Origin of the sequence: Curtobacterium sp. ISL-83 (assembly GCF_018613895.1) — a bacterium.
Classification (GTDB): Bacteria; Actinomycetota; Actinomycetes; order Actinomycetales; family Microbacteriaceae; genus Curtobacterium.
Genome location: NZ_JAGGPH010000001.1, coordinates 1 through 56,475, shown reverse-complemented (window position 1 = coordinate 56,475; position 56,475 = coordinate 1). Strand labels below are relative to the sequence as shown.

52 protein-coding genes and 1 pseudogene (1 of these 53 only partly in view) are annotated in these 56,475 nt (G+C 71.3%); 17 read left to right on the top strand and 36 right to left on the bottom strand.

Going from position 1 to position 56,475, the window contains the following annotated elements:
- From J7E22_RS18060 to J7E22_RS00245, 5 genes and pseudogenes are all read right to left on the bottom strand, one after another.
- Positions 1-325, bottom strand: partial view of a sensor histidine kinase gene (locus J7E22_RS18060; RefSeq protein WP_214977795.1) — the start only. 956 nt of this gene lie to the left of the window's left edge; 325 of the gene's 1,281 nt are visible here — the first part of the coding sequence; it begins with the start codon at positions 323-325; its stop codon lies off the left edge, out of view.
- A 53-nt stretch (positions 326-378) separates the two neighbouring features.
- Positions 379-1,251, bottom strand: a complete 873-nt coding sequence (locus J7E22_RS00260; protein ID WP_308159085.1) for an ABC transporter permease — start codon at positions 1,249-1,251, stop codon at positions 379-381.
- Positions 1,248-2,084 (bottom strand): ABC transporter ATP-binding protein, encoded by an 837-nt coding sequence (locus J7E22_RS00255; protein WP_214977793.1) that lies wholly within the window; start codon positions 2,082-2,084, stop codon positions 1,248-1,250. Before J7E22_RS00255 ends, J7E22_RS00260 begins: the two co-directional genes overlap by 4 nt.
- 156 nt (positions 2,085-2,240) lie before the next feature.
- Positions 2,241-4,049 (bottom strand): annotated as a pseudogene (locus J7E22_RS00250) (ATP-binding cassette domain-containing protein); the annotation flags it as partial.
- A 146-nt stretch (positions 4,050-4,195) separates the two neighbouring features.
- Entirely contained in the window at positions 4,196-4,846 is a 651-nt protein-coding gene (locus tag J7E22_RS00245; protein ID WP_308159084.1) for an NUDIX domain-containing protein, read from the bottom strand.
- An 88-nt stretch (positions 4,847-4,934) separates the two neighbouring features.
- Between J7E22_RS00245 and J7E22_RS00240 the strand changes: the two genes are divergently transcribed.
- The gene (locus J7E22_RS00240; protein ID WP_214977789.1) at positions 4,935-5,891 is read left to right on the top strand and encodes an ADP-ribosylglycohydrolase family protein; all 957 of its coding nucleotides are present in this window, start codon (positions 4,935-4,937) and stop codon (positions 5,889-5,891) included.
- Positions 5,892-5,959: 68 nt separating this feature from the next.
- Here J7E22_RS00240 and J7E22_RS00235 read toward each other — a convergent pair whose 3' ends face one another.
- The 3 genes from J7E22_RS00235 to J7E22_RS00225 form a co-directional block, all read right to left on the bottom strand.
- Complete coding sequence (locus tag J7E22_RS00235) at positions 5,960-6,565, bottom strand: TMEM175 family protein (RefSeq protein WP_214977788.1); 606 nt, start codon at positions 6,563-6,565, stop codon at positions 5,960-5,962.
- 148 nt (positions 6,566-6,713) lie between these two features.
- Positions 6,714-7,217: a DUF4395 domain-containing protein gene (locus tag J7E22_RS00230; RefSeq protein ID WP_214977787.1), complete on the bottom strand. Its 504-nt coding sequence runs from the start codon at positions 7,215-7,217 to the stop codon at positions 6,714-6,716.
- Positions 7,214-7,654, bottom strand: a complete 441-nt coding sequence (locus J7E22_RS00225; protein ID WP_214977786.1) for a thioredoxin family protein — start codon at positions 7,652-7,654, stop codon at positions 7,214-7,216. Before J7E22_RS00225 ends, J7E22_RS00230 begins: the two co-directional genes overlap by 4 nt.
- 125 nt (positions 7,655-7,779) lie before the next feature.
- Between J7E22_RS00225 and J7E22_RS00220 the strand changes: the two genes are divergently transcribed.
- The 4 genes from J7E22_RS00220 (at position 7,780) to J7E22_RS00205 (ending at position 14,054) form a co-directional block, all read left to right on the top strand.
- Positions 7,780-8,055 carry a DUF1653 domain-containing protein gene (locus tag J7E22_RS00220; protein WP_251008519.1) on the top strand — a complete coding sequence of 92 codons (276 nt, stop codon included), beginning with the start codon at positions 7,780-7,782 and terminating at the stop codon, positions 8,053-8,055.
- Between the two features lie 143 nt (positions 8,056-8,198).
- On the top strand, positions 8,199-9,734 hold the full coding sequence (locus tag J7E22_RS00215) for an AAA family ATPase (RefSeq protein ID WP_214977784.1): 1,536 nt from the start codon (positions 8,199-8,201) through the stop codon (positions 9,732-9,734).
- Positions 9,731-10,369 (top strand): HNH endonuclease, encoded by a 639-nt coding sequence (locus J7E22_RS00210; protein ID WP_214977782.1) that lies wholly within the window; start codon positions 9,731-9,733, stop codon positions 10,367-10,369. Before J7E22_RS00215 ends, J7E22_RS00210 begins: the two co-directional genes overlap by 4 nt.
- 145 nt (positions 10,370-10,514) lie before the next feature.
- Positions 10,515-14,054 (top strand): bifunctional RecB family nuclease/DEAD/DEAH box helicase, encoded by a 3,540-nt coding sequence (locus J7E22_RS00205; RefSeq protein ID WP_214977780.1) that lies wholly within the window; start codon positions 10,515-10,517, stop codon positions 14,052-14,054.
- Positions 14,055-14,223: 169 nt separating this feature from the next.
- On the opposite strand, the gene J7E22_RS00200 is transcribed toward J7E22_RS00205, so the two are convergent.
- Positions 14,224-15,024 (bottom strand): HNH endonuclease family protein, encoded by an 801-nt coding sequence (locus J7E22_RS00200; protein ID WP_214977779.1) that lies wholly within the window; start codon positions 15,022-15,024, stop codon positions 14,224-14,226.
- A gap of 98 nt (positions 15,025-15,122) precedes the next feature.
- On the opposite strand from J7E22_RS00200, the gene J7E22_RS00195 reads away from it, so the two are divergent.
- On the top strand, positions 15,123-15,902 hold the full coding sequence (locus tag J7E22_RS00195; protein WP_214977776.1) for an aldo/keto reductase: 780 nt from the start codon (positions 15,123-15,125) through the stop codon (positions 15,900-15,902).
- Between the two features lie 121 nt (positions 15,903-16,023).
- Here J7E22_RS00195 and J7E22_RS00190 read toward each other — a convergent pair whose 3' ends face one another.
- Positions 16,024-19,407 (bottom strand): DEAD/DEAH box helicase, encoded by a 3,384-nt coding sequence (locus J7E22_RS00190; RefSeq protein WP_214977773.1) that lies wholly within the window; start codon positions 19,405-19,407, stop codon positions 16,024-16,026.
- 113 nt (positions 19,408-19,520) lie between these two features.
- Here J7E22_RS00190 and J7E22_RS00185 point away from each other — a divergent pair, with 113 nt between their 5' ends.
- The gene (locus J7E22_RS00185) at positions 19,521-19,970 is read left to right on the top strand and encodes a BLUF domain-containing protein (RefSeq protein WP_214977771.1); all 450 of its coding nucleotides are present in this window, start codon (positions 19,521-19,523) and stop codon (positions 19,968-19,970) included.
- A 105-nt stretch (positions 19,971-20,075) separates the two neighbouring features.
- Positions 20,076-20,273 carry a hypothetical protein gene (locus J7E22_RS00180; RefSeq protein ID WP_214977768.1) on the top strand — a complete coding sequence of 66 codons (198 nt, stop codon included), beginning with the start codon at positions 20,076-20,078 and terminating at the stop codon, positions 20,271-20,273.
- 7 nt (positions 20,274-20,280) lie between these two features.
- On the opposite strand, the gene J7E22_RS00175 is transcribed toward J7E22_RS00180, so the two are convergent.
- On the bottom strand, positions 20,281-21,072 hold the full coding sequence (locus tag J7E22_RS00175) for an NAD(P)-dependent oxidoreductase (RefSeq protein ID WP_214977766.1): 792 nt from the start codon (positions 21,070-21,072) through the stop codon (positions 20,281-20,283).
- A gap of 10 nt (positions 21,073-21,082) precedes the next feature.
- Positions 21,083-22,537, bottom strand: a complete 1,455-nt coding sequence (locus J7E22_RS00170) for an amino acid permease (protein WP_214977763.1) — start codon at positions 22,535-22,537, stop codon at positions 21,083-21,085.
- A 201-nt stretch (positions 22,538-22,738) separates the two neighbouring features.
- Here J7E22_RS00170 and J7E22_RS00165 point away from each other — a divergent pair, with 201 nt between their 5' ends.
- On the top strand, positions 22,739-23,236 hold the full coding sequence (locus J7E22_RS00165) for a DUF427 domain-containing protein (RefSeq protein ID WP_214977760.1): 498 nt from the start codon (positions 22,739-22,741) through the stop codon (positions 23,234-23,236).
- Positions 23,237-23,295: 59 nt separating this feature from the next.
- Here the strand turns inward: J7E22_RS00165 and J7E22_RS00160 are convergent, their stop codons facing one another.
- From J7E22_RS00160 to J7E22_RS00150, 3 genes are all read right to left on the bottom strand, one after another.
- Positions 23,296-23,625: a hypothetical protein gene (locus J7E22_RS00160; RefSeq protein ID WP_214977757.1), complete on the bottom strand. Its 330-nt coding sequence runs from the start codon at positions 23,623-23,625 to the stop codon at positions 23,296-23,298.
- A 227-nt stretch (positions 23,626-23,852) separates the two neighbouring features.
- Positions 23,853-24,236 (bottom strand): hypothetical protein, encoded by a 384-nt coding sequence (locus tag J7E22_RS00155; RefSeq protein WP_214977755.1) that lies wholly within the window; start codon positions 24,234-24,236, stop codon positions 23,853-23,855.
- Positions 24,236-24,616, bottom strand: coding sequence for a MauE/DoxX family redox-associated membrane protein (locus J7E22_RS00150; RefSeq protein ID WP_214977753.1), 381 nt, complete (start codon positions 24,614-24,616; stop codon positions 24,236-24,238). The genes J7E22_RS00155 and J7E22_RS00150 overlap by 1 nt, the downstream gene beginning before the upstream one ends.
- Positions 24,617-24,797: 181 nt before the next feature.
- On the opposite strand from J7E22_RS00150, the gene J7E22_RS00145 reads away from it, so the two are divergent.
- Positions 24,798-25,232 (top strand): hypothetical protein, encoded by a 435-nt coding sequence (locus J7E22_RS00145; RefSeq protein ID WP_214977751.1) that lies wholly within the window; start codon positions 24,798-24,800, stop codon positions 25,230-25,232.
- A gap of 31 nt (positions 25,233-25,263) precedes the next feature.
- Here J7E22_RS00145 and J7E22_RS00140 read toward each other — a convergent pair whose 3' ends face one another.
- The gene (locus tag J7E22_RS00140; protein ID WP_214977749.1) at positions 25,264-25,884 is read right to left on the bottom strand and encodes a hypothetical protein; all 621 of its coding nucleotides are present in this window, start codon (positions 25,882-25,884) and stop codon (positions 25,264-25,266) included.
- A 198-nt stretch (positions 25,885-26,082) separates the two neighbouring features.
- Positions 26,083-27,537 carry an APC family permease gene (locus tag J7E22_RS00135; protein WP_214977747.1) on the bottom strand — a complete coding sequence of 485 codons (1,455 nt, stop codon included), beginning with the start codon at positions 27,535-27,537 and terminating at the stop codon, positions 26,083-26,085.
- A gap of 133 nt (positions 27,538-27,670) precedes the next feature.
- On the opposite strand from J7E22_RS00135, the gene J7E22_RS00130 reads away from it, so the two are divergent.
- Entirely contained in the window at positions 27,671-28,099 is a 429-nt protein-coding gene (locus tag J7E22_RS00130) for a hypothetical protein (protein WP_214977745.1), read from the top strand.
- A gap of 33 nt (positions 28,100-28,132) precedes the next feature.
- On the opposite strand, the gene J7E22_RS00125 is transcribed toward J7E22_RS00130, so the two are convergent.
- The 3 genes from J7E22_RS00125 to J7E22_RS00115 are packed head-to-tail and all read right to left on the bottom strand — an operon-like array spanning position 28,133 to position 30,788.
- Positions 28,133-28,744, bottom strand: coding sequence for a uracil-DNA glycosylase (locus J7E22_RS00125; protein WP_214977743.1), 612 nt, complete (start codon positions 28,742-28,744; stop codon positions 28,133-28,135).
- The gene (locus J7E22_RS00120) at positions 28,741-29,943 is read right to left on the bottom strand and encodes a glycosyltransferase (protein ID WP_214977740.1); all 1,203 of its coding nucleotides are present in this window, start codon (positions 29,941-29,943) and stop codon (positions 28,741-28,743) included. Before J7E22_RS00120 ends, J7E22_RS00125 begins: the two co-directional genes overlap by 4 nt.
- Positions 29,940-30,788 carry a DUF429 domain-containing protein gene (locus J7E22_RS00115; RefSeq protein ID WP_214977736.1) on the bottom strand — a complete coding sequence of 283 codons (849 nt, stop codon included), beginning with the start codon at positions 30,786-30,788 and terminating at the stop codon, positions 29,940-29,942. The genes J7E22_RS00120 and J7E22_RS00115 overlap by 4 nt, the downstream gene beginning before the upstream one ends.
- 79 nt (positions 30,789-30,867) lie before the next feature.
- Here J7E22_RS00115 and ligD point away from each other — a divergent pair, with 79 nt between their 5' ends.
- Complete coding sequence (gene ligD, locus J7E22_RS00110; protein ID WP_214977733.1) at positions 30,868-31,887, top strand: non-homologous end-joining DNA ligase; 1,020 nt, start codon at positions 30,868-30,870, stop codon at positions 31,885-31,887.
- Between the two features lie 36 nt (positions 31,888-31,923).
- On the opposite strand, the gene J7E22_RS00105 is transcribed toward ligD, so the two are convergent.
- From J7E22_RS00105 to J7E22_RS00095, 3 genes are all read right to left on the bottom strand, one after another.
- Complete coding sequence (locus tag J7E22_RS00105) at positions 31,924-32,067, bottom strand: hypothetical protein (RefSeq protein ID WP_214977730.1); 144 nt, start codon at positions 32,065-32,067, stop codon at positions 31,924-31,926.
- On the bottom strand, positions 32,067-32,228 hold the full coding sequence (locus tag J7E22_RS00100; protein WP_214977727.1) for a hypothetical protein: 162 nt from the start codon (positions 32,226-32,228) through the stop codon (positions 32,067-32,069). Before J7E22_RS00100 ends, J7E22_RS00105 begins: the two co-directional genes overlap by 1 nt.
- Before the next feature lie 130 nt (positions 32,229-32,358).
- The gene (locus tag J7E22_RS00095) at positions 32,359-33,402 is read right to left on the bottom strand and encodes an ATP-dependent DNA ligase (RefSeq protein WP_214977724.1); all 1,044 of its coding nucleotides are present in this window, start codon (positions 33,400-33,402) and stop codon (positions 32,359-32,361) included.
- 87 nt (positions 33,403-33,489) lie between these two features.
- Here J7E22_RS00095 and J7E22_RS00090 point away from each other — a divergent pair, with 87 nt between their 5' ends.
- Positions 33,490-34,533: an MBL fold metallo-hydrolase gene (locus J7E22_RS00090; protein WP_214977721.1), complete on the top strand. Its 1,044-nt coding sequence runs from the start codon at positions 33,490-33,492 to the stop codon at positions 34,531-34,533.
- Between the two features lie 3 nt (positions 34,534-34,536).
- On the opposite strand, the gene J7E22_RS00085 is transcribed toward J7E22_RS00090, so the two are convergent.
- The 5 genes from J7E22_RS00085 to J7E22_RS00065 form a co-directional block, all read right to left on the bottom strand.
- Entirely contained in the window at positions 34,537-35,181 is a 645-nt protein-coding gene (locus tag J7E22_RS00085; protein WP_214977718.1) for an FMN-dependent NADH-azoreductase, read from the bottom strand.
- Between the two features lie 190 nt (positions 35,182-35,371).
- Positions 35,372-36,898, bottom strand: a complete 1,527-nt coding sequence (locus tag J7E22_RS00080; protein WP_214977715.1) for a putative Ig domain-containing protein — start codon at positions 36,896-36,898, stop codon at positions 35,372-35,374.
- 254 nt (positions 36,899-37,152) lie between these two features.
- Complete coding sequence (locus J7E22_RS00075) at positions 37,153-38,475, bottom strand: hypothetical protein (RefSeq protein ID WP_214977712.1); 1,323 nt, start codon at positions 38,473-38,475, stop codon at positions 37,153-37,155.
- 332 nt (positions 38,476-38,807) lie between these two features.
- Positions 38,808-40,376, bottom strand: a complete 1,569-nt coding sequence (locus J7E22_RS00070) for a hypothetical protein (RefSeq protein WP_214977709.1) — start codon at positions 40,374-40,376, stop codon at positions 38,808-38,810.
- Between the two features lie 123 nt (positions 40,377-40,499).
- Positions 40,500-41,402, bottom strand: coding sequence for a LysR substrate-binding domain-containing protein (locus J7E22_RS00065; RefSeq protein ID WP_214977706.1), 903 nt, complete (start codon positions 41,400-41,402; stop codon positions 40,500-40,502).
- 82 nt (positions 41,403-41,484) lie between these two features.
- Here J7E22_RS00065 and J7E22_RS00060 point away from each other — a divergent pair, with 82 nt between their 5' ends.
- Complete coding sequence (locus J7E22_RS00060; protein WP_214977702.1) at positions 41,485-44,949, top strand: proline dehydrogenase family protein; 3,465 nt, start codon at positions 41,485-41,487, stop codon at positions 44,947-44,949.
- Between the two features lie 163 nt (positions 44,950-45,112).
- Here the strand turns inward: J7E22_RS00060 and J7E22_RS00055 are convergent, their stop codons facing one another.
- Positions 45,113-45,670: a QsdR family transcriptional regulator gene (locus tag J7E22_RS00055; protein WP_214977700.1), complete on the bottom strand. Its 558-nt coding sequence runs from the start codon at positions 45,668-45,670 to the stop codon at positions 45,113-45,115.
- Between the two features lie 48 nt (positions 45,671-45,718).
- On the opposite strand from J7E22_RS00055, the gene J7E22_RS00050 reads away from it, so the two are divergent.
- Positions 45,719-46,900: an acyl-CoA dehydrogenase family protein gene (locus J7E22_RS00050; protein WP_214977698.1), complete on the top strand. Its 1,182-nt coding sequence runs from the start codon at positions 45,719-45,721 to the stop codon at positions 46,898-46,900.
- Between the two features lie 152 nt (positions 46,901-47,052).
- On the opposite strand, the gene J7E22_RS00045 is transcribed toward J7E22_RS00050, so the two are convergent.
- From J7E22_RS00045 to J7E22_RS00025, 5 genes are all read right to left on the bottom strand, one after another.
- On the bottom strand, positions 47,053-49,215 hold the full coding sequence (locus J7E22_RS00045) for an alpha/beta fold hydrolase (protein WP_214977697.1): 2,163 nt from the start codon (positions 49,213-49,215) through the stop codon (positions 47,053-47,055).
- A 38-nt stretch (positions 49,216-49,253) separates the two neighbouring features.
- Complete coding sequence (locus J7E22_RS00040; RefSeq protein WP_214977696.1) at positions 49,254-50,126, bottom strand: patatin-like phospholipase family protein; 873 nt, start codon at positions 50,124-50,126, stop codon at positions 49,254-49,256.
- Positions 50,127-50,364: 238 nt separating this feature from the next.
- A complete protein-coding gene (locus tag J7E22_RS00035; RefSeq protein ID WP_214977694.1) occupies positions 50,365-51,102 on the bottom strand; it encodes a trypsin-like serine protease in 738 nt (245 codons plus the stop codon).
- A 92-nt stretch (positions 51,103-51,194) separates the two neighbouring features.
- Positions 51,195-52,223 carry an NADPH:quinone reductase gene (locus tag J7E22_RS00030; protein ID WP_214977693.1) on the bottom strand — a complete coding sequence of 343 codons (1,029 nt, stop codon included), beginning with the start codon at positions 52,221-52,223 and terminating at the stop codon, positions 51,195-51,197.
- A 45-nt stretch (positions 52,224-52,268) separates the two neighbouring features.
- Positions 52,269-52,631: a helix-turn-helix domain-containing protein gene (locus J7E22_RS00025; RefSeq protein ID WP_214977692.1), complete on the bottom strand. Its 363-nt coding sequence runs from the start codon at positions 52,629-52,631 to the stop codon at positions 52,269-52,271.
- 113 nt (positions 52,632-52,744) lie between these two features.
- On the opposite strand from J7E22_RS00025, the gene J7E22_RS00020 reads away from it, so the two are divergent.
- Entirely contained in the window at positions 52,745-53,398 is a 654-nt protein-coding gene (locus tag J7E22_RS00020; RefSeq protein WP_214977689.1) for an NAD(P)-dependent oxidoreductase, read from the top strand.
- Between the two features lie 165 nt (positions 53,399-53,563).
- Here J7E22_RS00020 and J7E22_RS00015 read toward each other — a convergent pair whose 3' ends face one another.
- On the bottom strand, positions 53,564-54,889 hold the full coding sequence (locus J7E22_RS00015; RefSeq protein ID WP_214977687.1) for an MFS transporter: 1,326 nt from the start codon (positions 54,887-54,889) through the stop codon (positions 53,564-53,566).
- A 124-nt stretch (positions 54,890-55,013) separates the two neighbouring features.
- Between J7E22_RS00015 and J7E22_RS00010 the strand changes: the two genes are divergently transcribed.
- Positions 55,014-55,871 (top strand): LysR substrate-binding domain-containing protein, encoded by an 858-nt coding sequence (locus J7E22_RS00010; protein WP_214977685.1) that lies wholly within the window; start codon positions 55,014-55,016, stop codon positions 55,869-55,871.
- A gap of 103 nt (positions 55,872-55,974) precedes the next feature.
- Here J7E22_RS00010 and J7E22_RS00005 read toward each other — a convergent pair.
- A partial coding sequence (locus J7E22_RS00005; RefSeq protein ID WP_214977683.1) for a hypothetical protein occupies positions 55,975-56,475 on the bottom strand: 501 nt, incomplete at its 5' end.

Genomic DNA, 56,475 nt, shown 5'->3' with positions numbered 1-56,475 from the left:
CGTTGCGGACGCGCTCGGTCTGGCACCAGACGAGCGGGAACAGGATGCACTGCACGAAGGCGGTGGCCGGCGCGACCGCGGGGAGCACGAAGCCGACGACGGCGAAGAGCGGCAGGAACGCCACGGCCGCGCGGGGAGTCTCGTACCCGCGCCACCCGTAGGCGGCGTAGGCGAGGGCGAACACCGTCAGCGTGACGAAGGCGGGCCACCGGGTCGACCAGGGGGACCAGCCGACTGCGGCGATCACCCCGGTGAGCAGGACCGTGCCGCCGAAGAACGCGTGCAGCCACGCGTTCGTCCGGGCGGTGACGGGTTCCTGCTGCATGCCCTCAGCATCCCATCCGAGCCGCATCCGGGAGCGGTTTTCCACAGGCCGGGTCACGCGTCCTTGCGATTCCACCGGAATGTCAGGAGGCACACGACGGTGCCGAGGACCAGCCATGCTGTCAGGACGAGGGCGCCGAGACCGAGGTGCCACGTGCCTCCCGGCTCGGCGGACGCGAACGCGTCCGGCAGGAAGACGGACCGCATGCCCGACGCCATCCAGCGGAGGGGGAAGGCGGACGCGACGTTCTGCAGCCAGTCGGGGAGCTGGGTGAAGGGGAGGTAGACACCGGAGATGAACTGGAGGACCAGGACGATGGGGACGATCGTGGCCGTGGCGCGACGGCCCTCGCGGGGGAGCGCCGAGATCGCGATGCCCAGGACACTCGCGGTCGCGATGCCGAGGAGCATGATCCCGGCGAAGGTGCCCCACCGGCTCGCCTCAGTGGGGAGCGGGACGCCGAACAGGAGGCTCGCCACGGCCAGCAGGATCGCGGTCTGCAGCACGGTGGTCACCAGGACCATGCCGATCTTGCCGATGAAGTAGCTCAGGACCGGCAGGGGCGTGCCGCCGAGGCGCTTCAGGGTGCCGTCGGATCGTTCGCCGGCGATGTCGACCCCGAGGGACTGCGTGCCGGACAACAGGATGCCCGTGGCGACCAGGCCGGGCAGGTAGTAGTTCGCGTAGTCGACGCTGACGTTCGGGCCGGCATGGATGTCGGCGGCGTTCGCGAAGGCCACGGAGAACAACGCGAGCATCACGATGGGGAACAGGAAGGTGAAGAAGACTGCATCGGGAGCGCGGAAGTAGGAGCGGAGCTCGTAGCGGATGCGGTGTGCGCCGATCACGGCCGCGCTGCGGGAGGGCGTCGCTGCGGTGGCGCGGTTGCGCGCCGGGGTCGGGTTGGTTGCTGCTGCGTCGGTCACTGGTGTCCCACCATTCCGAGGTAGACGTCCTCGAGGGACGGCCGGATGACTTCGAGGTCGTGCATGACGGGGGTGCGCTGGATCAGTCCGTGCGGGTCCGTGGTGCGCACCTCGTGGGGTTCGCCGGAGGCATCCCGCCAGGTCACACGGGGCGTCCGGGCCTCGGTGCCGCCGATCTCGTCGATCGGCGCGATGTCGAGCAGCTTCCCGTCGGCGATGACCGCGGCACGGTCGGCGAGGTGCGCGGCCTCGTCGAGGTAGTGCGTCGTGAGGAGGATCGTGGTGCCCTCGGCCTTGACCTCGTTGACCAGGTCCCAGAAGCGCCGGCGGGCCTCGGGGTCGAAGCCGGTCGTCGGTTCGTCGAGGAACAGGACCGCGGGGCGGCCGATGATGCCGAGTGCCACGTCGACGCGTCGGCGCTGCCCGCCGGACAGTCGGCTGATGCGCGTGTTCCGCTGCGACTCGAGGCCGATCTTGTCGAGGAGCTCCTCGACGCTGCGGTGCCTCGGGTAGAGCGTCGCGAAGTGGTGCAGCTGCTCGGCGACCGTGACGTTGGGGGACTCGCCGCTGGTCTGCAGGACGATGCCGATCCGGGCGTTGTGGCTGCGGCTCGTGCGGGCCGGATCGTGGTCGAGCACGCGGACGTCACCGGTCGTGCGGGTGCGGTAGCCCTCGAGGATCTCGACGGTGGTGGACTTGCCGGCGCCGTTCGGGCCGAGGAGGGCGAAGGTCTCGCCGGGCGCGATCGAGAACGAGACGTCGTCGACGGCGACCTTGCCGGTCGGGTACTGCTTCGTGAGGTGCTGGACCTCGATGGCGGGCGTGTCGGGCATGCGCCCAGCATCCCCGCTCCCGGCGACCGGGGGATCGGCGGGGTCGGTGGACTGGCATCCTCCGATCGGAGGATGCCGGACGGACCGGTCCCCGGGTCTGCGCCGTGGCCCGGCCCTCGGGCTGGGGCTCGGCTCGGCTCTCAGGCCGAGCTCGGGTCAGGGTCCGAGCTGGCTTTCGAGCCCGAGCTCGGCGCGGAGGTACGGGGCGGTGCGGCTCCTCGGGGACGCGGCGACCTCGGAAGGGGTGCCGGCAGCCACGACCTGTCCGCCGTCATCGCCCCCCGACGGCCCCATGTCGATCACGTGGTCGGCAGCGGCGACGACCGACATCGCGTGCTCCACCACGACGACGGTGTTGCCCGCATCGGTCAGCTGCGAGAGCTGTTCCGTGAGGAGTTCGACGTCGGCGGGGTGCAGGCCCGTGGTCGGCTCGTCGAGCAGGTACAGCGTGTGCCCGGACCGTGCGCGCTGGAGTTCGGTCGCGAGCTTGATGCGCTGGGCCTCGCCACCGGAGAGCTCCGGGGCGGGCTGCCCGAGTCGCAGGTAGCCGAGGCCGACCTGGCGCAGGGCCTCGAGGGCACGGGCCGCGGCGGGCAGCTCGGCGAGGGCGGCGGCCGCGTCGTCGACGGTCATGCCGAGGACGTCCGCGATCGTGGATCCGTTCCACCGGACCTCGAGCGTCTCGTCGTTGTACCGGGAGCCGTGGCACTCCGGGCACGGGGCCCAGCTCCCCGGCAGGAACAGCAGCTCGACGGACACCGAGCCCTCGCCCTGGCACACCTCGCACCGGCCGCCGACGACGTTGAACGAGAACCGGCCGGCGGTCCAGCCACGCTCCCGGGCGTCGCTGGTGCTGGCGAAGGCCTGCCGCACGGCGTCGAACAGGCCTGTGTAGGTCGCGAGGTTCGAGCGGGGCGTCCGACCGATGGGCTTTTGGTCGACCTCGACCACGCGGCTGATCATCGGGTGTTCCGTGGCGACGGCAGGCAGGACGCCGCCGACGAGCGACGACTTGCCCGATCCGGAGACGCCGGTGATCGCGGTGAGGACGCCGAGCGGCAGGTCGAGGTCGAGCCCCTGCAGGTTGTGCTGTGTGACGTTCCGCAGTTTCAAGGTGCCGGTCGCGGACCGGGTGGGGCGTGCCTCCAGGCCGGCGGTTCCGGGGCGGAGGTACCGGCGCGTGACGGACGCGTCCACGTCGTCGAGTCCCGCCACCGGGCCGCTGTAGAGCACGGTGCCGCCGCCGGACCCGGCGCCCGGGCCGACGTCGACGATCCAGTCGGCGCGGCGGACGATGCTCATGTCGTGTTCGACGACGAAGACGCTGTTGCCGCTGGCTCGGAGGTCCTCGAGGACCTCCATCAGTGGTTCGGCGTCGGCGGGGTGGAGGCCCGCGCTCGGCTCGTCGAGGACGTAGACGACGCCGAACAGGCCCGAGCGGAGCTGTGTCGCGATGCGGAGGCGCTGCATCTCGCCGGGGGAGAGCGTGGGGGTCGCGCGGTCGAGGCTGAGGTAGCCGAGGCCGAGGCCGGTGAGGACCTCGACGCGGCTGAGCAGGTCCTTCGCGATGGCGACGGCGACCTCGGTGCGTTCGCCGGAGCTCGCTCGGGAGGTCGCCGGGCCAGCATCGGTCAGCGCAGCGACGGGGCGCAACACGTCGGTCAGGGCGGAGAGCGGCAACGCGTTGAGCTCGGCGATGGTCAGGCCGCCGAACGTCACCGCCAGTGCCGCGCGGGTCAGCCCGGTGCCGTGGCAGAGCGTGCACGGGCCGGACTCCACGAACTGCAGCACCTTCTTGCGCTGCGACTCACTCTGCGAGTCGGCGAGGGTGTGCATGACGAACTGCCGTGCGCTCCAGAACCGCCCCTTGTACGGCTTCGCGACCCGGTCGCGTTTCGGGTGGACCTCGACGACGGGCTGCTCCTCGGTGAAGAGCAGCCAGTCGCGGTCCTCCTGCGGGAGTTCCCCCATTGTTCCATCGTCGCGATGATCGCCCGGCGGACTTTTCCAACGTTTCACCGGAGGCCGATCCTGTGGACAACAGATTGACCGAGAGGCGCTGTGGAGTAGTCACCTGCCACCTCAAACAGCGGGCGTTGAAGAGCCTGATCTCAGGCGGTCCGTCGCCGAAACCGCGTCGCAGGCTTCCCCGGCCCCTCCACCCGCTTCGCCTCCGTCGCCACGAGCTGCGGCAGCATCGCCCGACGGAACGTGTCCGGCAGCAGCCCGGTGCCCCGCACAGCTTCGTGCACCCGCCGCAACTCCGACATCGTGAACGGCTCCGCGAGCAGCCCGTGCGGGTCCGGCGCTTCGGTGTACGCCGCCCGCAACCGCTCGACCGCGAAGTCGAGAATCTCGTCGTGCCCGTGCGCCATCGCGCGCGCTTGGTGGATCGGCACGAGCCGAGCGCGCTCATCATCGAGCACCAGGGCAGCGGCCGGCACCACGTCGAGGTGCGCCACCGACAGCACCCACCCGCGATCGTCACGAGACGGGTCGTCGAACACGTGCAACTGCTGCGGTGCCAACCCGCTCACCCCGGCCTTGTCGCGGAGGCCTCGCAGCACCGCGTCCGCCAGCCGTTCACCCTCGTGCACGAACGTGCCCGGGAGCCGCCAGTCACCCTCGGCAGGATCCCGCACCTGCACGACGGACAGCGGCCCGCCAGCGGGAACGGTCAGCACAGCAGCGTCCACCGCGACCGAGGGGCGCGGGTAGTCCGCCAGTCGCTTGCCGCTCGCATCGCGGTACTCGTCGGTCACGGCTCCGAGTTTACGCACACTTGCGCAAATTGAGGGAGTGGTGCAGGCTGGGGTTTACGCAATCCTGCGCAAACCATCGGAGGTCCCCATGACCAACCTCGACATCCGCGACCGCGCGATCGGTGCCGTCCTCGGTTCGGCTGCTGGCGATGCGCTCGGCGCTGGGTACGAGTTCGGGCCGCCCGTCCCCGAGCCGATGCCGATCCGGATGGCCGGCGGCGGCACGTTCGAGTGGGCGCCGGGGGAGTGGACCGACGACACGAGCATGGCCGTCCCGATCCTCCGCCTGGTGGCCAGCGGCGTCGACCCCGCCTCGACGGAAGCGCTCGACGGCCTGGTGGCCGCCTGGGCAGCGTGGTCGGTCAACGCGCCGGACGTCGGCATCCAGACGCGCAGCGTGCTCTCCGGCCTGGAGGCGCGCACCGCCTCCCACGCGCGGACTGCGGCCCGGCGCGAACACGACTCGAAGGGCCGCTCCGCGGGGAACGGGTCGCTCATGCGGACCGCCCCGTTGGTGCTCGGCTACCTGACGGGAGCGGCTGACGAAGAGGTCCGGTTGGCGGCCGCCGCGCGCGCGATCAGTGACCTGACGCACTACGAGGCGGACGCGGGGGACGCGTGCGTGCTGTGGTGCGTGGCGATCCGGCACGCGGTGCTGCACGGCGAGCTCGACCTGATGCGCGGGCTCGACCTGCTCGACCTCGAACGGCGCCGCGTGTGGGTGGACCGGATCGTGACGGCCGAGCACTCCGAACCGGTGGACTTCACGAACTCGAACGGGTGGGTGGTGTCCGCGTTCCAGGCGGCGTACGCGGCGGTGCGTCGGAGCTCTTCGCTCGAGGATGCCCTGGTCCGAGCGGTCCGCTCTGGCAACGACACCGACACCGTCGCCGCGATCGCCGGGGGCCTCGCGGGGGCGCTGTACGGAGCGTCGGCGCTCCCCGTGGAGTGGCGGTCGCTGCTGCACGGCTGGCCGGAACTCCGCGAGGACGACCTCGTGGCCCTGAGTGAGCAGGCGCTTGAGCACGCGATGCCAGCCGTCTGAGCGAGGGGCATGCGCGGCGCCGGAGGCTTCGATGGGGGGAGCCTCCGTCGCCGTGCGGCACAGGACGGCTACCGCCCGCGCCGACCGAGCAGGCGCGTGATCACGCCCTGCAGCAGGAGCAGGAGCACCCAGTACAGGCCGATGCTCGGGAACACGACGGACAGGACGAGCGCGAGCGCCAGGATGCCGGAGGAGACGAGACCTCGGTGGGGGTCGACGAGTGGGGACGACATGAGTTCCGGCGAACGTCGCAGCTCGAACTCGATGGCAGTGAGGGCGAGGCTCGTGACCACCATGGTGCCGATGTAGAGCGCGTGCGCCACCCGGTCGTTGTCGACGTCGCTGTTGAGCAGGTTCGCGGCGAACGGCAGGAACACGATGCTCAGCAGCCACAGGAAGTTGTACTGCATCACGCGGACGTTGTACGAGCGGACGTGCTCGAACACCTGGTGGTGCAGGGTCCAGAAGCGCGAGATCACCCAGAAGGTGACCACGAACGCGACGAGCGCCGGCCAGTGCGCTCGGAGCAGGTCGCTCGCTCCCTGGCCGTGCTTGAAGCTCGCGGCGAGGTCGACGAGCGGCAGGACCAGCAGGGTGATGGCGATCGCGACGGTGGCGTCCGAGAAGTTCACGAGGCGGTCGAGGCCTCGGTCGGTCCGAGTGTGCTGGTCCATTGGGCCTCCCGGCGTTCGGCGCGACGACCTGGTGCGGAGTCGTCCTCACGACTCTAGGAGGGCGAGGCGACCACGTCGTGACGCGGGCGGCGTTGCGGAGGTGAAGCGTGCCTCCAGGCCGGTCCGCCGTCTTGTCGGGCTGCAGCCGTCAGGCGGTGGTGCGCCGCTGCCGGAAGACGCCTGCGCGGACCAGCCACACGTAGAGGATGCAGCCGATGCAGACGTCGAAGACGGCGTTGAGGAACGCGGCGACCAGGGCGACGGCGGCCCCGATCGGAGCGGCGTACGGGACGCCGAGCAGGGCGAGGAGGAGCGCGACGGCGGTGACGAACAGGCCGACCTGTTGGGCGAAGGTCGGGGGTTCCGGGGCTTCGAGTTCGGTGGGCGGGGCCAGGCGTGGGCGGACGAAGCGGCGGAAGAGCGCGCCGTAGGGGTGGCGGCGGATGCCGGCGAGGCCTCCGATCGCGAACAGGGCGACGATCAGGGTGAGGAGGACGAGGCCGGCGACGTATGTAGCGGGGACGAGCGTGAGGACGATCGTCACGGCGAGGAGGACCGTGGTGATGGCCGCGCCGAAGCGCGGGGAGCGGGGGTCGATGCCGTTGGCGATGCCGGAGTCGGCGGTCTGTGGGGCGTGCTGTGGGGTGGTCATCGGGACTCCTGGGTGAGGACGGTGGCGAGGGCGGCGGCGAGCTCTGGTGGGCGGGGTGGGCCTCCGAAGCGGGTGCGGATCGCGTGGTCGGCGTCGACCAGGAGGACCGTGGGGGTCTGGAGGACGTTGAAGCGCGCTGCGAGGTCGGGTCGGTCCGCGAGGTCGATCTCGAGGCGAGCGACGCCCGGGTGCTGCGTCGCGAGGACATCGAGCTGGCGGCGGGTGGCTGGGCAGCGGGCGCAGGTCGGTGTCGAGAACTGGACGAGGGTGGCGCGGGGGCCGAACGCCTCGGGCGGGGCGATGTCGGCGACGGTCTGGTCGGGCCGTGCCGCGTTCCGGTGATGGGCGCGGCCGGTGCGGGCTCGTAGGACGAGGCCGAGCACGGTGGCGAGGGCGAGGACCGCGGCGAGGGCGGCGACGGCCAGGAGCACGGTCATGGTGGGACGGTACGGCGCGGAGGTTCGTGCGTGGGGAAGGTGACCTCGTGTGACGGGAGTGCCGGCCTGCTTTGGCATCTGTGGTCGTTCCTTGCTCGGTCGGGGCTCGCTCTACGATCTGGAGGATGGACGACTCCGTGAAGCCAGGCCGCTACCGACACTTCAAGGGCGGGGAGTACGAGGTGCTGCTCGTGGCGCGGGACGTCGAGACCGAGGAGCCGGTGGTCGTGTACCAGGCGCTGTACGGGGAGCGAGGGCACTGGGTGCGGTCGCTGGCGGACTTCACGGCCCACGTGTCGCGGGATGGGTACGAGGGGCCACGGTTCGTGGCGGTGGACCTGGGCGGAGAGGCGAGTAGTTCTCTTCCGTCTGCGGCGCAGACGTCCACTAAGCCGCTGTAGTCATCTAACCGTGACGGTCACGACCGAGAACCGGCTTACGCACGTTACTGTCCGATCTCATGCCGCGTAACACGAACCGAACCGACCGCGTTCTCTAAGCTGTATAAAGACCGGAGGCGGATCGGTGTCGCTAGAGTCCCATCATGGACCTTGATGCGGTACTGAAACTCGCCAGCGACCTACTCCACGCGTCAGAGCGTTATGTAAGCCCCGTGCCGCCGGAGGTTTTGATGACCATGGCGCACGGCGGTCGGGACGATTGGCAACAGAGCGCAGAGTTGAGAGCGGGCTTGTACCAAGGCCTCGATCTACTCGAAACCCTGCGGTTCATCGAACGCATGGCTGGCTACAACGTCTTGCTCACGGACCGTGGGCGCCGAGCGCTCGCTCAGCAGGCAGGTCAGCGCGTCGACTTCGAAGGGGCGGCCGCCTCCGAGTGGATCGAAATGCAAGAGCTCAACGCCGCGATGTCTCGAGGCTTGTGGGCCGACCATACAACATTCAATCGCCTGACCGTCGAGAACTGGCGACAGTTTGCCGCCATCGATATCGAGTTTCACGCTCGCTTGACCGTTCTCACCGGTGTAAACGCCGCTGGTAAAACTACCCTGTTAAACCTTCTTGCGCCTCACTTTAGTTGGAATTCACAATTTGTCGCGAGTAGGCGCGGTGTCGAAGAATCCACAAACCCTACGCACGTCGGTCATCTTACTTACAGCAACGGAGTGCGGGCGGCCGTCACTCAGGATCCTCTATGGGCAGAGGGGGTGCAACAGGCCTCGGTTACTGTAATCGGGCGGCAGGACGTAGCCGGTATTTTCATTTCCTCGCATCGGACTGTCAGTGGGTACCAGCCCCTGCAGCACATGCCTGTGAGATTCTCGGAGGCGGAAGCGCTACTCCAGGAGTTCGCGGCGGAAGTTCAGACGCGCTATAACGGGGGAATGTCAAACTTCCCGCCTCTCTATCGGATGAAGGAGGGCCTTGTTAGCGCTGCGACATATGGATATGGGAATAAGGCGGTCGTCGCGAGCGAAGAGGCGAGAGTCGTTTGGGAGGGGTTTCAGGAAGTACTTGCACGGCTCTTGCCTGCGGACCTCGAATTCGAGAATCTGTTGGTCACCGATGGCGAGTTGCTCGTATGTACTTCTCGAGGCAGGTTCCCACTCGAGGCGGCTTCTGGTGGCCTCAGTGCAATGTTGGAGCTTTCGTGGCAAATATACCTCCGCAGTCGTCGAGTCGAAGCGTTTACGGTCTGCATCGACGAGCCGGAGAATCACTTGCATCCAGAGCTGCAGCGATCGATTGTGCCGGCGCTCCTGGAAGCTTTCCCGAATGTCCGGTTTATCTTGGCGACACACAGTCCATTCGTCGTCACAGCCGTCGCAGACGCCGCGGTGTACGCCCTGGAACGAGGATCGGACGGCACAGTCTCATCGAGGAGACTTCAGTCAGTAAATTCGGCAGCTTCCACAGATGAAACGTTGACCAATGTTTTGGGCCTGAGCTCGCCCATGGCTCTGTGGGTCGAGAACGGAATCCGCGAGGCCGTTGCGGACTTGCCACCCGACCCAACAGTGGATGATCTTCGTCGAGTCCAAGCACGTTTGTCGGAAATCGGGCTGTCGAGCCAATTCCCCGCTGCGATCGACGCAATCGCGGACAGGAGCAACAGGTGATCCCCATCGAGCGAAGCGAGGAACCCGCGATTCTTGCCGAGATCCGGAAGTCGAGTAACGGCGAGTATCAGAGGGCAACCAAGCAGTCGCCGTGGAGAGCAGCGGAGATCGTAGGCGTTTTGAGGGCGGACGCCAAAGGAAAGTGCATGTATTGCGAAGCGGCAATGGACGATGTATCGTACGGCGCGGTCGAACACATCCGCCCGAAGAGTAAGTTCCCTTCGCAGGATATGACCTGGGGGAACCTTGGGTACTGTTGCACCCGTTGCAACACGAACAAGGGCTCGTACTGGTCGGATGCGCCGGAGATGTGTCTTTTGAACCCTTATGAGGATGAAGTTGATCAGCACCTAAAATGGGCTGGGCCGCTCGCTACTGTGTGTAACAATAGTTCTCGAGGTGAGAATACGCTCCGTCAATTGAAGTTTGCGGAACGGGAAGACTTGTTGATTTCGCGCGCGCGCAGAATACAGGACCTGGATGTACGGCTACGGAATTGGGAGCGCGAGACGCGGGGAGAGGTAAAAGAACTCTTGGCTCAGGACGTCCGAAGTGCGCTTGGAACGCACGTGGAGTTCACTGCGGCGCTGAGGGCATTCGCGCTGAATCGTGGGTTCCCGCTCGAGGACGGATGACGATTGATCGACGGCAGTTGTCTCCACGAGGGCCTGCGCGGATAGTGTGCGCGCGCCGCTCACTGGCAGGCGCACACAATCGAGCGGAGGCTCTGTCGCCGGGCGGCCCTAGGCTCGCAGGGCACCAACGAGACGGGGGAACGGCATGCAGATCAGCACCGACGGCCACGTGCTGCTCAGCCCCAGTGACCTGAGCACCTGGGGGTCCTGCGAGTGGGCGTTCCTCCGCCGCCTCGACGTCAAGCTCGGCCGCGGCGAACCCCTGCCCGACACGCACGACGACATGCTCGAGCGCACCGCCCGGCTCGGGGACCAGCACGAACTCGACTACCTCGAGATCCTCAAGCAGACCCACGATGTCGTCGAGTTCGACCGCCCGGCTCCGCCGCAGTACACCGAGGCAGCGCAGCAGGCCCTCGCAGCGATGCGGAACGGTGCCGACGTCCTGTACCAGCCGACGTTCCACGCGCCGCCGTCGGCCGAGCAGCCCGGCTTCATCGGCTTCATCGGCTTCGCGGACTTCATCATCCGCAACGACCGCGGCGAGTACGAGGTCTACGACACCAAGCTCGCCCGCCACGCCAAGATCAGCGCCCTGCTGCAGCTCGCCGCGTACGCCGAGCAGATGCAGGCGCACGGCATCCCGACGGGAGCACAGGTCCACCTGGTGCTCGGCGACCGCACCACGACCACGCACGAGCTGGCCGACATCGCCCCGGTGTACCGGACGCAGCGCGCCGAGCTGCAGCGGGTCATCGGCGAGCGGATCGCTGCCGACGACGAGCTCCGGTGGGGCGACCCGCGCTACAGCAGCTGCGGGCGATGCGACGTGTGCACGACCCAGGTGGAGCAGCACCGCGACCTGGTCCTCGTCGCCGGGATGCGCCTGGACCAGCGGACGAAGCTGATCCGGCAGGGGGTGCGGACGATCGACGACCTGGCGGGCCGGACCACAGCCGTACCCGGCTTGTCGCGCGCGACGCAGGATCGGCTGGTGCGCCAGGCGAGCCTCCAGATCGCGACGGAGGAGGCGGCGAACGCCGCGACGGAACGCGCCCGACGTGACGACCCAGCGGCCGCGATCGACCCGGCGGCGGCGCCCCACCTGACCACGCCGCGCTTCGAGGTCCTCGACCCGCGCGCGCTCGACGCGATCCCGGCGCCGGACCCGGGCGACGTCTTCTTCGACTTCGAAGGCGACCCGCTCCACACCGAGGACGGCGTGCACTGGGGGCTCGACTACTTGTTCGGTCTCGTCGACGACCGCGCCGAGTTCACCGCCTTCTGGGCGCACACGATCCGCGACGAACGGACGGCGCTCGAGGGGTTCCTGGCCTTCATCGCGGCCCGGCGCGAGCAGTTCCCGGGCATGCACATCTACCACTACGCCGCGTACGAGCGGACACACCTGCTGTCCCTCGCCGCCCGGCACGGCGTCGGCGAAGAGGCCGTGGACGACCTGCTCCGCGCCGGTGTCCTGGTCGACCTGTACCCGATCGTCCGCAAGGCCCTGGTCGTCGGCAGCCACAGCTACTCGATCAAGAAGCTCGAACCGCTCTACATGGGCGAGGACCTCCGCCTGAGCGACGTCACGAATGCCGCCGACAGCATCACCGCGTACGTCGAGGCGATCGACGAACTCCGCACCGGGGACGCGGCGGAGGGGCAGCGGATGCTCGACGAGGTTGCCGACTACAACGCGTACGACTGCCGCTCGACGCTGCGGTTGCGGGACTGGCTGCTGTCGCTCCGGACGCCCTCGGCAGCGACCGACGAGCCGGCCGAGTTGGACCTGCCACCCCTGCCGGTCGAGCGGGAGCCGAACCCCGTCTCTACCGCGCTCGCCGCGCACCTGGACGGCGTCGACGCGCTCGGCCGCACGCCGGACCAGACGGCGCTCGCGCTCGCCGCAGCCGCGATCGACTACCACCGACGCGAGGCCAAGACCTTCTGGCAGGACCACTTCGACCGCCTCTGGAACCCCGTCGACGACTGGGCGGACACCCGCGATGTGTTCGTCGTCGAGCGGGCGTCGGTCGAGCGCGACTGGGACACGCTGCCGCGTGCCCGCTCACAATCACGAGAGCTCCGGTTGTCGGGAACGCTCGCGCCCGGCTCGCGGCTCCGGCCGGGAGGCACGCCCCACCTCGTCTACGACGACCCGCTTCCGCCGTCGGTCACCGCTCCGGGCCCGGGATCGAAGGGTGCGACGGATCGGGTGTCGGTGCTCGACGTGTGGGACAACGGCGACACGACCGAGGTCCGGTTGCTCGAACGCCTGCCGGTCGGCGGGGAACCCCACCACGACTTCCCGGTCGCGCTCGCGCCCTCCGCTCCGCCGCGCGCCAAGCCGCAGCCCGAGGCGATCGCCGAGTGGGGGCGGGCCGTGCTCGACGAGCTCCCGGACATGCTCGGGGATCCTGCGCTCGACCTGCTGCGCCGGGTGCCGCCGCGCGGGACGATCGCGCCCGTGCAGGGTGACGACACGGTGTCGGCCGTGGTCGCGACGCTGCTCGGGCTCGACCATTCGTACCTGGCGATCCAGGGGCCTCCCGGCACGGGCAAGACGTACGTCGGGTCGAACGTCGTCGCGCGACTGGTGCGCGAGTACGGCTGGCGTGTCGGGGTCGTCGGCCAGTCCCATGCGACCGCGGAGAACTTCCTCGACGCCGTGATCGCGGCCGGGGTCCCCGCCGATCGGGTGGTGAAGGTGCCCAAGTCGGGAGCCTCCGAGGACGAATTCGAGGCGGCGCAGTGGACGCCCGTGAAGAACGGCGCGGCAACTGCAGCGTTCCTGTCGTCCTGCAAGGCGTCCGGCACCGGGGGAGTCGTCGGCGGGACGGCGTGGACGTTCGCGAACGAGGGCACGATCGCCCGCCGTTCCCTCGACCTGCTCGTCGTCGACGAGGCCGGGCAGTTCTCCCTCGCGCCGACCATCGCGTCCGCGATCGCTGCGACGCGCCTGCTGCTCCTCGGCGACCCGCAGCAGCTGCCGCAGGTCTCGCAGGGGTCGCACCCGGAGCCGGTCGACGAGTCGGCGCTCGGGTGGCTCGCGGACGGGGAGCACGTGCTGCCGCCACAGTTCGGCTACTTCCTCGCGCACACCCGCCGGATGGATCCTGCACTGACGGCCTCGGTGTCCGACCTGTCGTACAACGGGCAGCTGTCGTCGATCGTGAGCGGGCGGCACCTCGCCGGTCTCGAGCCCGGCGTCCACCCCGTGCCGGTCGCGCACGTCGGCACCACGACCTCCTCGGTGGAGGAAGCCGCGCGCGTTGTCGAGCTCGTGCAGGACGTCGTCGGCCGGAGCTGGACCGACGGTGGCACCATCCGGACGCTGACCGACGAGGACGTCATCGTCGTCGCGCCCTACAACGCGCAGGGTGCGGTGATCCGCGATGCCCTGGACCGAGCGGGTCTCCGTGGCACGCAGGTCGGCACGGTCGATCTGTTCCAGGGCCGGGAGGCCGTGGTGTCGATCACGTCGCTGGCCGCCTCGAGCGCAGCGGACATCCCGCGGGGGCTCGACTTCCTGCTGATGCCGAACCGGTTGAACGTGGCGCTGTCCCGGGCGAAGTGGGCTGCGTACGTCGTGTACTCGCCGGCGCTCACCACGGGGTTGCCGCCGTCGATCGCGGGCCTGTCCCTGCTGTCCCGCTTCATCGACCTGGTCGACCCCCGCTGATCGCAGGCCACGCCGCCCGAGGCCGTGCTCGCGGTGCCGGCAGGCGCCCTGCTCGGCTACTGGTGGGCGACCGCGATGGGCGCCCTCGGGTCCTGACCGTCTGCGCAACGTCTGACGCGATCCCGCCGCGCCAGCGGGGCGGAGGTGCACCGTGCCTCCCGTCCGGCGGTCAGCAGCGACTGAGGACCCGCTCCATCGCGTCCCGCTCGGCGGGTGCGACCCACAGGTGGTACTTCGCCTTCACGGCGACCTGGTGCTCGACGTAGGTGCAGCGGAACGCGGTGTTCGCGGGGAGCCAGGTCGCAGCGTCGCCGGAGCCCTTCTGCGAGTTGGAGCGGCCGTCGACGGCGAACAGGTTCTCGGGGTCGTTGGCCAGGGCCTCGCGCTGGGTCACCGTCAACTGCTGGGCTCCGGTGACCCAGGCGTTCTCGAGGGCGACCACGTGGTCGATCTGCACGAGCGTGGAGGTGCTGTTGCCGCGAACGAAGGCGATCCTCGCACCGGTGTAGGGGGAGACGAGCGTGCCCGTCACGACCTTGCACGGGCCCTGCCGGGTGATCGCGGACAGGTCGCGGGCGAGCACGTCGTTCCGGGTGTCACAGCCGTTGTGGTCGACGTCGAGCCACGCGGGGCCGAAGTCGCCGACGCGGTCGTAGCCGGTCGCGGGCGCCTTGCCCTTCACGGGAAGCGCGGCCAGCTGGGCGCGCGCCGACGCGCCGGCTGCTGCATCCGCGGGAGCCGGACGGGAGGCGCCGCTCGCCCCCGGCACGTCCGTTGCGGTCGTCGTGCCTCCGGCCGGCGAGGTCGAGATCGTGGTGCCGGCACCTGCCGTCGGTGCGGCGTCCGCGTCCGGGCCACCCGCGGAAGGGATCACACCCGCGACGTGGAGCAGGGCCACCGCGAGCGCGACCCCGAGGGCGACGAGGACGGAAGCGACGGTGGTGCGTGAGCGGCGTCGGCGGGACGTCATGCGGGGCGGGACTCCTGGTGCTGCGGGCGGTGCGGACTCGATCGAGCCGCCACGATCTTCCCGTGAGGCGCCGACAAACCCGGGCGTAGACACGGTGGATGACCGATTACGCGAACCCCGCCGTTCCCGTCACGGGTGGATCGATGCCGCTCCTCGGCTTCGGCACCTGGCAGATCCCCGACGCCGACGCTCCCGCAGCAGTGGGCGCCGCGCTCGAGGCCGGCTACCGGCATATCGACACCGCCACCGGCTACCGCAACCAGCGCGGCGTCGGCAAGGCGATCGCCGCCTCCGGGCTCGACCGCGACTCCCTGTTCATCACGACGAAGCTCCCGCCGGAGCGCGCCGACCGCGTCCGCGAGACCATCGAGGAGAGCCTCGACCAGCTCGGGCTCGACCACCTGGACCTGTGGCTCGTGCACTGGCCGCCGAACGGTGAAGCCCGCCCCGACGTCTGGGAGCAGGTCGTGCAGGCGCAGGCCGACGGGCTGACGACGGCCGTGGGCGTGAGCAACTACTCGCTCGCGCAGATCGACGAGCTCGTCAGCGCGACCGGAGCGACGCCCGCGGTGAACCAGATCAAGTGGAGCCCGGTCGAGTACGACGCGTCGATCGCCGCTGGCTTGTCCGAGCGCGGGGTCGTCCTCGAGGGCTACAGCCCGTTCAAGGCGAGCAACCTGCAGGACCCGACCCTGGTGGAGATCGCGGAGGCGCACGATGCCGACAGCGCGCAGGTCATCGTCGCGTGGCACGTCGCACACGGCTTCGTGGTCATCCCGAAGTCGTCGAACCCGGAGCGCATCCGGTCGAACGCTGCCGGTGCGCTGATCGAGCTGAGCACGGACGAGGTGTCCCGGATCGACGCGCTCGGCCGCTGACGCCGGCCGGGCGGTCGGCTCAGCGTGGTGCGAGGTTGTTCGAGTGGTGCGCGGTTCTAGCGGCGCACGGGGCGATCAACCTCGCACCGAGCGGCAGCGGCGCCGCCGCGCCGCGCCGCCGTCAGGCCAGCAGCGAGCGGATGTCGTCGGCCGTCAGGTCGTCGGCGAACAGGGCGTCGTCGTCGATCATCGTGGCGAACAGCTTCGCCTTGCGGCCGGCGAGGGCGAGGACCTTCTCCTCGATGGTGTCCTCCGCGATGAACCGCTGCACGTTCACGGACCGGGTCTGCCCGATGCGGTGCGTCCGGTCGACCGCCTGGTTCTCGGCAGCCGGGTTCCACCACGGGTCGAGGACGAACACGGTGTCCGCCTCGGTCAGGGTGAGCCCGAAGCCGCCCGCCTTCAACGAGATGAGGAACGCCGGCGCGGTGCCGTTCCGGAAGCGGTCGATGACCTCGGGCCGGCGCCTGGTCGAGCCGTCGAGGTACTCGTACCCGATGCCCCGGGCGTCGAGCGCGTCGGACACCATTCGCAGGAACGACGTGAACTGACTGAACACCAGGGCACGTCGACCTTCGGCGGCGAGCTGTTCGAGCTCGTCGAGCAGCAGGTCGAGCTTCGCCGAGGGGATGGCGGCGGACCCGGAAGCGAGAGGCCCCGCCGGGTCGGACGCGTCGGCCCCGACCAGCGCGGGGGAGAGCGCCAGCATCCGCAGCAGCGTCAGCGACCGGAACACGATCATCCGGTTCTTCGACAGGTCGTCGATCAGGTCGAGCACCTTCAACCGCTCCCGGTTGAGCGTCCGCTCGTACAGTGCTCGGTGCGCCGGGTCGAGCGTGACCCGCACGACCTGCTCCTGCTTCGGCGGCAGGTCTGACGCGACGCTCTCCTTCGTCCGCCGCAGCATGAGCGGCCGGATCCGACGCCGGAGTCGCTCGACGAGGGCACGACGGGCCTCGCCCCGGAGGTCCGGCGACGCGAGCGGCTTCACGTAATCGTCCCCGAACCGCGTGGACGACGACAGCAGCCCGGGTGCGACGACGTGGAACAGCGCCCACAGGTCGGTCAGCCCGTTCTCGAGCGGCGTGCCGGTGATCGCGAACTTCACCGGTGCGCGCAACTCCGAGGCCACCCGGTGCGTCTGCGACTGCGGGTTCTTCACGAACTGCGCCTCGTCGAGGACGAGCGCCGACCACGCCTGGTCCGTCCACGCCTGCGCGTCGAGTCGGAGCAGTGCGTACGACGTCACGACGATGTCCGCCTCGGCCGCGGTCCGGGCGACGAGTGCCGGGTCCTTCAGCGACGTCGACGTGACGGTCGCGACCCGGAGCGACGGCGTGAAGTGCGCGGCTTCCGACGCCCAGTTGCCGACCACCGACGTCGGCGCGACGACCAGGAACGGCGCCCCGTCCGGCGCGGCCTGCCGTGCAGCGGCGATCATCGCGAGCACCTGCAGCGTCTTGCCGAGCCCCATGTCGTCCGCGAGGACCCCGCCGATGCCGTGCGACAGCAGGAACGAGAGCCACGCGTACCCGGTCCGCTGGTACGGCCGGAGGGACGCGTGCACCGTGTCCGGCACGGGGACGTCGCCGGGGGGTGTCGCTCCGAGCAGCCCGCTGGCGATCGCCTGCCACCGCTCGTCGTGCGAGGTCTCGTCGGCGAGCTGGTCGAACGCCGACCACAGCCCCGCCTGGAACGGCGTCACCGTCATCGGCTGGTCGGGCTCCCACTCGTCGAGGTCGCGGGCCTCGTCGATGAGCTCCTTGAGCCGGTCGAACGCGGGATCGGCGAGCGACAGGTACGAGCCGTCGATGAGCTTCAGCCGCCGGGCCCGCGAGGCGAGGGCCCGGAGCAACGGCGTGAACGGGATCTCCTTGCCGTTGACGCTCACGATGATCCCGAGGTCGAACCAGTCGTGCTTGTCCGACGGCATCGTCGTGACGCGGATGTGCGGTCGGCCGGTCAGCCGTTCGTAGTCCAGGCGTTCCCCCTGCACGACGGTCCGGACCCCCAGCGCCGGGAGCTCCGGCAGGAACTCGTTGGCGAACACCGCGACGTCGGCGCCGTCGATGGTGCCGTCCTGGAACCAGTCCAGCCCGCCACCGGGTCCGGTGGGACCGACGGGAGGCTCGGCTCGGTTCGCGTCGTCGGCCGTCGGCACCGACGCGGTCGCTGCGGGCTCGTCGTCGTCAGCAGCGCGCAGGCCCGACAGGTCGGGGAGCGGTCCGTGCAGCGCGACCGGGTCCTTCCGCCCGTCGACGTGCCAGCGCCACTGCAGGTGCACGCGGTCGTCGGTGCGGGGTGCGCGGGCGGGCTCGAAGGTCGCGGTGAGCACGAGTTCGGGCGGCGTCCGCTCCGGCAGCTCGATGGAGCCGTCGGAGCTCACGAGCCCGAGCGCCCCGCGGAGCCTGGGGGACCAGTCCGCCAGGAACTCGTCGACCTCGTCCCCGGGGACGGTGATCCGGGCCCCGTCGACGAGCATCGCGCGCTGGTCAGCGGGGACCGCTGCGGGCGTCGGTGCGAACGTGACCGAGAACTCGGGGCTCTCGCGGAAGACGTACAGTCCGTGGTCGCCGATCATCCGTGCGGCACCGTCGGCGACCGGCCGACCGTCGAGCACCGCGCTCGCTCCGATCACCAGGCCCCCGTCGTGCCGTGCGACGTCGAGCAGGACCCGGGCATCCGCCCCGAGGACGGCACCGCCCTCGCGTTTGCCGGTGACGAACGCGATCCCGAGCCCCGGGGCCTGCGCGAGCAGCGGCCACAGCAGCGGACTCTGGAAGTCGTCGAGGTGGATCCAGTCGCTCTCACCCGGGAACCCGGCGAGTTGCCCGGCGCGGTAGAGGGCGGCGAGCTGCAGGAACCACGCGTGCTGCTCGGACACCAGGCCGAGCCGGTTCATCGAGTACGGGAGCGTGCCCCACGTCAGTTGCCCGCGCACCCAGTTACCGGCTCCGCTGCGGGTCACCGGGCGGACCCCGAGTCGCACCGAGCGCGAGGCCACCGGCAGCGCTCGACCGGCCGCCCGGGCACGGGCAGCCATCCGCGCCGGGACGGCGTCCCGCAACTCGAACTGCACGCCCATCGGGGTGCCCTGCGGGGTGACCACCTGCTCGTCGTCACCGGCGAGGCGGGCGACCTCGTGCCTCCAGTCCGGGGCCGGGGGAGCCGGAGCGGCGGTCGGCGGACCCGCGTTCGTGGCGAGGGCACGTGCGTTGATGGTGAGGAGCGCGGCGGCGACGTGCTTGCAGTCCCCGCCGAGCGGGCAAGAGCAGGTGCTGCGGACCGGACGGACGAACTCGCCGCGGGCGGGAGTGGTCTCGATCCGGACCTGGTACGGGTCGTCCGCGGTGCCGGAGACCGTCGCGGTGACCGTGCCGTCGTCGTCGTGCCAGTCGGCGTCGTCGACGTGCCCGGCTCGGACGATGTCCCGTGCGCGGCCGAACGCCTGCGGCCCGACGAAGCGGATGACGTCGACGGCGTCGATCATCGGGGCGGCTGGCACGTCCCCATCGTGCCAGCACCAGCCGACACCCCGCGCACCCACCGCCCGTTCTGGGGATGCCGGTCCGGCCGGACTGCGGGCAGGATCGTCGGTGATCCACGGAGGGAACCCGCATGCTGCACTCACTGGTCTACATGAGCTCGTCGACGACGCCGTTCGACGACGACGCGCTCGAGGCAGTCCTCGCCCACGCGCGGGAACGGAACACGGCCGCCGGCCTGTCCGGGTTGCTCGTGCACCGCGATGGGCGTTTCATGCAGCTGCTCGAGGGGCCGTACGACGCGGTCATGGAGACGTACGCGCGGATCGTCGGGGACCCGCGCCACGACAGCGTCGCCCTGCTCGTCGAGGAGTCCATCCACACCCGCCGGTTCCCGGAGTGGTCGATGGCGTACGACCGCGGAGAGGAAGGCCACGAGCCGCCCGCGGGCTTCAGCGACTTCCTGCCCGCCGGGGACTCCAGCGCGGACACCAGCCGCGCGCGCGAACTCCTGCGGTGGTTCCGGAACCACCCGATGGCGGACCCGTCCGCTGCGCAGGGCAAGCACCGCCGCGCTGCCTGATCGACCGCGGTACGGGGACCATCCGGCGACATGTCAGGTGGACAGGGCTAGCGTCGGGTCCGAGCCGCGTGGGGGTGTCCGCCTCCTGGCCGGATTGGACCGCACATGCCCGACAGACTCCGTTGGGAACACGACACCGAGAACCACTGGAACGCCTGGATGGGTCCGGACGTGGTGTGCGGTGTGACCCGCGGCAACCAGTACGTCGTCGACTCGCCCGGTCGTGTGATCTCCGGCGCGCACACGTCGTTCGAGAGCGCGACCGCCCAGGTGCAGGCCTGGGTGCGCTGGCGAAGCCGGTAGCCAGCGCCTACCGGCGCATCCGGTCCGTCGAGTACTCCGGGGTCGCGTAGACCCCGCCTTGCAGCATCTCCGCGTCGACGTGGGCAGGCGTACCCCAGCGTGCGGCGTCGTCCCGCGGCTCGTACCCCACCGACCGTCCCGCCTGCAGGTCCCACCACCGGTCGTGGTTGTCGGACACCGCGTAGAACACGGCGGTGTGCTGCTCGGTCGTCATCGCTGCGACGAACGCCCGGACCGCGTCCGCCGGGCTCAACCACGTCCGCTGCTCGCGCGGGGAGCCCGGCCGCTCCTCGTAGCTGCCGATCCGCAGCGAGATGGTGCTGAGACCGAACTTGTCCGCGTAGAGCCGGCACAGCGCCTCCGCGGCGACCTTCGACACCCCGTAGAACCCGTCCGGCCGCGGCGGCAGGTCCGGTGACACGTCGTCGCCGGCCGAGTACATGCCGGTCAGGCGGTTGCTGCTGGCGAAGACGACCCTCGGGACGCCCGCCCGCCGCGCTGCTTCGAGGACGTGGTAGGTGCCGACGATGTTGACCTCTGCCAGGTCGTGGAAGTCCGCCTCGTCCGCGATGCCGCCGAGGTGGACCACGCCGTCCGCTCCGGCGATGAGGTCGACCAACGCCTCGAGATCCGACAGGTCCACGATCGTGACCGTGTCACGAGGGCCGACCGGTGCCGCGCTGCGCAGGTCGGTGGACACCAGGTCCACCCCTCGGTCCGCCAGCGCAGAACGGAGCGCTGCGCCGATGGTGCCGGCGGCACCGGTGATGACCCAACGGCTGCCTTCGATCGTCGTCATCCTCCCGATCCTACGGACCGACCTGACCGCGTCCGGGCGCACCCGTGCCGGTGCCCGCCTCGGTGCCGGACAGCTTGCTGTGCTTCCGCGAGTAGCCGAGGTACACCCCGAGGCCGATCGCGAACCACACCGCGAACCGCACCCACGTCTCCCACTGCAAGAACGTGACGAGCCACAGCGATGCGATGACGCCGATCGCCGGGATCACCGGCATGAGCGGCAGTCGGAACGTGCGCGGCAGCTCCGGGTGGCGGTAGCGGAGCACGATCACCGCGGTGCAGACCACGACGAACGCGAGCAGGATGCCGATGTTCGTGAGCTCCGCGACGATGCTGATCGGCAACAGCCCGGCGAGCACAGCGGCGGCGATGCCGATGATCCAGGTCACCCGGGTCGGCACGTGGCGCTTCGGGTCGGTCTTCGCGAACCACTTCGGCATCAGCCCGTCGCGGCTCATCGAGAACCAGACGCGCGAGGCACCGAGCATGAACGTCAGCAACACCGTGATGATGCCGATGATGGCGCCGATCGCGATGACGTTCGCGATGCCGCCGAGACCGACGGACTTGAACGCGGACGAGAACCCGGAGGCGGGGTCGATCTCGGTGTACTTCTGCATCCCGGTCAGCACAAGCGTGGCGAGCACGTACAGGACCATCGAGATGCCGAGGGACAGCAGGATCGCCTTCGGCATGTGCTTCCGGGCGTCGATGGACTCCTCGGCAGCGGTGGACATGGCGTCGTAGCCGAACACGGCGAAGAACACCGTCGCCGCACCGGCCATCACGCCGCTGAAGCCGAACGGGAAGTACGGGTGGTAGTTGCCGCTGTTGATGTGGAACACCCCGAGGACCACGATGAGCACCACGAGCGCGATCTTGATCGTGACCGCGACGAGTTCGAAGCGCGCAGCACTCCGGATCCCTCGGGTCAGGACGAACGCCGTCAACAGGCAGAGCAGGATCGCGAACAGGTCGATCACGTGGCCGTGTCCCGTGCCGGGCGCACCCAGCATCCAGGCAGGCAGGTCGATGCCGAACTGGCCGACCAGGAACCCGACGTACCCGGAGATGCCGATCGCGACCACCGCCACGATCGCGGTGTACTCGAGCAGCAGGTCCCACCCGATGAACCACCCGACGATCTCGCCGAGGACGGCGTACCCGTAGGTGTAGGCGCTGCCGGCGCGGGGGATGAGGCCCGCGAACTCCGCGTACGACAGGGCAGCCGCGGCGCTGGCGATGCCGGCGACCAGGAACGAGACGAGGACGGCCGGTCCGGCGACCCCGTGCGCGACGGTGCCCGCGAGGGTGAAGATGCCGGCGCCGATGATCCCGCCGATGCCGATCGCGGTGAGCTGCCAGAGGCCGAGGTGTCGTTTCAGGCCGTCCTCGCCGCCGGACTCGTCGTCGATGGCGTCGATCGGCTTGCGTCGGAACAGGCTGTGCGTCGTCGTTGTCGTCACCCGACCACTCTGCACCCGATGCGCTTCGGGGCGGGCAGGCGAGGCGGCGGGTTGCGTGGGCGCGCTGGTCGCGCGTGTCGGGCGGGAGGCGCGTGGTCGCGTCCGCCGCACCGGTCGCGGTGGGATCGGTGCTCACGCCGGACGGGAGGCGCGTGGCGGGCGTTCGCCGCGCCTCCAGGCCGACGGGGTAGACCGGACCACATGCGCCATCCAGCACGGATCGAACCAGGCCCAGGACAGGAATCCGTCTGGGACTACCCCCGGCCACCGGCCGTCGAGCCCGTGGCCGCGCGGGTCGTCGTCCGGCTCGGCGGGCAGGTCGTCGCCGACACGACGGACGCGGTTCGGGTGCTCGAGACCTCGCACCCGCCGGTCTACTACGTGCCGATCAGCGACCTGGCCGACGGCGCGTTGCAGCCGGCGGAGGGGTCGAGCATGTGCGAGTTCAAGGGGCGGGCCCGGTACTTCGACGTGTCCGGTGGGGGTGTCACGGCCTCGCGGGCGGCGTGGAACTACCCGACGCCGGAGCCGGGGTACGAGACGCTGCGGGACCGGGTGGCGATCTACCCGTCGGCGATGGACTCGTGCGAGGTCGGCGGCGAGCGGGTGCAGGCGCAGGAGGGCGACTTCTACGGCGGGTGGATCACGTCGGCGGTCGTCGGGCCGTTCAAGGGCGGGGCGGGCACGTTCGGCTGGTGAGGTCGGGCGGGGCAGAGTGCGCGTGACGTCGGTGACGGTGCCGCCGGGTGGGCGCCGTGTCAGTGCCCGGCGTACGGCGACCAGAACGGCGGGGGGAACGCCCCTGCGGTCAGCAGGACGAGCACCTGCCAGACCAGCATCAGCAGCCCGGCCGCGCCGAGGACGATCCCGATCCACGCCCACACCCGCACCGCGACCCGGCGGCGGGCGATGCTGATCGCGCGCCACCCGCTCGCCAGGCAGACGATTGCGAACACGGCGCCGAGGAGGACGTGGCGCACCGTGGACTCGGCGGGCACGATGATCCCCATGTAGAAGGCGACGGGGCCGAGCAGCACGGCGAAGGTCGCCGGAGCGGCGGGCGGCTCGTGGTCTCGGGCGACTGCCATGGGGGAAATGTAGCGCTCCCACGGCGGTGACGCGCGCGACGGGACGTGGAGAGGTGCGTCGGCCCCGTGCGCCCACCAGGTGCGCCCATGTCGAACCACGTTCCCGACGTCGAACCAGTCGAACGGGCCGGTTCGATGTCGGGATCGTGGTTCGATGCACGGCCCGCTCGAGGCACGGCCCGCTCGACGCACCGGACGCTGGAGCGCAGCGCGGCGGCGTGGCCCGCTCAGATGCCGAGCGTCACCGAACCGTGCGCGAGCAGCACCGCGGCGAAGAACACGGCGACGATCACCGCGGAGCCCGACAGTGCGACGGGCCACGCCACCCGGCGCCGCACGATCCGGAGCACACACGTCGCCACTGCCGCGACGAGGACCAACGCCACGATGACCGGGCCGCCGGTCACGACCGCACCACCGAGCGTCTCGTTGCAGGAGTTGCCCGGGGCTGCGCAGGACCGGAACCCGAGCGATAGGAACCGGATCCCCCACACCGCGGCGGCAGCGACGCCGGTCGTCACCACGAGGAGCACGACGGTGGCGACCACGTCGGCGACGCGACGGCCGCCGACCAGGGGTGGTCGGGCCTCCCGTTCGCGCCCCGCGACCATCAGGACCGTCGTCCGCGCGTCGACCACAGGGCGGCGGCGATGAGCACCGGCTGCCCGAACAGGCGGCCGAGACGCTTGCGGTCGGAGTCGAGGCCGAAGGCATCGCGGTGGTTCCGCCACTGCGACAGGTTCCCGGGGAAGACCGCCGCGAAGAAGAGGGCCGCGAAGGCCCCGACCGCGCGACGACTGGCGCGTGGGGCGAGGACGAGCGCGGACCCGATCGCGATCTCGGCGACGCCGGAGGCCAGGACGGTGGCGTCCTCGTCGAGGGGCACGAAGTCCGGCACCTGGGCGCGGAACTCCTCGCGCGCGAACGTCAGGTGGCTCGCACCCGCGAAGACCAGGGCGAGACCGAGCAGGACACGGAGGAAGGATCGCATGCCTCCATCGTGCACGACCGCCGGCGGTGCAGCCCGCGCGTCGTGGTCGTGGTCGGGGGCGGGGTGGCAGGCGCAGTCGGTGCGCTCCTGTCGTTCCTCCACAGCGCGTGTGGGTCGGCTGGTTGTCCACAGATCTCGGCGGTGGCGCCCCGGGCGGCGGCGGGGTCGCGAGGCTGGAGGCATGCCAGACACCGAGATGCTCGATCGCCTCATCCGTACCCCTGTCCGCACCGACGACGACGTGGTCGACCTCGTCGTCGCCCTCGTCGAACGACCGATCCGCCGGCAGTGCTGGGCGGTGTTCCTCGATGACCGTTCGACCTCGATCCCGTTCGTCATGCCGATCGCCGACCTGCCGTACCAGCCGGACGAACACGTGGAGGACTTCGCGGCCCTCGTCGCCGACCTCGTCCGACAGCTCGGCGCGTCCGAGGTCGTGCTCGGCTGGGAACGGCCGGGGGCGTCCCGCCTGTACCCGGTCGACTGGGAGTGGGTGGACGCGTGTGCCTGCTCCTTGGCCGAGCACGGTGTCCGCCTGCGGGGGCAGGTCGTCCTGCACGACCAGGGGGCCGCGATGGTCGAGTTCGACGAGGACGACCTGCAGCAGGCCTCGTGAGCTGGACCGCAAGAGCGGCCGTCGGCGGTGGTCAGCCCTGGGGCGCTGCGTCCGGGACGGTCTGCCCGGTCAGGCGCTCGACGACGACCTTCGCGTCGGGCCAGTACTTCGCGTAGTGGGAGGGGTCCGCGTTGATCTGCACTGCGTGCGCCGCCTGGGTCGGCGTCATCGTCTTCCAGCCGGGCACCTTCACGAGCTTCCGGAAGAACGTGGTCGCTGCGGTGTACGGGTCCATGCGCTGGGCGTACGTGCCCCATGCGCCGTTGTCCCGCTGTTGGAACAAGCCCCGGCTGTCGGGGCCTGCGGCGTCGCCGTGGTCCAGGTTCACCAGGCTCGACTCGCCCATCGCGGTCATCACGCCGACCGCCTGGGTGTGCGGTCCGATACCGAGCGCCTGGGCGGCCCGGATGACGGCGGCGGCGTTGACCAGGCGGTCCTGGCAGTAGCCCGCGATCGGGCCAGCGGGGACGACCATCCCGCTGACGACCTCGGACGCGACCTTCGGGCACGTGGGTGCCGGGTCGGCGGTGGCGGACCGCGCGACGCCGGACAGCGAGTTCACGGCGATGACGACCACCACGACCAGGCCGACGGCGACCGCGACGACCCCCGCGCCGAACACCGAAGCGAGGGTGATGCCGACGCGGCGCATCGGGTGTCCTCTCGTCGGAAGGGCGGGGCGGGGCGTGCGGGCCGGGCGGTTGGCCCCGCAGCGAACCGGAGTGCGGCGGGCGGTAGCCCGGAGCACGACGAGCGTACGGGCGGCCGCTGGGAACCGCACCCGCCCGATCGGGGGGAGTGCTGGGAACCGGAACGCTCGGTACCGGGTCGCCGTGGGCCGGGCGCCGCGTCAGGCGTCGTGGTGGTCGTGCGGCTGCTGGACGGCGGTCGGCTCGGTGACCAGCCCGGTCGGGGCCTTGTCGAGCTGCTTCCGTCCGTGCGTGAACCACGTGACGATCCAGAGCAGCACGCCGAGCGCGAGCAGTGCTCCCGCGATCTGGTACTGCTGCGGATCGCGGCCGGACGAGAACGGGAGCACCAACCAGATGCACGTCAGGACACCGATCACGGGGATGACCACGCCCGCACGGAAGTGCCGGTGCCCCACGTCGTCCCGACGGAGCACGAGCACGGAGGTGTTCACCACCGCGAAGACCGAGAGGAGCAGGAGCGACGTCGTCCCGCCGAGCACCACCACGATGGGGGAGTCCGGGTTGAGCGACACCCACCCGATCAGGGCCAACGAGATCGCGGTCGTGAAGACGATCGCGGTGGACGGGGTGCGACGGGTCGGGGAGACGCGCGCCAGGAAGCCGGGCAGGACGCCCTGCTTGCTCATGCCGTAGAGCAGGCGCGACGCCATCATCATGTTGATCAAGGCGGTGTTCGCGACGGCGAACATCGAGATGAACGGCAGCAGGTCGGCGATCGGGAAGTCCGGGGCCGCCGTCTGGACGACCGTGACGAGCGGCGTCTCGTTGCCGGCGAGCTGCCCGATCGGCACGACCGCGACGGCGCAGATCGACACGAGCACGTAGATCACGGCGGTGATCCCGAGCCCGGTGAGCATCACCTTCGGGAAGATCCGGGAGGGGTCCTTCGTCTCCTCCGCCATGTTCACCGAGTCCTCGAACCCGACCATCGCGAAGAACGCCAGCGAGGTCGCCGTGGACACCGAGAGCAGCAGGCTCTTGTCCTCGGGCGTCTCGAACATCACCACGCGCGAGAAGTCCGCGTTGCCACCCGCGATCGCCCAGAACCCGATGAGGATCACCATCACCAGACCGGACAGCTCGACGAGCGTCAGGACGACGTTCGTCTTGACGCTCTCGCTCACCCCGCGGAAGTTCACGGCCATCACGGCGAGCATGAACCCCATCGCGATGAGCATCACGGCGGCGTTCGGGAGGTCGAGCCCGAAACCCACCCCGAGGTTCGCAGCGAACGCCCGGGACGCGGTCGACGCCGAGGTGATCCCGGAGCACATCACGATGAAGGTCACGATGAAGGTGACGAAGTGCACGCCGAACGCCTTGTGCACGTAGAGCGCCGCGCCCGCCGTCTGCGGGTACTTCGTGACGAGCTCGAGGTACGAGAACGCCGTCAGCAGCGCGACCGCGAAGGCGATGAGGAAGGGGAGCCAGGCTGCCCCGCCGACCTCGGCGGCGACCTGCCCGGTGAGCGCGTAGACGCCCGTGCCGAGGATGTCGCCGACGATGAACAACAGCAGCAGTTTCGGTCCGAGGACACGACGGAGCTCGGGCTGCTGCTCGGTCGGCGGGACCGTCTTCGTGGTGGTGGCCATGCATCACACTCTTCCCACCCGGGCCGATCCTGTCCAGGTTCACAGGAACCTCTCCGCCGATCGTCACACCCTCGTGTTCTGTGGGACACGCCCCGACCGGACACGTGCAGCCGCCGTGGTTACGCTCCGCTGCATGGACGACGACTCGAACCGCACCGAAGAACCCATCGAGTTCGCGGACTTCAACGCGAAGCTGCTCGTGCTCGACGTGCTCTGCTACGACCTCGACGTGCTCGAGAGCTACACCGGCGCCGACGACGTGGTGAGCGACGAGGACCTCGACGTCGAAGGGCAGGACGACCGGGCACGCGAGTACTACGACGACCTGGACCTCCTGCCGTCGCACCTGTCGTTGGTCACCGAGCTGACCGTCGACTCGGACCTCGAGATCCTGCAGGACGTCCACCCGGGCTGGGACGGCTCCGACGACCGGTTCGACCCGCAGAACTGGGACGACCTGCTCGACCTGCCGGCGCTCCGGACCGTGTACGCAGCAGCCCCGCTGCCGGCGCACGTCATGGAACGGCTCGCGGCGAAGGGCGTCGAGGTCCGCTCCGCCTGACGGCGGCGACCACCGGCAACCGGGCTGCACCCGCTACCGGGACAGCGCCCTGACCTGCTCCGTGAACTCCCGCGCGCCACCCTGCGCCGGGTGCCGCACCGCGACCGCCTCGATCCCGGCGAGGGCCAACGCTCCCTGCGCCTTCCGCCCCACCGCGACCACCCGGACACGGTCCGCCCCCCCGAGCGCCTGCCCCAGTGCCTCCCGCAACGCGAGCGCCACCGGAGCGCCGTCCCGGATCTCGGCCGGCCGGGGAGTCCGGTTCGTCAACGGGTCGGGTGCGACGAACGGGTGGTGCGGGAAGATCGCCCACGCCACCGGCAGGGGGCCCGACCAGTCCTCGAGCGCAGCGTGCACGACGCGCGACGACGCCTCCCACGGGGCCGTCGGCGCCGGTGGCACCAGGTACTCCGGGCCGAGCTCCCGCATGCTCGTGAACGGGATGCCCGTGTTCGTCATGCCGCGCCACCCCGGGGCCTCGGCGACGAGGAGCGTGTCCGCCTCGGGCCCGAATCGGTCGAAGTACCGCTCGAGGTTCGTGCGCCGGAGTCGTCCGGCCTCGGTCCCGACGTCGTACAGGGCCTCGGCGTCCGCCGCTGGCGGCACCGCGTCGAGCGCGGCCCAGAACGCGTCGAAGGCCGTCACGGTCGCCCGAGCACCCGGTGGTAGACCTCCTCGAGACCGATCGCCGAGCGCTCCCAGCTCAGGTGCTCAGCGTGGTCCCGGCCCGCCGCCGCCAGACCGGCCGCGTAGACGGGGTCGGTCAGGATCCGCTCGATCTCGGCCGCCCACACGTGCGGGTCGCGGGACTCGAGCACCACCCCGGTCTCCCCGTCGACGACGGCTTCCCGCAGGCCACCGGCAGCGGCGGCCACGACGGGGACCCCGGACGCGGAGCCCTCGAGCGCGACGAGCCCGTAGGTCTCGGAGTGCGACGGGACCAGCACGGCTGCCGCGCCACGGAACAGGAACGCCAGGTCGGCGCGCGACTGCGGACCGATGAAGGTGACGCGGTCGCCGATGCCACGCGCGTTCGCGAGCCGACGCAACTCCTGCACGTAGTCGCCTGCCTCGCTCGAGGCGTCCCCGGCGATGACCAGGGTGGGACGGGCCTCCTGACCGATCCCCGCGATCGCCTCGATCGCCAGGTCCAGCCCCTTCAACGGCTGCACGCGTGCCGCGGCCACCACGTAGGGAGCGGCCGCACGGCGGGCGCCCGCGGCGGCCGGGCGGAACACGGAGCCGTCGACCCCCGGCGGCACGATCCAGACCCGAGCCGGCTCCCCGCCCAGGCGCTCGCGCACGGTGTCGGCCTCGGCCTGGCTCACGACGACCACGGCGTCGGACTCCCGCGCAAGCAGCTGCTCACCCGCCATCCGGCCGACGGACTCGGGGCGCTCGCCCTCGGACAGCGGGGTGTCGGCGTCGGCGGCGATGGAGTGGAAGGACTGCACGTGGGGGATGCCGCGCTCGCGCGCGACGGGCAACGCGGCGGCGCCGGAGAACCAGTGGTGCGAGTGCAGGACGTCGAAGGCGCCGAGCTGCGCGAGTTCGTCGCGGAACGGGGCGATGAACGCATCGTGCTCACCCTTGGGCACGGGCTCCGCGGGACCGGCGGACAGGAACCGCAGGCACACGCCCGGGACGAGCGACACCGAGTCGGGCTGCGTCGGCGACGAGCGCCGCGTCACGATGTCGACGTGGTGCCCCCGGTCCGCCAGTGCCTCGGCCTGGTGCCGGACGACGACGTTCATGCCGCCGACCTCGCCGGAGCCGGGTTCGTCGCCGGGGGAGGTGTGCAGCGACACCAACCCGATGTGCAGGGGTTTGGTGGTCGCGGTCACCCCTCCAGCGTACCCACGGCGCGCCGCTGCTCCGGTCGCGCGGGGGACACGATCACCGGCCGGCGGCCCGCCTGGTCCACCGGGTCGGACGGGAGGCTCGCATCACCTCCCAGGATCTGCACGCGTTCGTCGCCGTGCCGCTCCCAGAACGCGGCCGTCCAGGCGCACAGGGCACCGTCGAGCAGGTCCTCACGGTGCTTGTGCACCGGCCCGCTGAGCCCCGAGGGCGTCGCGAGGTCCGCCGTCAGTGGATGGGAGTCCAGCCGGAGCGGGGGATCGAGCGGCGTGTGGCGGAGGCGTCGGACCAGCTCGTCGAACGCCTCGGCGCGACGGGCGCGCGCCGTCGGGGCCGGCACCCTCAGGTCGAGTCGCTTGTACCGGGGACGTTCGTCGTCGTAGCCGAGTTCCTCGACACCGACGAGGGTCGTGTACGGGTAGCACTCGAACGCCACCGGACCGGTGCGCTCCCGCATCGCCCGGGTGTCCGAGACGTACCCGACACCGCGCGCGGTGAGGTCGTCGAGCAGCCGGGCGCCGGCGCTCGCCGCGGACGCGAGGTTCGTCGGGTTCGCCGCGACCTTCCACCGGCCGTAACGCTGTCCGACCTGCCGTTCGGCTTCGCGGATCCCGGTCGGGTTCGTCACGACGAGCGAGGCATCGACGGCGATGAGCGTCCGCGGTCCGAGGTGACCCGCGATCCAGTCGGCCACGGCGTCGACGCCGCGAGCCCAACCGGCGTCGGTGATCGTGCCGTCGGCCTCGAGCGCCACGAGACCGGTCTCGTTCGGGGCCCGTGTGGGCGTGCCGAGGCCCCACGCCAGGTCCACGCCGAGGTACGCACTCATGCGCTCATCGTGCCCGACCGTGCTGTGCAGCGAGCCCCGTCCTGAGCCGGGTCCTGGGAGCACGTGTACCGTCCGCTGCATGGCGAGTGAGGCGATGACGCTGACGGTCCCGGGTCCGCACGGCGACCGGGAGGTCCGGATCAGCAGCCCGTCACGGGTGCTCTGGCCCGAGGCGGGGATCACGAAGCGGGACCTCGCCGAGTACCTCGTCACGGTCGGCGACGCGTTCGTCCGCGCGAACGGGGACCGCCCGATCTCGCTGCAGCGCTTCCCGGGTGGTGTCGACGGCGAGCAGTTCTTCTCGAAGAACCCACCGAAGGGCGCCCCCGACTACGTCCGATCGGTGACCGTGACGTACCCGAGTGCGCGCAGCCACCCGCAGCTCGTGATCGACGAGCCGGCCGTCGCGGTGTGGGCCGCGCAGATGAACACCGTCGTGTTCCACCCGTGGGCCTCCCGCGCCGAGGACAGCGACCACCCGGACCAGCTCCGCATCGACCTGGACCCGCAGCCCGGCACCGACTTCTCGGACACGGTGCCGATCGCGCACGAGCTCCGGAAGGTGCTCGACGAAGCCGGTCTCACCACGTGGATCAAGACGAGCGGCAACCGGGGGCTGCACGTCTTCGCGCCGATCGTCCCCGAGTACGAGTTCCTCGACGTCCGTCACGCCGTCATCGCCGCCGCGCGCGAGCTCGAGCGCCGGATGCCGGACCGGGTGACGACGGCGTGGTGGAAGGAGGAGCGGGGACAGCGCGTCTTCGTGGACTTCAACCAGGCGAACCGGGACCGCACGATGGCCGGTGCCTACAGTCCTCGAGCCCTGGCGCACGCGTCCGTGTCGACGCCGATCACCTGGGACGAACTCGACACCGCCGACCCGACGACCTTCACGATCCGGACGGTGCCGGAGCGGCTGGCGAGCGTCGGCGACCCGTGGGAGTCCATGGGGCAGTCACCGGCGTCGATCGCACCGCTGCTGGCGTGGTGGGAGCGCGACCTGTCGAACGGCTTGGGCGAGCTGCCGTTCCCGCCGGACTACCCGAAGATGCCGGGGGAGCCGCCGCGCGTGCAACCGTCGCGCGCCAAGAAGGCGTAGAGGCTTCGCCCGGGCGGGCCGACCGGGCAGGACCGGTCAGATGGCGGGGCAGTCCTCGCCGTGGTGGTTCGGGTCCTCGACGCGCGAGGTCTGCATCGGGAGCGCGACGCTCGCCGTGTGCAGTCGGGTCAGGCGCGACCAGGTGCCGCGGTGGACGTCGCTGATGCCGTCGACGATCATCAGGCACCCAGCCCGACGGTGACGAGCGCGAGTGCCGTGGCGGTGATGCCGGCGAGGGCACTGACCACCGCGCTGATCTGCAGCACTCGCAGGTGCCGCGCCTCACGGAGCTCCGTGAACGGGCTGCGCTGTGCGCTCCTGACGATCAGGCTGGAACTCATGTCGATCCCCGTTCTGTGCATCCGGGGCGGTTGTGCACCGCCCGACGACCTCGTGGTCTGATGCTTCCACGGAGTGCCTAGTTCACCTAACTACGTGAATGGTACGAGCGTGGAACGGACAGAGCAAGGGTCAATTGAGGACCGCTCGCAGGTCGTAGGCGGTCGGGACCTCGAGCTGGTCGAACCGGCAGGACTCGGCGTCGCGGTCCGGACGCCACCGTTCGAACTGGACCGTGTGCCGGAACCGGTCGCCCTCCATCTGGTCGTACCGCACCTCGAGCACCAGTTCCGGCGCCAGCCGGACGAACGACGTGTCGCGACCCGACGAGAACCGTGAGCGTTCCCCGGAACTGGTGACGGGCCTCCCGTCCGCATCGCGGAGCACGACGGGGTCGAGCTCGTCCACCAGGGCGAGCCGTCGCTTGTCGGAGAAGGCGGAGACACCGCCCACCTGGCGGAGCTCGCCGTCGTCGCCGTACAGGCCGAGCAGCAGCGAGCCGACGCCGCTCCCGCTCTTGTGGACCCGGTAGCCGATCGCCACGACGTCCGCGGTCCGGTGGTGCTTGATCTTGAGCATCGACCGTTTCCCGGGCTCGTACGGCTTCGCGCGCGGTTTCGCGACGACGCCGTCCAGGCCGGCGCCCTCGAAGGTGGTGAGCCACTCGCGGGCGAGCGCGACGTCGAGGGTGGTGCGCGTGACGAAGAGCGGGTCCGCGATGTCCGGGAGGAGGTGCTCGAGTCGTTCGCGGCGCTCGTCGAAGGGCAGGGCGGTCAGGTCCTCGCCGTCGGCGGCGAGGAGGTCGAAGGCGACGAACTGCGCGGGGGTCTCGACGCTGAGCTTCGCGATCCGCGAGGCGGCGGGGTGGATGCGTTGCGACAGCGCCTCCCAGTCGAGGTGCTCCGCGCCGGGCTCGCCGGTGCGCAGGATGACCTCGCCGTCGAGGACGACCGGGTGCTCGCGGCCGCCGAACTGGGAGCGGAAGGCGTCGACGAGCTCGGGGAAGTACCGGGTGAGGGGCTTCGCGCCGCGACTGCCGATCTCGACGGAGTCGCCGTCGACGGTGACGATCCCGCGGAAGCCGTCCCACTTCGGTTCGTAGCGGAGGCCGCCGCGGACGGAGTCGGGTTCGGGAACGTCGGGCACGGCCTTGGCGAGCATCGGTGCGATGTCCATGCGACCTGTGTACACGGTGCGGGCGGGGTGGCGGACGGGAGGCGCGGCTCGCCTGACCGGGGTCGGGTGCGTCATTAGGGTTGTCAGGTGACGACCGTGCCCCCGCCGGCAGCGCCTGCTCCGGAACCGATCAGCGCCGTGCAGGCAGCCGCCCGACGCGACGGTGTCCTGCCGCCGGCCGAACTCGTGCGCCCCGGCGTCTGGACCGTCTCGGTGCCGTTCCGGGCCGGCTTCCCGGACGCGACCCTGGTCTACGTGATCGAGGGGTCGGACGGTTCGCTCACCCTCATCGACCCCGGGTGGAGCGACGACGACGCGCTGCCCGCCCTGCGCGAGGGGCTCCGGGAGATCGGCCGCTCCCTTGACCAGGTCACCCTCGTCGCGGTCACGCACCTGCACGTCGACCACCTGGCCGCCGCCGCGGCGGTCCGGCGCGCGACGGGTGCGCGGGTCGCGATGCACCGGCTCGAGGTCGACGCGCTCCGGCGTGAGGCCGAGGACGGGCGGGCGAACGACGCCGACATCGCGACCTGGGGCATCCCGGAGTCGCTGCGCGCTGGTGTGGTGGACGCCTGGGGGAGTGGCCGCCGGATGGGCGACGGCCAGACGGAGGAGCCGTACGCCGACCTCCTGCTGGACGACGGGGACGTGCTCCCGATCGCCGGACGGACGCTCACGACCCTCTGGACGCCCGGGCACACCGCCGGACACGTGTGCTTCGTCGACGCAGCCGACGGCCTGCTCTTCACCGGCGACCACGTGCTGCCGCGGATCAACCCGGGGATCGGCCTCGGGGGCCGGACCGCGACGAACCCGCTGGGCGACTACCTCGCGTCCCTCGCCCGGCTCGACGAGTACGGCACGTACGAGGTCTGCCCGGGCCACGAGTACCGGTTCCGGGACGTCGTCACCCGGGCCCGGACGCTGGCACGCCACCGCGAGGAGCGGTCGCGCCACGTCGCTCGGGCGCTCGACGAGCTCGATGCCCCGACGCTGTTCGAGGTGGCCTCGCGCGTGCCGTTCAGCGGTGGCATCGCGTCGATGTCCGGGTTCCTGCTCGCGAGCGCGCTGACGCAGACCGCGTTCCACGCCGACCTGATCGGCCGGCTCGGCGAGCTCCGCCGGGGCTGACCCTCAGTCGAGCGTGGCAGCCAGGCGCTCCAGCGTCGTCCTGGCGTCCGCGTACTCCGCACGGGCGCGGTCCGCGAGCGGGGCCAGTCCGGGCAGGCGGTCGGCGAGGGTCGCGCTCGCGATCACCGGGTACACCCGCATGCCGAGGGCCGAGCCGAGGACGATGTCGAGCACCGGCGACCCGTGGTCCCAGGTCTCCGTCGGTGTGCCGACGTCGTAGGTGCCACCACGGGTGACGACCGTCACGACCGGCCGCCCGGCGAGGGGCTGGGCACCGCCCTCGACCGCGGGCGCGAGCACCCCGGGGACGTGGATGCGGTCGATCCACGCCTTGAGCGTCGACGGCAGCGTGTAGTTGTAGAGGGGAGCACCCACCACGACCGCGTCAGCGGCGAGGAGCTCGTCGATGACGGCCTGTCGCAGCTGTTCGGCGTCGGCGGGCACGACCTCCGCGTCGGTGCGGTCGGCCGCCGCCCAGTGCAGCGCCGACGTCTCGAGGTGCGGGAGCGGATCGGTGTGCAGGTCGCGACGGACGACCGTGTACTCGGGTCCGCGCGCACGCCAGGCGTCGGCGAACGCGGCGGTGAGGCCGCGCGAGCGGGAGTGGGCGAGGTCGGCCGAGGAGTCGATGTGCAGCAGGGTGGGCATGCAGCAACGCTACCGATCTCCGGCCGACCGCAGACGGAAGCGGCCCCGCGCCGCCGGGAGGGGCGGTGCGGGGCCGGGGGGGGGGGGGGAGCCTCCCGTCCGGTCCGCGGGCACGGATCGGACGGGAGACGCTGTCAGGTCAGCGCCCGTGGGCGCCAGCCGGTGACTGGATCAGCGCTGGGTGACTGGATCAGCGCTGGGCGCGACGGCGACGCAGCGTGCGAGCACCGATCAGACCGGCACCGGCGACGAGCAGGCCGAGCGCCCAGGGGAGCGCGCCGGTGGCGTCGGAGCCGGTGTAGGCGAGCTCGCCGGTGGTCGGCGCGACCGGGTGGACCACCGCGATGGTGGTCGCGGTCGGGACGACGGTGACCGCGAAGGACACCGAGACGTCCTGCTGTGCGACCGTGAGGTGGTGGGTCGACGCGTGCGGGAACGTCACCTTGTTGGCGAACTCGTTCTCGTCGAAGGAGATCTGGTCGCTCGCGACGTCACTCGTCACGACGGGCTGGACGTCGTTCCCCGTCTCGGGGTCGACCGGCGCGGTGTCGTTGCCGTACTGGTCGACGGCGTTGCCCTGGATCCAGAGCGACTGGCCCTGCTTCACGGTCGGCTGGCCACCGGGGGTGAAGGTCGGCTCGGCGTTGGGGTCGCTCGACACCGAGACCGTCGTGATGCTGCCGTCCGGCGCGATGATCCAGAAGTGCCCGGACTTGCCGCTGGTGAACAGTTCCTCGGACGACAGGTCGGTCGCGGCGGCCATGACACCGACGGCCTTGCCCGGGTTGATCGTGACGTCCACGTACTCGGTCGCGGTCGACGTGCCGTTCGACGCGATCACGGTGAACTCGTAGCTGCCCGCCGAGTAGGACGTGGCGCTGAACGCGCCCGTCGACGGGTCGAAGGTCACGCCGTCCGGCAGGTAGTTCGACGGCTGGTCCGTCGGGTCGGTCGGGTCGACCTCGTCCGGGTAGGAGTACCCGATCGAGTAGGTCACGGTGCCGCTGCCCTGCGCGACCGCGAAGTCGTGCGAGTACGCGGCACCGGCGGTGGCCGTGATCTCGAGGGGGGTGTCGACGGTGTTGGTCGCAGCGTCCGCGAACGCGACGTCCTGGGTGACCGTCGCGGTGGCGTCGGACGACGACGTTCCGGCCAGCGTGTCCGTGACCGTCAGGGTCAGGACGTGTCCGATGTCGTCCGTCGTCACCTTGTAGAAGTCGTCCGTGGAGACGACCGTGGTGGTCGCGTCGTCGCGGGTCCAGCTGTACGTGTGCGGACCGACGAAGCCGGTCGTCTCGGCGTGCAGCGTGACGCCGACCTTCGCGTCACCGGAGATCGTCACGGTGCCGGCCGCCGCGGGGGTCGCCGCGGGAGTGGAGGGCTGCGGCGTCGTCGCCGACGGGGTCGCGCTCGGGTCCGGGACGGCAGGCGCGAGCTCGACCGCGTTGGGCTTCGACGGCGCGGTCGTGATCGGCGTGGGGGCGCCAGTCACGGGAGCGTCCGGGCTGGCGCTCGCCGTGGGGCTCGGCGACGCAGCCGGGTCGGCGACGCCGGTCGCGGCATCGGTCGGCGACGCCGAGGCGGAGACAGCAGACGGTGCGTCGACGGCGTACGCGGTCGAGGCCGAGAACACGCCGAGGCCGGTGGTCAGGCCGACGAGGGCGATGGTGGTGCCGACGGCGCACGCGCGGCGGACGGCGGAGGTGTTGCGATGCACGGGTTTCCCCCCCAGGGGATCAGGTCCGGTCGGGTGCCGGATCATATGAATCCGCCGAGAATCGGCGTCTTCGGAGCGTACTGGCGTTCAGCTTCCCCGAGGACCGAGTTGACCGAAATGTGACCATGTTGGGGGTGCGTGCGGGGGACCGCACATCACCGGACCAGCAACGAACAGGAGGCGCGGTGCCAGCTGGCACCGCGCCTCCCGTCATCCCCGGGTCACCCCGGTTCACGCCCGGTCAGGGCCGTCGATCAGACGCGACGACGACGCAGCCGGTGGATGAGCAGCGCGATGCCACCGAGCAGCAAGCCGACGGCACCGGTCAGTGGACCGGACACGTCAGCGCCGGTGTAGGCGAGCTCGCCACCGGAACCCGCAGCGATCGTCACCACCGTCGGCTGCACGGTCACGAGGAACGAGGTCGTGGCCCCACCCTCACGGATGGTGATCGTGTGCGGAGATGCGTGCACGAACGTCACCGAGGACGAGTACTTCGACGGCAGCCACGTGATGCGGTCCGATGCGACCGAGCTCGTGACCGTCGACATCGGGACGCCGGCCCCGGTCCACGGGGTGGTCCTGTTGCCGAACCGGTCTACGGCGAGGCCGCTCACGTACAGCGTCGAGCCCTGCTGCGCGGGGATCGAGGTCACCGTCTGCTCCTTGGTCTCTCCCGGACCGTACTGGGTGATGGTGCCGTTCGGGGCGACCTCCCACGCGTTCGCGTTCGCCGACCCGGTGCCGACGATGGTGAGGACCCCGACGGGAGCAGCCGGCTTGACGGTCAGCTGGACCCACTCGGTGACCTGCGTGCCACCGCTCAGTGCGACGACCTGCAGGTCCTGGACACCGGCCTCGGTGGTGGAGCCGCTGAGGACCCCGGTGTCCACGTTCACCGAGAAGTCGTGCTTCGGCTCGGCCTGGAGCGCGTACCCGACGGTTCCGTTGCCCCCCGTCGTGTGGAACGTGTGCGAGAACGGCACGCCGGCGGTCGCGGTGAGCTGCAGCGGTGTCGTCTTGGTGGACGGCTCCGTGAAGGCCAACGGCGCCTGCGCGACGGTCAGGCGGACGTACTCCGTCACCTGCGTCGACCCGCTCAGGGCGACGACCTCGAAGGTGAACGTCCCCGCCGTCGGCGGTGTGCCGCTGAGCACGCCGGTCTCGACGTTGACGGTGTAGGCCGCGGACGGGGCGTCCTGGATGGCGTACGCGACGGTGCCGTTGCCGCCGGTGGTGTGGAAGGTGTGGCTGAACGGGGTGCCGACCGTGGCGGTCAGCGCGAGGGGCGCCGCCTGGGTCGACGGCTCCGTGAAGGCGAGCGGGGCCGCCGTGGGCGTCGCGCTCGGTGTCGCTGTCGTCGCGGCCGGTCGTGCCGTCGTCGACGCGTGCGTCGTGGACGGTGCCGGTGTCGTCGATGCGGGTGTCGCTGTCGTCGACGCGGGCGTCGAGGACGCCTCGGGTGCGGCGACGGCGCTGACCGCGCCGATGCCGAAGGCCGAGGATGCCGCGACGATGGCGACGGCTACGCCGACGGATGCCATGCGTCGAGCTGCGGACACGCGGGATTGCTGCATGAGATTCCCCCCTGGGAAACGAACTGAGGTGCCGGGGCGGGACCCGCCTCCGTGCAGTTGCAATCTAGGGCCTGGAGGCCCGTGGCGAGTGGTCGGAAATGTTGCGGTTTCGTCACGGAAACGCCGTTGTCACCTGGGGTTTTCCACAGGTCTGGTGCAGGGGTCCTCCCGGGCACAGCACGGAGGCACGGGGCGGGTCCTGACGGACGCGCTCCGTGCCTCCTGGTCGGGTCCTGGCGGACCGACCCCGTGCCTCCTGGTCGGGTCCTGGCGGACGGGCCCCGTGCCTCCCGGACGGGTCCTGGCGGACGGCCCCGTGCCTCCCAGTCGGGTCAGATCCGCCGACGGCGGAGGCGGTGCACCAGCAGGCCGGCGCCCGCGGCGAGCAGGCCGAGCGCCCACGCGAGCGGCCCGGATTCGTCCGACCCGGTGTAGGCGAGCGTGCCGTGGGGCGCGGCTCCGGTGTGGTGACCGACCGCTGACGCGGCAGTGCGCTGCTCGACGTCGACCGCGAAGGAGGTCGTCAGGGTGCCGTCCGTCACGGTGATGGTGCTCCGGCCAGCCTCCGGGAAACGGACGACCGTGTCCCATGCGCTCGTTCCTCCGGCGACCGCGTCCGAGGTGCGACTGCTCGTCACCGTCGGTGTCGGGGTTCCCGCCAACCGTGTGTCGTTGCCGTACGCGTCGAGCGGGGTGGTCGTGATGACGAGGGATCCGCCCTGGCCCAGACGGACCGCGTCGACCGGACCCGACGCGTCGTCGGACGCCTCGGCGAGGTAGCGCAGGAGTCGGCCGTCCTCGCCGAGTCCCCACGCGCCCGGCGCACCGGCGAGCGGCGCGTCCGAGGGGTCGTCGATGAAGAGCTGCAGGGTCTTCGCGGCGGCCGGACGGACCGACAGGTGCACGTACTCGGTGGCCGCACGGTTGCCGTTCGCGGCCATCACCTGGAAGTCGTACTCGCCGGCGGTCGTCGGTGCCCCGCTCAGGAACCCCGTGGACTCGTCGAGGGACACGGACTCCGGTGCGATCGGGTGGTCGTTCCCCGGGACGGGGAACGCCGTCGGGCCGGAGAGCAGGAGGTAGTGCAGCGCCGTCGCGGAGCCGGTGGCCGTGAACTGGTGTGCGAACCGTTCGCCGGCGGTGGACGCGAGGCGGATGGGAGCCTCGGGCGTCGACTGCTCGGTGAAGGCGATCTGGTCGGGCACTGCCGTCGTGGACGCCGTGGCGGGTGCTTCGCCCTGGACGGTGCTCGAGACGGTGACGGCGATGACGTGACCGGCGTCCGCGGGGGTGATCGTGTAGGTCGTCTCGGAGCCCGCGGGCTTGCCGTTGCTGGTCCACGCGGTGGTGGTCGCTCCCGTGAAGCCGGTGGTCGTGACGTGGAGGACCTGGCCGATCCGCACGGTCCCCGTGATCGTGGCGGTCGTCGTGGTCGCGGTGGGGGCGGCCGGGGCGGCCGGCGCGGTCGCGTCGAGGGTGGTCGGCGTCGGCGCAGCAGTGGGTGCGGGGGTCGCGGCCGGGTCGGCGGCGGACTGCGTCGCGGACCCGGTGGGCTCGGCGGTGGTGGGAGTCGTCGGTGCATTCTGGACCGTCCCGGCGGGCGGGGCGTCCGGGCTGCTGGTCGAGGCGGTGCTGGTCGAGTCGGTGCTGGTCGAGGCGGTGCCGGCAGCCCCTGGCGTCCCCGTGGTCGTGGTGGCGGGCGTCGTGGTGCCCGGTGCCGCCGCGGTCGACGTGGTGCTCGTCCGGGCGTCGCGCACCGATCCAGCCGCAGCGGGTGCGGCAGCCGGCGCTGCCGATGCGGTCGCGGCACCGATGCCGAACGCCGATGAGGTCGTGAGGACCACGACCACGGCGCCGATGGCGGCTCCGCGTCGGAACGTGGACGAGCAGGACTGTTGCATGGGATCCCCCTGGGTCGATGGCGGACACGGGAAGTGCCCTCACCAAGGAGATGTCGTCGCAGCGGCGGATGCGACAAGGTGGAGGTCACGAGTTGGTCACGACCTCGCGGTGCGTCGGTCGTGTCAGGCGGCGACGGAGGCGGCTGCCTGCTCGAGGGCGATCCGGAGCGCCCGCACCGCCGGTGACGACGCGGCAGCGGAGCGACCGACGGTGAAGATCGTCCGTCGCGGACGCTCCGGCAGGTCGAGCAGCCGACAGGTCGTCGTCCGGCCGGTCCACACCAGGTCCGGCATCAGCCCGACCGCGTTGCCGGACTCGATCAGGCGGATCTGCGTCTGCAGGTCGGCGGTCTCGTAGCGCACGTCTGGTTCGAACCCGGACCGGCGGCAAGTCTGCTCCGCGAAGTGTCGGGACGCCGTGCCCCGCGGTTCCATCACCCAGGGGAGTGCCTCGGCGTCCTCGAGCGATGACACCGGGAGCAGGGCCGTCTCGACCGGGGGCAGTGCCAACCGGACCGCGTCCGTCGTGAGGTCCGACCGCACCAGGCCGGACAGGTGCGGCGCAGCGTGGGCGGGGTACTGCTCCGCGATCACCATGTCGAAGTCGCGGGCCCACGTCTCGTGGAGCGCCGTTTCCGGCTCGCGCTGCACCATCTCGACACGGACGTCGGGGTGCTCCGTCGCCATCGCGTGCAGGGCACTCGGCATGAGGGCGAGCGCCGCCGACTGGAACACCGCGACCCGCACCCGGCCCTGCACGGTCGGCAGGGTCGACTCCACGGTGGCCTGCGCCTGCTCGAGCACGTCGAGCACGTGCCCGGCGGCCGCGACGAGGACCTCGGCCTGCGGGGTGAGCTGCAGGCGGCGTCCGGCGCGACGCAGGAGTTGGGTGCCGGCTTCGCGCTCGAGGACCGCGAGCTGCTGGGACACCGCCGAGGGCGTGAAGTTCATCGCCTCGGCCACGGCAGCGATCGTCCCGCGGATCGAGAGCTCCCGGAGCAGGGTGAGTCGTCGGACGTCGAGCATGTGGAAACGGTAGCTCAACTGAAGCGTATCCATCAGAAGTATTCGCTTCCGCTACCTCTTTCGGGCGCTCCACACTGATCGCATGACGAACCTGTCCGAGCAGCCGATGACCGAGCACGACGCCCTCGCCGACGAGTCGGTCGCGCTGGTGCGGCAGTGGCTCGCCGAAGCCGAGCGCTACCCGGCCGACGGCTCCGCCAAGCAGCTCGCCGGTGTGCTCGCGGACCCGAAGGGCCTGGCGTTCGCCGTGGGGTTCGTCGACGGCGTCGTGCGCCCGGAAGACCTCGGTGTCGCCGCACGGAAGCTGCGGGAGATCGCCCCGGACGCGCCCGGCTTCCTGCCCAGCGCGCTCCGCGGACTCGTGCGGTTGGGCGGCGGACTCGCACCGGGCCTCCCGGGGGTCGTCGTGCCCATCGCCCGGCGCGTGCTGCGGAACATGGTGGGGCACCTCATCGTCGACGCCACCGACGCGAAACTCGGCCCGGCCATCGCGAAGATCAAGCGCGACGGGGTCCGGCTGAACGTCAACCTGCTCGGCGAAGCCGTGCTCGGCGAGGGCGAAGCGGCCCGACGCCTGCAGGGCACGCAGCAGCTCCTCGCCCGCGACGACGTCGACTACGTGTCGATCAAGGTCTCGTCGACCGTGCACCCGCACTCCCCGTGGGCCTTCGAGCACGCCGTCGACGACATCATCGGGCAGCTCCGGTCGCTGTTCCGCCGTGCCGCGTCCTCCACCCCGGCGAAGTTCATCAACCTGGACATGGAGGAGTACAAGGACCTCGACCTCACCATCGCCGTCTTCACGAAGCTCCTCGACGAACCCGAGTTCACGCAGCTCGAAGCCGGCATCGTCCTGCAGGCGTACCTGCCCGACGCGCTCGCCGCGATGCAGCAGCTGCAGGAGTGGTCTGCTGCCCGCCGTGCTGGTGGTGGCGCCGGCATCAAGGTGCGGCTCGTCAAGGGCGCGAACCTGCCGATGGAACAGGTCGAGGCGTCCGTGCACGGGTGGCCGCTCGCGACCTGGCACTCCAAGCAGGATTCCGACACCAACTACAAGCGCGTCCTGGACTGGGCGCTCATCCCGTCCCGCGTTGAGAACGTCCGGATCGGTGTCGCCGGCCACAACCTCTTCGACGTGGCGCACGCCTGGCTGCTCGCCGGGCAGCGCGGGGTGCGGGACGGCATCGAGTTCGAGATGCTGCTCGGCATGGCGCAGGGACAGGCCGAAGCCGTCCGCCGCACCGTGGGGTCGCTCCTCCTCTACACGCCGGTCGTGCACCCGCAGGAGTTCGACGTCGCCATCGCGTACCTGATCCGACGCCTCGAAGAAGGCGCGTCGCAGGAGAACTTCATGTCCGCGGTGTTCTCGCTCGCGTCGTCGCCGACGCTGTTCGCCCGCGAAGAGCAGCGGTTCCGCGACTCCCTCGCACCGCTCGCGCAGCCCGGCGGTCTCGACGCCCCGGCAGCGCACCGTGTCGCCGACCGCTACGCAGCCGTCTCCCGTCCCGCCCCGGGGCGCTTCGAGAACACCCCCGACAGCGACCCGTCCGTCGCCGAGGTCCGAGCGTGGGGCGCGGCGATCACCGAGCGGATCGCGTCGTCGACGCTCGGCGTCCGCGGGGTCCAGGAGGCCCGGCTCAGCTCCGCCGAGCAGCTCGACACCGTCCTCGGTCGCGTCCGCGCAGCCGGGTCGGTCTGGGCCGGGTGGTCCGGAGCCGCGCGAGGCGCGGTCCTGCACGCCGTCGGAGACGCGCTCGAGGCGAACCGCGCGGCCCTCGTCGAGGTCATGGCCTCCGAGACCGGCAAGACGATCGACCAGGCCGACCCGGAGGTCTCCGAGGCGATCGACTTCGCCCACTTCTACGGGGAGCTCGCCGCGCAGCTCGACCAGGTGGACGGCGCGACCTTCACGCCCGCCTCCCTGACGCTCGTGACGCCCCCGTGGAACTTCCCCGTGGCGATCCCGGCCGGGTCCACCCTCGCCGCGCTCGCCGCCGGGTCCGCCGTGGTGCTCAAGCCCGCGCCGCCCGCCGAGCGTTCCGGTGCCGTCCTCGCGTCGGTCATCGAGACCGCGCTTGACGCGCACGGAGCCCCTGCCGACGTCCTCGCCTTCGTGCAGGTGTCGGAGGACGAGCTCGGGCAGCAGCTCATCGCGTCGCCGATGGTCGACCGGGTGATCCTGACGGGTGCCTACGAGACCGCCGAGCTGTTCCGCTCGTTCCGGAAGGACCTGCCGCTCCTCGCCGAGACGTCGGGCAAGAACGCCATCATCGTCACGCCGTCGGCGGACCTCGACCTCGCCGTCAAGGACGTCGTCGCGTCGGCCTTCGGGCACGCGGGTCAGAAGTGTTCGGCGGCGTCGCTCGTGGTCCTCGTGGGTTCGGTCGCGCGGTCGCGACGGTTCCGGTCGCAGCTCATCGACGCGGTGTCGTCGCTGACCGTCGGCCTGCCCAGCGACCCGACCACGCAGATGGGTCCGGTCATCGAGCCCGCCGCGGGCAAGCTGCTCGAGGGACTGACGAGCCTGGGTGCGGGGGAGTCCTGGGCGGTCCAGCCCCGGAAGCTCGACGAGACCGGCCAGCTCTGGACCCCGGGTGTCCGGGACGGCGTCCGCCGGGGCTCGGCCTTCCACCGCACCGAGTACTTCGGCCCGATCCTCGGCATCATGACCGCCGACTCCCTGGACGAGGCCATCGACATCGTGAACGAGGTCGACTACGGGCTGACCTCGGGCCTGCACTCGCTGGACGTCGGTGAGATCGACCGGTGGCTCGGTCGGATCCAGGCGGGCAACCTCTACGTCAACCGCGGCATCACCGGAGCGATCGTCCGCCGGCAGCCCTTCGGCGGCTGGAAGAAGTCGGCCGTCGGCGCCGGGACGAAGGCCGGGGGCCTGAACTACCTGCTCGGCCTCGGGTCGTGGACGCCCGCGACGGCGGCGGTTCCCGTGTCGACCACGCCTTCTCCAGCGGTGTCGTCGTTCGTCCGGACGGCGGGCATCGGCTCGGAGCCGCTCCAGCGGGCCGTGGTGAGCGACGAGCAGGTCTGGAAGGACCTGTTCGGCACGGCCGCGGACGTGTCCGGGCTCTCCGCGGAGCGGAACATCGCGCGCTACCTGCCGTACCCGACCGTGCACGTCCGCTTGGCGTCGACGCAGGAAGACGCGGTCGAGTCGCTCGTCCGGGTCATCGCGGCGTCGGTCCGCACCGGCACCGAGATCGAGGTGTCGACGGTCGGCCAGCTGCCGGCTCCGGTCGCCGCCGCTGTCCGGGCGCTCCCCACCCTGCGGTCCGTGGTCGCCGGTGAGTCGGATGCCGCGTTCGCCGCGCGGATCGCCGACGGTCCGTCGACCCGGGTGCGCCTCATCGACGGGGACATCTCCGGGCTGTACACCGCGGTGGACGGTCGGCCTGACGTCGCTGTCTACGGGGAGCCCGTGACCGAGGCCGGTCGGATCGAGATGCTGCCGTTCCTGCGCGAGCAGGCGGTGTCGATCACGGCGCACCGCTTCGGGACGCCGAACCACCTCACCGATGCGCTGATCTGAGCTGCGGAGCGGCTGCGGCCGCGGCTCCCTGTGCCGCGGGCGCTGCCGAGGCCGGCGCGGCCCCGCTGCCGGTGCGGCCGCCGCTATCCCCTGCGGGCTACCGACTCCGGGCCGTTGGCTCCGGGTCGGTGGGTCAGTGGGTCAGCGGGTCAGCCGGTCCCGGTCACGGGCGGAGGACGTACTCGTAGGCCGCCCGTGCCCGTGCGGGGTCCGGCCGCTCGCCGCTGATCAGGTCCGCGTACGTGAACGACTCCGAGATCCGCACGAGCAACCGGGCGAGCTCCTCGGCGGAAAGTGGCGCCGGGTCGAACGCCCCAGACGCCTGCTCGGCGGCGACCAGGTCGGTGACCTCGGCCACGAGCCGGCTCTGCACGTCACTGTCCGAGGTGGTCAGGAGCCGCAGGGCCCGTGCGGGCTCGCGCGTCAGGAACGCGCGGAAGTACGGCGCTCGGATCAGGTCGGCGGTGAAGCGGTCGAGCACGTCCACGATCCGCCGGGCGCCGGCGGGCGACGCGGCCTGGCGTGCGGCATCGAGCGTCGGGACGGCGAGCGACCACAGGATCTCGGACAGCAACCGGTCGCGGTTCCCGACCCACCGGAACAGGGACGTCCGGTCGACGCCGAGCTCGGTCGCCAACGCACCCATGTCGATCCGCGAGCCGGCGATGAAGGTGTGGCGTGCCTCCCGGAAGGCGCGGAGCGCACTCTCGTTCGTGTACACAGCGTTCCTCCCTTGCAACGTTTCCGAGAATGATGCATCGTTGCTTCCATGTCAACGCCGTCGCTGCTCGAGTCCGACTTCTACCGCTTCCAGGAACAGTTGACCGACCAGGAGCGCGAGTCCCTCGGCCGACTCCGCGAGTACCTCGAAGCCGAGGTCGTGCCCATCGCCAACGACTACTGGGCCCGTGCCGAGTTCCCGATGCAGGTCATCAAGCCGCTCGCCGACCTCGGGATGTACGGCCCCGGGGTGCCCCTCGTGCGGCAGTTCGAGAACTCCGCCGTGTACCGCGGGTGGGCGGCGCTCGAACTCGGCCGCGTCGACGCGGGCGTGGCGACGTTCATCGGGGTGCAGTCCGGCCTGGCGATGAACTCGATCGCCGTCGCCGGCAGCGAGGAACAGCAGGAGGAGTGGCTGCCCCGGATGGCCTCCGGTGAACTGGTCGGCGCGTTCGGGCTGACCGAACCGCTGTCCGGCAGCGACTCGGCCCGGGGCCTCCGCACCACTGCGCGGCGTGAGGGCGACACGTGGGTGCTGTCCGGCGAGAAGCGCTGGATCGGCAACGCGACCTTCGCGGACGTCGTCGTGATCTGGGCGAAGGACGTCGCGGACGAGCAGGTGAAGGGGTTCCTCGTCACCACCGACAGCGACGGCTTCACCGCGACGAAGATCGAGGACAAGATCGCCCTCCGCGGCGTGCAGAACGCGGACATCGTGCTCGACGGGGTCCGCGTGCCGGAGTCGCGTCGACTGCAGCACGCCGACTCGTTCCGCACCACGGCCGAGGTGCTCCGGCTCACCCGGACCGAGGTCGCCTGGCAGGCCATCGGCATCGCGATCGGCGCCTACGAGGCCGCGCTCGACTACGCCCGGAACCGGATCCAGTTCGGCAAGCCCATCGCTGCGCACCAGCTCGTGCAGGACCGGCTCGTGCAGTCGCTCGCGAACATCACCGCCTCGATCGCGCTGTGCACGCAGGCGTCGGCGATGCAGGACGCCGGGGTCGGCGGCGACGAGCACTCCGCGATGGCGAAGGCGTTCGCGACGGCGAAGATGCGGGAGACGGTGGCGTGGTGCCGCGAGGTGCAGGGCGGCAACGGCATCGTGCTCGACAAGGGCGTGGCCCGGTTCTTCGCGGACGCCGAGGCGATCTATTCGTACGAGGGCACGCGCGAGGTCAACACGCTCATCGTCGGTCGGGCGATCACGGGCCAGGCCGCGTTCGTCTGAGGCGGCGGCCCGTGCGGCCAGTCCGGTGGCTGGTGCGGCCCGTGCGGCCAGTCCGGCCTGCTGGTGCGAGGTTGTTCGCCCCGTGCGAGGGAACAACCTCGCACCGACCGACCAACCTCGCACCGACCGGGCCCCCGGCCCCCGCGCCCGACCTACCCCAGCAGCTCGGGCCGCTCCCACTCCTCGCCGAGCACGTGCTCCGCGAGGAACGCGAACACCGTCTCGTACCAGACCACCGCGTGCTGCGGCTTGAGGATCCAGTGGTTCTCGTCCGGGAAGTAGAGGAACCGGTGCGGCATCGACCCGTCGGGACCCGCGTGGTGCTCCGCGAGCTCGGACCACAGCCGCAGCCCCTCGCCGATCGGCACCCGGTAGTCCTTGTCGCCGTGGATGACGAGCACCGGCGACGTGATGTCGGCGACGAACCGGTGCGGATCGTTGTCGTGCATACCGGCCTCGTCGAAGATCGACTGCCAGTACTGCGACATGTCCGTCGTCCCGTTGAACTGCTCGAGCGCCCACAGGCTCGCGTGGGTGACGATCGCACGGAACCGGTCGGTGTGCCCCGCGACCCAGTTCGCCATGTACCCACCGAACGATCCGCCCATCGCAGCGGTCCGGGTCTCGTCGATGTCATCGCGGCCGACGACGGCGTCGGTCATCGCCATCAGGTCCGTGTACGGCGCCTGCCCCCACGCGTTCCACCCGCGGTTGATGAAGTCGAGCCCGTAGCCCGTCGACAGCGCCGGGTCGGGCAGCAGCACGGCGTACCCGCGGGCGGCGGCGAGCTGCGGGTTCCACCGCCACGACCACTGGTTCCACGAGTTGAGGGGGCCGCCGTGGATCCAGAGCAGCAGCGGGTGCGGGCCGTCGCCGTGCTCGGCGGACGGCAGGACGAGCCAGCCCCGCACGCGGGTGCCGTCCGCCGTGGTGGTCTCGACCTCCTCCAAGCGCCCGGGCACGTCCGGCAGCGCGGCCGGCGTGGCGAGCGGGGTCACGGTGCCGTCGGTCGCGATCCGGACGGGGTGCAGTGGGGCCGCCCAGGAGGCACGGAGCGCGACGACGACACCCGTCGCCTCCGCCACGCGCAGGCTCGAGTACGCCCAGTCGTCGTGCGTCAGCTGCTCGGCGGCGGCGCCGTCGAGTGGCAGGCGGAAGATCGGTGCCCGGCCGTCCTGGTCGGCGGTGGCGAGGACCGCGTCGTCGCCGTGCTCGAAGACGAGCTCGTTCGGCCAGCGGTCCCACTCCGTGGCGATGCGACGCGCGTCGGTGAGGCCGTCGGAAGCGAGGCCAGCGACCCAGACCTCCTGCTCGGTGGCACCGGCGGGGGTGAAGCGGGCGGTGCGGACCCAGGCGAGGGTGCGTCCGTCGTGGCTGAGCGTCGGCGTCTCGTGGTCCACCTCGGGCTCGTCACGGAGGACCGTCCGCGTACCGGTCGCGAGGTCGATCGCGACGAGGACGGAGCGGGACCCACGGGTCTCGTGGACCGCGACCGCGGCGACGAGCGTGGACCCGTCGGGCGTCAACACGCCGGCGACGTGGTCGAGCGACCGTCCGGGGGTGGGCGTGAGGTCGCGCGGAGCGGGGAGGTGCGCCGGGTACACCGGGCCGTCGGTGCGGGGGGCCGAGCCGTCGTCGGTGGCAGCCGCTGCGGGCGCGCCCTCGGCGTCGGCAGACCGACCACCCTCGGCCGTGGCGGCACCCGCGGCGTCGGGCTCCCGCAGCGTCGCGAGGTCGAGCGCCAGCGCGTGGGTCTCGTCCGGCCCGAGGTCGTGGTCCCAGAACCGCACGGGGTACGTCTCGTGCAGGATCGCCCGCACCTTCCGGTCCTTCCGCCGGGCGCGGAGCCGGGCGTCGGCGGCGATCACGGTCTCGCGGTCCGATCCGGCACCGGGCAGCAGGTCGGCGGTGATGACCACCGTGTCGGCACCGGCGGCCGTGGTGAGCACGCCCCCGACGCCACCAGCGAGCCGGGTGACGGGGCGGGCCTCCCCGCCGGTCGCGGGGAGCAGCCAGAGCTGCGCGGAGTCGTCGACGGCACCCGGCTCGCTGTCGGCCCGGCCGGACACGAACAGCAGGTCACCGTTCCGGCGGAAGGCGATCCCGCCCTCGCCCTTCGCGGAACGGGTCAGGCGGACCGGGTCGGCGGCGGCGTCCGTCGCGGACACCGACCAGACCGCACGGCGGGAGCCGGTTCCCTCGCCGTCGAGGGCACTCACGGTGAGGGCGACCCGGGTGCCGTCGGGACTCACCGCGATCCCGTCGACCCGAGGGAGCGCGGTGTACTGGTCCAGATCCGAGAACGGCGTCGTCATGCCACCACGCTACCCAGACGCCGCGGCGGACTGCCCGACTACGCCCAGAACGCGGCGAGGCCCGCGGCCAGGGCGGCCCCCTGCGTGCGTCCGGCATCGGAGGCCGGCGCCTGCGTCGAGAGCGACAGCGAGTTCGGTCCGAACGCCTGCTGCGCGGTGCTGTCCGCGACCACGACCTCGACCGAACTGCCTCCGGCCCGCAGGCGCTCGACCGCGATGTCGAGCCACGGTCCGAGCGGCGACGGGCCCTCGGCACCGCACGCGATGACGAGCACGCGCTCGTACCCCGCGGCGACGTCGGCGTTCGTCGCGGAGCGCAGGCCGCCGTCCATGTACGGCGTGCCGTCGATCGTGACCGGGGACCACACGAGCGGCACCGAGCAGCTCGCGGCGACGGCGCGGGGGAGCGGGATGCCGTCGGCCGCGGTCAGGACCCGGAACCGGCCGTCGGTGGCGTCGATCGCGGTGACCGCGAGGGGCTTCGCCGGCCACTCCGTGCCCGGCAGGGTGTGCGTGAACGTCTCGATGCGCTCCTCGTCGGACTGTCCGCCGGTCAGCTGCTGGGCCGCGGCGCCGAGTCGGGCGCGGGCGTCCTGCTCGCTGGTCGCTCCGCCGAGGATGCGTTCGAGTTCGCCCTGGAAGGCCTCGCCGTCGAGGACCGGAGGCTCCACGTAGGTGGTGGGGACGGGGGCGTGCAACTGGTCGAAGCCCGCCTGCACCGCGCCGTACCGCACGAAGGCGCCGACGACGCTGCCGGCGCTCGACCCGACCACCAGGTCAGCGGCGTCCAGGTCCACCCCCGCGTCGTGGAGTGCGGCGAGGACTCCCAGTTCCCAGGCGATGCCGGCGACGCCGCCACCTCCGAGGACGAGTGCTCTGATTCCGGGGGTGGGCGTCGCGAGGTCCGTCATGTGTCCTGCTTACCAAGCAACGGGTGTCGCCGTGCCGTGGAACGCGCGGAACGTCGGACGGGAGGCTCCCCACCGGTCACGGCCGGACAGCCGCTGGCGCGTCTGTCCGGAACCGGCCGGCGTGGGCCCAGTTGCCAGCTGGCACCGCACCTCCTGTCCGACGCTCGGTCGGCGTGCCCGCGCAACGCTTCGCGTCGCCGCCGAGCGGGGCACGTCCGTCCACGGATCGGTCGCGTCGTCAGACGCCGGCGGTGGAACGGATCCAGCTGGCGCTCTGCGACAGCACCGCGTAGTTCGACCCGGCGTGCGTGTTCGCGCCCGGGTCGGCCACGTCACCGGTCGAGCAGACGCCGACGACCTTGCCCGCGACCACGAGCGATCCACCGGAGTCGCCGTGGTTCGACGCGCCCGAGACGCCGGTGACGTGCTGCGCCCGACCGCGGTAGGCGTCGGTCGACGCCCCGGTCAGGTTCACGCTGGCCTGGTACAGCCCGGTCGTCGGGACGCTGTTCGCGCGGTTGCCGTACCCGAGGATGGTGCCCGTGCCGGTCGACTTCGGGGTGAAGGTCAGGTCGAGCGGGGCGTACGAGGACAGCGGCTTCGCGGTCCGCAGGTGCACGAGTGCGATGTCCCCGGTCGGTGCGGCGTACAGCCGGTCGGCGGGCGTCGCGGTGCCGCGGTTCGTCGTGCTGTTCGACTGGTAGACGTTCATCGCCGTCGTGCCGTCGACGCAGTGCTTCGCCGTCAGGACCCAGGAGGCGTTGAGCTGCTCGCCGGTGCACCCGTAGGAGTCCGTGCCGCCCTGCTGGAAGATGAGCTGCACCTCCCACCGGGTGCTCGGTGCCTGCGTGCCGCCGATGACCTGCGGCGAGGCCGTGGCGGCGTTCGCTGCGGTGGCACCGAGGGAGCCGCCGACGATGGTGAGGGCCGCCGCGGCGGTGAGGGTGAGGACGCGGAGCGTCAGTCGCTGCTTCATGACGACGATGCTCCGCGACCCTCCTCCGGGGGACAAGTCGGCGTTGCGGAGGACAACTGCGTCACCCTCAGCCGGCGCGGCGGCACCGGGTGCTACGCGGGCTGCACGTCGATGAGCACCTTGCCGACCGTGTCCTGCTCGACGGCGTCGTGGGCGGCGGCGGTGTCCTCGAGCGCGAACCGCACGAGCGGCAGCCCGGCGTCCTCACCCACCGGCAGGACCCCCTCGCGCAGGGCGGCGGTGATGTCGGTCGCGGCCGCCGTCAGGGCGTCGTCGCCGATCGTGTAGAGCAGCAGGAACTGGTACCGCGCGTTCACGCTCATGTTCGGGCGGATCGGCAGGGTGGCCTCGTCGCCGCCGTTGTTCGCGTAGATCGACACGACCCCGTGGTTCGCCAGGACGTCCGCGACGAGCTCCGCGTTGTGCGGGATCGACACCTCGACGACGATGTCCACGCCGTCGGGGGCGATCTCACGGATGCGCGCGGCGGCGTCCTCGTTCCGGTAGTTGACGGTGTGGTGCGCGCCCGCGGCCGAGGCGAGCGCTGCCTTCGCGTCCGAGCTGATCGTCGTGATGACGGTCGCACCCGCCCAGCGGGCGAGCTGGATCGCCGCGTGGCCGACGGCACCCGCGCCGCCGGCGACGAGCACCGTGCGACCGTCGAGCGCACCGGGGGACAACCGGGCCGGGCCGGCCTCGTGCGTGGTGAGCGCGCGGTGGGCCGTCATCGCCGGGACGCCGAGCGCGGCGCCGACGTCGAACGACACACCGTCCGGCAGCGGGACAGCGCGCTCGGCCGGCACGACGGTGTACTCCTGCGCGGTGCCGGTGGGGCGGCTCGCGGCGGCCATGAACAGCCAGACGCGGTCGCCGACCGCGAGGCCCTCGACACCGTCCCCCACGGCGTCGACCACGCCGGCGCCGTCCTGGTTCGGGGTGATCTCGGGGAACGGCAGGCCGTCGCCGTAGGTCCCGCCCTGCCGCGCCTTCCAGTCGGTCGGGTTCACGCCGGACACGACGACGCGGACGCGGACCTCACCGGCGCCGGGCTCGGGGACGTCACGCTCCTCGAGCGTCAGGACGGACGACGGGCCGGGCTTCGAGTAGACGACAGATCGCATGTCCCCAGGCAACCACGCGGGCCCTCGGCAGACCCCGGCGGGCGCTCAGCGAGCGTCGTAGTCGACGCGCGAGTCGCTGACCTCGGCCATGTGCTCGGTGGCCCACCGCTCCAGCGGCTCGAGCACCGTGCGGAGCGAGCGCCCGCGGTCGGTCAGTTCGTACTCGACGTGCGGCGGGATCTCCGGGAAGACCGTGCGCGTGACCAGACCGTCGCGCTCGAGTGCCCGCAGGGTCTGTGTGAGCATCTTCTGCGACACGCCCTGCACACGGTGCGCGATCGCGGAGTACCGCTGGGGACCGTCGGCGAGCGTGCCGATCGTCAGGACGCTCCACCGGTCGCCGATGCGGTCGAGCAACTGGCGCGAGGGGCAGTCGGCGGCGTAGGGCGAGTACTCGAGAGCGGACACGATGACCTCCGTTACGCACCACGAGGTGCCTACTTACCCAAAGAGAGTAACACCCGTACAGTGAGTGTCACAGCGCCTCGACCAGGCGCACCAGCTCCACGAAAGGAACGCCCATGACCAGCATCGTCGTCATCGGTGGCACCGGCTACGCCGGCTCCGCCATCACCCGCGAGGCTCTCTCCCGCGGCATCGCCGTCACCGCCGTGGCCCGCGACACCTCCAAGCTGGAGCCGGCCGAGGGCCTGACGCTCGCGCAGGGTGACGCCTTCGACGCGGACTTCGTCACCTCGGTCACCGCCGGGGCAGACGTCGTCATCGTCTCGCTGCACGCGGTCCAGGCCGACGGCAGCGAGCTCAAGGACCGGTTCCAGCACTTCGTCGACGCCGCAGCTGCTGCTGGCGCTCGCCTCGGCGTCGTCGGGGGAGCCGGGTCGCTCCTGGTCGCCGAGGGCGGCCCGCGCCTGGTCGACACCGAGTCGTTCCCGGACGCCTTCAAGGCCGAGGCGTCGAGCCACGGCGAGATCCTCGAGCGGCTCCGTGCCGGGGCGTACACCGGCGACGTGGACTGGTTCTACGTCAGCCCGGCGGCGGCCTTCGGCGGCTACAACCCCGGCGAGCGTCGTGGCACGTACCGCACCTCGGACGACCTGCTCCTGACCGATGCCGACGGCAACTCGGACATCTCCGGTGAGGACTTCGCGATCGCCGTCGTCGACGAGGTCGAGACGCCGACGCACCACCGCGCCCGCTTCGGCGTCGCGTACTGACCCCCAGCCGGAACCAGGTTCCGGACACGGCACCGCGTCACGCCGCGGTGCCGTGTCCGTTCCGCGGGTCCGGTCGCGATGGCGCCCACCCGTCGGACGGGAGGCGCGGTGCGCGGTTCGACCCGCGTGACCGCGCCGCACGCGCGCGGCGCCGCGCCGCACGCGTCAGCGGTGCCCGACGATGCTCGGCAGCGGCAGGTGGTGGCGGACGCGCACCTCGACGTGGAGGCCTCCGCGTCGCGCGAGCACGAGCCCGACGATCGCCGCCGCTGCCGCGGGCACGCTCCCGGCGACGACCATCCCGACGTGCGCCCCGAAGTGGTCGACGATCTGCCCCATCAGCGGGCCACCGATCGCCTGCCCGCCGAGCAGCACGAGCACGTACAGCGACATCACGCGGCCCCGGATCGAGACGTTCGACGACAGCTGCACGAGTGAGTTCGACGCGGTCTGGAACAGCAGCTGCGACATCCCCACCGCGACGAGCGCCACGGTGAACGGCGCGATCACCGGGATCGACCCCGTGACCACGAGCAGCAGGCCCGTCCAGAACACGCCGCCGACCACGGTGCGGAGCCGGATCACCGCCCGCCGCGTCGAGAGGAGTGCCCCGGTCAGCGCGCCGACGGCGACGGCGGAGTTGAACAGGCCGTAGCCGCCGGCCCCGACGTCGTAGACCTTCGACGCGAAGGCGGACAGCAGTACGGGCATCGTGAGCGCGAACACCGAGAAGAACGCGACGAGGATCACCGGCACGATGATCGTCGGCTTCCGGACGGCGTAGCGGAGGCCCTCGACGAGCTGACCCTTGCCCCGCGGCGCCGGTGGAGTGCGGTGGAGCTCCGAGGTCTTCAGGAACCCGAGCGTGATGACCACGGCCACGCAGGCGATCGCGTTGATGCCGAACGACCACCCGGCGCCGACGGCGACGAGGAGTGCGCCGGAGAGTGCGGGGCCGATCATCCCGCCGAGCTGGAACACGCTCGAGTTGACGCTGATCGCGTTCCGCAGGTGCTCGTGCCCGACGATCTCGGTGACGAAGACCTGCCGGGCCGGGTTGTCGATCACGGTGACCATGCCGACCAGGAACGCGATGAGCCAGATGTGCCAGGCCTGCACCACGCCGGCGAGCGTCAGCGCCGCGAGCACCGCCGACAGCACGGCGAACAGGCCCTGCGTGATCATCATCAGCGCACGCTTCGAGAACCGGTCGACGAGCACGCCGCCGAGCAGCCCGAACAGCAGCATCGGGGCGAACTGGCACGCGACGGTGATGCCGACCTGGGCGACCGAGCCGGTGAGCTGCAGCACGAGCCAGTCCTGGGCGATGCGCTGCATCCACCCGGCGGTCATCGCGACCAGGTTGGTGGCGGTGAACAGCCGGAAGTTCCGCACGGACAGCGCGATGAGCGTGTGCCGCCACGGCGGTCGTTCGGCCTGGACGGGCAGTGGTTCGGTGGGTGGGGGGAGGGTCGTCGGTGACGCGCTCACGGTGTGGGGATCTCCGGACGTCGACTGCGGAACTGGTACCCCAACGAAACTACGTGGTCGCGTCTCATTCGATACCCGTATGGTGGCTATCACTCCATTGCGATGTCGAATGAGGGGAGCCGCCGTGCTCGATCCCGTCCTGCTGCGAACGTTCCTGGCGGTCGCCGAGACCAGCAGCTTCACCCAGGCCGGGCAGCGCCTCGGCATCAGCCAGCCGACGGTGTCGCAGCACGTCCGCCGTCTCGAGACGGCCGTTGCACGCACCCTCGTCGCGCGGGACACCCGGGGCGTGGCGCTCACGGACAACGGTGACGCGATGGCCGGCTTCGCGCGGACGATCCTCGCCGCGCACGCCACGGCCGACGCCTACTTCTCGGGCGCGGCAGCGCGTGGTCGCCTGCGGTTCGGAGCGGCCGACGACCTCGCGATCACGCAACTCCCACGGATCCTCCGGGACTTCCGACGGCTGCACCCGCACGTCAACCTCGAGCTCACGGTGAACCAGTCGGCGCCGCTCCTCCGCCGGGTGCACGCCGGTCAGCTCGACCTGGTGTTCATCAAGCAGACCGCCGGTGTCTCGGCCGAGGGCACGCGGGTCGCCACGGACCAGATGGTCTGGATGGCCCAGGACGGCATCGCGCTCGAACGCGACGAACCGGTGCCGCTGATCGCCTACCAGGCGCCGAGCATCAGCCGCCAGATGGCGATCGACGCGCTCGAGGCCGCGGGGCGGACCTGGCGCATCACGTGCAACACCCGCGACGTGAACGGGGTGCTCGCGGCGGTCCGGGCCGGGATCGGCGTCGCCGTGTTCCCGCACTCGCTCATCCCCGCGGACCTCGTGAAGGTGTCGCAGCGGCTGTCGTTGCCGGACCTGCCGCCCGTCGACTACGTCCTGATCGCCAACCCGACCGTCCAGCCGGAGCCCATCGAGGCCCTGACCAACGCGATCCTGTCCCGCGGGGTCGTCCGCGCGGTCTGACGCTCCGAGCCAGCCCGGCGCAGCGAGCGGGATCGCCGCACTGAGCGGGCCCGGCGTACCGAGCGGCCCCGACGTGCCGAGCGGGCCCGGCGCACCGAGTGCGTCAGGGCGCGAGCGTCGGGACGGACCCGGTGCCCGTCAGGTCCGGCAGCGTGATGCCGGCCATCGGCAGCAGCGCGGATGCCACGGCCCAGAGCAGCAGCAGGGTCCCGACCCCGCCGAGCACCGCACCGAGCAGCGCGATCGGACGCTGCCACGTGGCAGCCGGGTTCCGGAGCGTGCTCACCGACAGCAGGAGCGCGAGGGCGCCGAGCGCGATCCCGACCCCGTGCACCGTGGTCGGTGCGAGGAACCACCAGGCGGCGAGTCCGAGGGTCGCGATCCCCGCCAAGGCACCGAGGAGCGCTCCGGGCGTCGCGCCGACGGCACGGGTCGCGCGGGTCGCACCGGGTGCACCGGATGCACCGGCGTCGGCACCGGCCTGGAGGCGCGGCTCGGCTCCGTCGACGGCGGTCGCCACCGGCGTCGGTGCGGCTCCGGTCCGGCGCGGTGTCCGCGGGGCGCGTCGGCTCGCCTTCTGAGGCCGCGGGCCACGGCCGCGCGG

Excerpts from the sequence above, each read along its gene's own strand:
- J7E22_RS00075 (WP_214977712.1), bottom strand. The coding sequence starts at position 38,475 with ATGCAGCAATCCCGCGTGTCCGCAGCTCGACGCATGGCATCCGTCGGC.
- J7E22_RS00215 (WP_214977784.1), top strand. The coding sequence starts at position 8,199 with ATGGACCTTGATGCGGTACTGAAACTCGCCAGCGACCTACTCCACGCG.
- J7E22_RS00135 (WP_214977747.1), bottom strand. The coding sequence starts at position 27,537 with ATGGCCACCACCACGAAGACGGTCCCGCCGACCGAGCAGCAGCCCGAG.
- J7E22_RS00040 (WP_214977696.1), bottom strand. The coding sequence starts at position 50,126 with ATGACGGACCTCGCGACGCCCACCCCCGGAATCAGAGCACTCGTCCTC.
- J7E22_RS00085 (WP_214977718.1), bottom strand. The coding sequence starts at position 35,181 with ATGCCCACCCTGCTGCACATCGACTCCTCGGCCGACCTCGCCCACTCC.
- J7E22_RS00240 (WP_214977789.1), top strand. The coding sequence starts at position 4,935 with ATGACCAACCTCGACATCCGCGACCGCGCGATCGGTGCCGTCCTCGGT.
- J7E22_RS00150 (WP_214977753.1), bottom strand. The coding sequence starts at position 24,616 with ATGCGATCCTTCCTCCGTGTCCTGCTCGGTCTCGCCCTGGTCTTCGCG.
- J7E22_RS00020 (WP_214977689.1), top strand. The coding sequence starts at position 52,745 with ATGACCAGCATCGTCGTCATCGGTGGCACCGGCTACGCCGGCTCCGCC.
- J7E22_RS00155 (WP_214977755.1), bottom strand. The coding sequence starts at position 24,236 with ATGGTCGCGGGGCGCGAACGGGAGGCCCGACCACCCCTGGTCGGCGGC.
- J7E22_RS00220 (WP_251008519.1), top strand. The coding sequence starts at position 7,780 with ATGGACGACTCCGTGAAGCCAGGCCGCTACCGACACTTCAAGGGCGGG.
- J7E22_RS00065 (WP_214977706.1), bottom strand. The coding sequence starts at position 41,402 with ATGCTCGACGTCCGACGACTCACCCTGCTCCGGGAGCTCTCGATCCGC.
- J7E22_RS00045 (WP_214977697.1), bottom strand. The coding sequence starts at position 49,215 with ATGACGACGCCGTTCTCGGATCTGGACCAGTACACCGCGCTCCCTCGG.
- J7E22_RS00115 (WP_214977736.1), bottom strand. The coding sequence starts at position 30,788 with ATGAGTGCGTACCTCGGCGTGGACCTGGCGTGGGGCCTCGGCACGCCC.
- J7E22_RS00205 (WP_214977780.1), top strand. The coding sequence starts at position 10,515 with ATGCAGATCAGCACCGACGGCCACGTGCTGCTCAGCCCCAGTGACCTG.
- J7E22_RS00070 (WP_214977709.1), bottom strand. The coding sequence starts at position 40,376 with ATGCAACAGTCCTGCTCGTCCACGTTCCGACGCGGAGCCGCCATCGGC.
- J7E22_RS00050 (WP_214977698.1), top strand. The coding sequence starts at position 45,719 with ATGTCAACGCCGTCGCTGCTCGAGTCCGACTTCTACCGCTTCCAGGAA.
- J7E22_RS00160 (WP_214977757.1), bottom strand. The coding sequence starts at position 23,625 with ATGGCAGTCGCCCGAGACCACGAGCCGCCCGCCGCTCCGGCGACCTTC.
- J7E22_RS00225 (WP_214977786.1), bottom strand. The coding sequence starts at position 7,654 with ATGACCGTGCTCCTGGCCGTCGCCGCCCTCGCCGCGGTCCTCGCCCTC.
- J7E22_RS00140 (WP_214977749.1), bottom strand. The coding sequence starts at position 25,884 with ATGCGCCGCGTCGGCATCACCCTCGCTTCGGTGTTCGGCGCGGGGGTC.
- J7E22_RS00235 (WP_214977788.1), bottom strand. The coding sequence starts at position 6,565 with ATGGACCAGCACACTCGGACCGACCGAGGCCTCGACCGCCTCGTGAAC.
- J7E22_RS00185 (WP_214977771.1), top strand. The coding sequence starts at position 19,521 with ATGCTGCACTCACTGGTCTACATGAGCTCGTCGACGACGCCGTTCGAC.
- J7E22_RS00145 (WP_214977751.1), top strand. The coding sequence starts at position 24,798 with ATGCCAGACACCGAGATGCTCGATCGCCTCATCCGTACCCCTGTCCGC.
- J7E22_RS00105 (WP_214977730.1), bottom strand. The coding sequence starts at position 32,067 with ATGATCGTCGACGGCATCAGCGACGTCCACCGCGGCACCTGGTCGCGC.
- J7E22_RS00035 (WP_214977694.1), bottom strand. The coding sequence starts at position 51,102 with ATGAAGCAGCGACTGACGCTCCGCGTCCTCACCCTCACCGCCGCGGCG.
- J7E22_RS00180 (WP_214977768.1), top strand. The coding sequence starts at position 20,076 with ATGCCCGACAGACTCCGTTGGGAACACGACACCGAGAACCACTGGAAC.
- J7E22_RS00165 (WP_214977760.1), top strand. The coding sequence starts at position 22,739 with ATGCGCCATCCAGCACGGATCGAACCAGGCCCAGGACAGGAATCCGTC.
- J7E22_RS00230 (WP_214977787.1), bottom strand. The coding sequence starts at position 7,217 with ATGACCACCCCACAGCACGCCCCACAGACCGCCGACTCCGGCATCGCC.
- J7E22_RS00175 (WP_214977766.1), bottom strand. The coding sequence starts at position 21,072 with ATGACGACGATCGAAGGCAGCCGTTGGGTCATCACCGGTGCCGCCGGC.
- J7E22_RS00100 (WP_214977727.1), bottom strand. The coding sequence starts at position 32,228 with ATGAGTTCCAGCCTGATCGTCAGGAGCGCACAGCGCAGCCCGTTCACG.
- ligD (WP_214977733.1), top strand. The coding sequence starts at position 30,868 with ATGGCGAGTGAGGCGATGACGCTGACGGTCCCGGGTCCGCACGGCGAC.
- J7E22_RS00060 (WP_214977702.1), top strand. The coding sequence starts at position 41,485 with ATGACGAACCTGTCCGAGCAGCCGATGACCGAGCACGACGCCCTCGCC.
- J7E22_RS00195 (WP_214977776.1), top strand. The coding sequence starts at position 15,123 with ATGACCGATTACGCGAACCCCGCCGTTCCCGTCACGGGTGGATCGATG.
- J7E22_RS00030 (WP_214977693.1), bottom strand. The coding sequence starts at position 52,223 with ATGCGATCTGTCGTCTACTCGAAGCCCGGCCCGTCGTCCGTCCTGACG.
- J7E22_RS00200 (WP_214977779.1), bottom strand. The coding sequence starts at position 15,024 with ATGACGTCCCGCCGACGCCGCTCACGCACCACCGTCGCTTCCGTCCTC.
- J7E22_RS00255 (WP_214977793.1), bottom strand. The coding sequence starts at position 2,084 with ATGCCCGACACGCCCGCCATCGAGGTCCAGCACCTCACGAAGCAGTAC.
- J7E22_RS00130 (WP_214977745.1), top strand. The coding sequence starts at position 27,671 with ATGGACGACGACTCGAACCGCACCGAAGAACCCATCGAGTTCGCGGAC.
- J7E22_RS00095 (WP_214977724.1), bottom strand. The coding sequence starts at position 33,402 with ATGGACATCGCACCGATGCTCGCCAAGGCCGTGCCCGACGTTCCCGAA.